The organism is Acidobacteriota bacterium (assembly GCA_009838525.1).
GTDB lineage: Bacteria > Acidobacteriota > Vicinamibacteria > Vicinamibacterales > UBA8438 > VXRJ01.
Genome location: VXRJ01000035.1, coordinates 207,475 through 265,145 on the forward strand (window position 1 = coordinate 207,475; position 57,671 = coordinate 265,145).

Annotated in this window: 45 protein-coding genes (1 of these 45 running past the window's edge); 32 read left to right on the forward strand and 13 right to left on the reverse strand. The window is 68.7% G+C overall.

The genetic code is table 11. The features are described from left to right. The first annotated feature begins 151 nt into the window (after positions 1-151). Complete coding sequence (locus F4Y45_16330; protein ID MXY26070.1) at positions 152-2,221, forward strand: carbohydrate binding family 9 domain-containing protein; 2,070 nt, start codon at positions 152-154, stop codon at positions 2,219-2,221. Positions 2,222-2,301: 80 nt separating this feature from the next. Here the strand turns inward: F4Y45_16330 and F4Y45_16335 are convergent, their stop codons facing one another. Then, on the reverse strand, positions 2,302-3,642 hold the full coding sequence (locus F4Y45_16335; GenBank protein MXY26071.1) for a VWA domain-containing protein: 1,341 nt from the start codon (positions 3,640-3,642) through the stop codon (positions 2,302-2,304). Between the two features lie 62 nt (positions 3,643-3,704). Between F4Y45_16335 and F4Y45_16340 the strand changes: the two genes are divergently transcribed. The 5 genes from F4Y45_16340 to F4Y45_16360 all read left to right on the forward strand — a co-directional run bounded on the left by F4Y45_16340 (position 3,705) and on the right by F4Y45_16360 (position 12,589). Continuing rightward, positions 3,705-7,007 (forward strand): TonB-dependent receptor, encoded by a 3,303-nt coding sequence (locus F4Y45_16340; protein ID MXY26072.1) that lies wholly within the window; start codon positions 3,705-3,707, stop codon positions 7,005-7,007. Positions 7,008-7,038: 31 nt separating this feature from the next. After that, a complete protein-coding gene (locus F4Y45_16345; protein MXY26073.1) occupies positions 7,039-7,419 on the forward strand; it encodes a hypothetical protein in 381 nt (126 codons plus the stop codon). Positions 7,420-7,516: 97 nt separating this feature from the next. Next, entirely contained in the window at positions 7,517-9,301 is a 1,785-nt protein-coding gene (locus F4Y45_16350; GenBank protein ID MXY26074.1) for a CRTAC1 family protein, read from the forward strand. Next, complete coding sequence (locus F4Y45_16355) at positions 9,298-10,956, forward strand: tetratricopeptide repeat protein (protein MXY26075.1); 1,659 nt, start codon at positions 9,298-9,300, stop codon at positions 10,954-10,956. The genes F4Y45_16350 and F4Y45_16355 overlap by 4 nt, the downstream gene beginning before the upstream one ends. Positions 10,957-11,101: 145 nt before the next feature. Beyond that, positions 11,102-12,589, forward strand: coding sequence for a hypothetical protein (locus tag F4Y45_16360; protein MXY26076.1), 1,488 nt, complete (start codon positions 11,102-11,104; stop codon positions 12,587-12,589). On the opposite strand, the gene F4Y45_16365 is transcribed toward F4Y45_16360, so the two are convergent. Next, positions 12,478-12,783 (reverse strand): hypothetical protein, encoded by a 306-nt coding sequence (locus F4Y45_16365; protein MXY26077.1) that lies wholly within the window; start codon positions 12,781-12,783, stop codon positions 12,478-12,480. The two genes, F4Y45_16360 and F4Y45_16365, sit on opposite strands and share 112 nt — an antisense overlap. On the opposite strand from F4Y45_16365, the gene F4Y45_16370 reads away from it, so the two are divergent. Together F4Y45_16370 and F4Y45_16375 are read left to right on the forward strand one after the other, a co-directional pair. Beyond that, positions 12,739-13,563 (forward strand): hypothetical protein, encoded by an 825-nt coding sequence (locus F4Y45_16370; protein MXY26078.1) that lies wholly within the window; start codon positions 12,739-12,741, stop codon positions 13,561-13,563. The two genes, F4Y45_16365 and F4Y45_16370, sit on opposite strands and share 45 nt — an antisense overlap. Positions 13,564-13,577: 14 nt before the next feature. Next, positions 13,578-15,305, forward strand: a complete 1,728-nt coding sequence (locus F4Y45_16375) for a CRTAC1 family protein (protein ID MXY26079.1) — start codon at positions 13,578-13,580, stop codon at positions 15,303-15,305. Here F4Y45_16375 and F4Y45_16380 read toward each other — a convergent pair. Next, positions 15,288-16,721, reverse strand: a complete 1,434-nt coding sequence (locus tag F4Y45_16380; GenBank protein ID MXY26080.1) for a thioredoxin domain-containing protein — start codon at positions 16,719-16,721, stop codon at positions 15,288-15,290. The genes F4Y45_16375 and F4Y45_16380 overlap by 18 nt on opposite strands. A 69-nt stretch (positions 16,722-16,790) precedes the next feature. Here F4Y45_16380 and F4Y45_16385 point away from each other — a divergent pair, with 69 nt between their 5' ends. Genes F4Y45_16385 through F4Y45_16395 form a run of 3 tightly spaced genes read left to right on the forward strand, consistent with a single transcriptional unit; the run spans position 16,791 to position 19,218 of the window. After that, positions 16,791-17,402, forward strand: a complete 612-nt coding sequence (locus F4Y45_16385) for a DedA family protein (GenBank protein ID MXY26081.1) — start codon at positions 16,791-16,793, stop codon at positions 17,400-17,402. Between the two features lie 9 nt (positions 17,403-17,411). After that, positions 17,412-18,431: a glycosyltransferase family 2 protein gene (locus F4Y45_16390; GenBank protein MXY26082.1), complete on the forward strand. Its 1,020-nt coding sequence runs from the start codon at positions 17,412-17,414 to the stop codon at positions 18,429-18,431. Between the two features lie 10 nt (positions 18,432-18,441). Further along, positions 18,442-19,218 (forward strand): hypothetical protein, encoded by a 777-nt coding sequence (locus F4Y45_16395; protein MXY26083.1) that lies wholly within the window; start codon positions 18,442-18,444, stop codon positions 19,216-19,218. Positions 19,219-19,266: 48 nt separating this feature from the next. Here the strand turns inward: F4Y45_16395 and F4Y45_16400 are convergent, their stop codons facing one another. Continuing rightward, on the reverse strand, positions 19,267-20,298 hold the full coding sequence (locus tag F4Y45_16400) for an HYR domain-containing protein (GenBank protein MXY26084.1): 1,032 nt from the start codon (positions 20,296-20,298) through the stop codon (positions 19,267-19,269). 111 nt (positions 20,299-20,409) lie between these two features. Between F4Y45_16400 and F4Y45_16405 the strand changes: the two genes are divergently transcribed. After that, positions 20,410-21,066: a class I SAM-dependent methyltransferase gene (locus F4Y45_16405; GenBank protein ID MXY26085.1), complete on the forward strand. Its 657-nt coding sequence runs from the start codon at positions 20,410-20,412 to the stop codon at positions 21,064-21,066. 28 nt (positions 21,067-21,094) lie between these two features. Here F4Y45_16405 and F4Y45_16410 read toward each other — a convergent pair whose 3' ends face one another. Genes F4Y45_16410 through F4Y45_16425 form a run of 4 tightly spaced genes read right to left on the reverse strand, consistent with a single transcriptional unit; the run spans position 21,095 to position 26,365 of the window. Then, a complete protein-coding gene (locus tag F4Y45_16410) occupies positions 21,095-22,942 on the reverse strand; it encodes a hypothetical protein (protein MXY26086.1) in 1,848 nt (615 codons plus the stop codon). 14 nt (positions 22,943-22,956) lie between these two features. Further along, positions 22,957-24,168 carry a glycosyltransferase gene (locus tag F4Y45_16415; GenBank protein ID MXY26087.1) on the reverse strand — a complete coding sequence of 404 codons (1,212 nt, stop codon included), beginning with the start codon at positions 24,166-24,168 and terminating at the stop codon, positions 22,957-22,959. After that, on the reverse strand, positions 24,159-25,145 hold the full coding sequence (locus tag F4Y45_16420; GenBank protein MXY26088.1) for an NAD-dependent epimerase/dehydratase family protein: 987 nt from the start codon (positions 25,143-25,145) through the stop codon (positions 24,159-24,161). The genes F4Y45_16415 and F4Y45_16420 overlap by 10 nt, the downstream gene beginning before the upstream one ends. Next, complete coding sequence (locus F4Y45_16425; GenBank protein MXY26089.1) at positions 25,142-26,365, reverse strand: glycosyltransferase family 4 protein; 1,224 nt, start codon at positions 26,363-26,365, stop codon at positions 25,142-25,144. The genes F4Y45_16420 and F4Y45_16425 overlap by 4 nt, the downstream gene beginning before the upstream one ends. A gap of 1,191 nt (positions 26,366-27,556) precedes the next feature. Between F4Y45_16425 and F4Y45_16430 the strand changes: the two genes are divergently transcribed. After that, positions 27,557-29,584, forward strand: a complete 2,028-nt coding sequence (locus tag F4Y45_16430; protein ID MXY26090.1) for a CRTAC1 family protein — start codon at positions 27,557-27,559, stop codon at positions 29,582-29,584. Positions 29,585-29,653: 69 nt separating this feature from the next. Here the strand turns inward: F4Y45_16430 and F4Y45_16435 are convergent, their stop codons facing one another. Continuing rightward, the gene (locus F4Y45_16435; protein MXY26091.1) at positions 29,654-30,376 is read right to left on the reverse strand and encodes a class I SAM-dependent methyltransferase; all 723 of its coding nucleotides are present in this window, start codon (positions 30,374-30,376) and stop codon (positions 29,654-29,656) included. After that, the gene (locus tag F4Y45_16440) at positions 30,376-31,389 is read right to left on the reverse strand and encodes a flippase-like domain-containing protein (GenBank protein MXY26092.1); all 1,014 of its coding nucleotides are present in this window, start codon (positions 31,387-31,389) and stop codon (positions 30,376-30,378) included. Before F4Y45_16440 ends, F4Y45_16435 begins: the two co-directional genes overlap by 1 nt. 101 nt (positions 31,390-31,490) lie before the next feature. Here F4Y45_16440 and F4Y45_16445 point away from each other — a divergent pair, with 101 nt between their 5' ends. Both F4Y45_16445 and F4Y45_16450 read left to right on the forward strand, forming a co-directional pair. After that, positions 31,491-32,192 (forward strand): hypothetical protein, encoded by a 702-nt coding sequence (locus F4Y45_16445; GenBank protein MXY26093.1) that lies wholly within the window; start codon positions 31,491-31,493, stop codon positions 32,190-32,192. Positions 32,193-32,236: 44 nt separating this feature from the next. Beyond that, entirely contained in the window at positions 32,237-33,157 is a 921-nt protein-coding gene (locus tag F4Y45_16450) for a hypothetical protein (protein ID MXY26094.1), read from the forward strand. Here the strand turns inward: F4Y45_16450 and F4Y45_16455 are convergent. Next, the gene (locus F4Y45_16455) at positions 33,129-33,923 is read right to left on the reverse strand and encodes a class I SAM-dependent methyltransferase (protein MXY26095.1); all 795 of its coding nucleotides are present in this window, start codon (positions 33,921-33,923) and stop codon (positions 33,129-33,131) included. The genes F4Y45_16450 and F4Y45_16455 overlap by 29 nt on opposite strands. A gap of 20 nt (positions 33,924-33,943) precedes the next feature. Here F4Y45_16455 and F4Y45_16460 point away from each other — a divergent pair, with 20 nt between their 5' ends. Beyond that, positions 33,944-35,581, forward strand: coding sequence for a glycerol-3-phosphate dehydrogenase/oxidase (locus tag F4Y45_16460; protein ID MXY26096.1), 1,638 nt, complete (start codon positions 33,944-33,946; stop codon positions 35,579-35,581). Here F4Y45_16460 and asnB read toward each other — a convergent pair. After that, on the reverse strand, positions 35,566-37,479 hold the full coding sequence (gene asnB, locus F4Y45_16465; GenBank protein ID MXY26097.1) for an asparagine synthase (glutamine-hydrolyzing): 1,914 nt from the start codon (positions 37,477-37,479) through the stop codon (positions 35,566-35,568). The genes F4Y45_16460 and asnB overlap by 16 nt on opposite strands. 70 nt (positions 37,480-37,549) lie before the next feature. Between asnB and F4Y45_16470 the strand changes: the two genes are divergently transcribed. Both F4Y45_16470 and F4Y45_16475 read left to right on the forward strand, forming a co-directional pair. Next, entirely contained in the window at positions 37,550-39,109 is a 1,560-nt protein-coding gene (locus F4Y45_16470; protein MXY26098.1) for a hypothetical protein, read from the forward strand. An 11-nt stretch (positions 39,110-39,120) separates the two neighbouring features. Further along, positions 39,121-40,224, forward strand: a complete 1,104-nt coding sequence (locus F4Y45_16475) for a hypothetical protein (GenBank protein MXY26099.1) — start codon at positions 39,121-39,123, stop codon at positions 40,222-40,224. Here the strand turns inward: F4Y45_16475 and F4Y45_16480 are convergent. Next, entirely contained in the window at positions 40,184-40,975 is a 792-nt protein-coding gene (locus tag F4Y45_16480) for an acyltransferase (protein MXY26100.1), read from the reverse strand. The two genes, F4Y45_16475 and F4Y45_16480, sit on opposite strands and share 41 nt — an antisense overlap. A gap of 35 nt (positions 40,976-41,010) precedes the next feature. Here F4Y45_16480 and F4Y45_16485 point away from each other — a divergent pair, with 35 nt between their 5' ends. The 14 genes from F4Y45_16485 to F4Y45_16550 form a co-directional block, all read left to right on the forward strand. After that, positions 41,011-42,429, forward strand: a complete 1,419-nt coding sequence (locus F4Y45_16485) for an MBOAT family protein (protein ID MXY26101.1) — start codon at positions 41,011-41,013, stop codon at positions 42,427-42,429. Next, a complete protein-coding gene (locus F4Y45_16490; protein MXY26102.1) occupies positions 42,429-44,138 on the forward strand; it encodes a hypothetical protein in 1,710 nt (569 codons plus the stop codon). Before F4Y45_16485 ends, F4Y45_16490 begins: the two co-directional genes overlap by 1 nt. 64 nt (positions 44,139-44,202) lie before the next feature. Next, entirely contained in the window at positions 44,203-45,246 is a 1,044-nt protein-coding gene (locus F4Y45_16495; protein ID MXY26103.1) for a glycosyltransferase family 4 protein, read from the forward strand. A gap of 36 nt (positions 45,247-45,282) precedes the next feature. Beyond that, positions 45,283-46,095: a tRNA 2-thiocytidine(32) synthetase TtcA gene (ttcA, locus tag F4Y45_16500; GenBank protein MXY26104.1), complete on the forward strand. Its 813-nt coding sequence runs from the start codon at positions 45,283-45,285 to the stop codon at positions 46,093-46,095. Further along, entirely contained in the window at positions 46,083-46,532 is a 450-nt protein-coding gene (locus F4Y45_16505) for a D-tyrosyl-tRNA(Tyr) deacylase (protein MXY26105.1), read from the forward strand. Before ttcA ends, F4Y45_16505 begins: the two co-directional genes overlap by 13 nt. A 9-nt stretch (positions 46,533-46,541) precedes the next feature. Then, positions 46,542-47,411, forward strand: a complete 870-nt coding sequence (locus F4Y45_16510) for a hypothetical protein (GenBank protein MXY26106.1) — start codon at positions 46,542-46,544, stop codon at positions 47,409-47,411. Beyond that, positions 47,381-48,349, forward strand: coding sequence for a diaminopimelate epimerase (dapF, locus tag F4Y45_16515; protein ID MXY26107.1), 969 nt, complete (start codon positions 47,381-47,383; stop codon positions 48,347-48,349). The genes F4Y45_16510 and dapF overlap by 31 nt, the downstream gene beginning before the upstream one ends. Positions 48,350-48,376: 27 nt before the next feature. Beyond that, the gene (locus F4Y45_16520; protein MXY26108.1) at positions 48,377-49,084 is read left to right on the forward strand and encodes a JAB domain-containing protein; all 708 of its coding nucleotides are present in this window, start codon (positions 48,377-48,379) and stop codon (positions 49,082-49,084) included. A gap of 9 nt (positions 49,085-49,093) precedes the next feature. Continuing rightward, complete coding sequence (gene larC, locus F4Y45_16525; protein MXY26109.1) at positions 49,094-50,440, forward strand: nickel pincer cofactor biosynthesis protein LarC; 1,347 nt, start codon at positions 49,094-49,096, stop codon at positions 50,438-50,440. A gap of 5 nt (positions 50,441-50,445) precedes the next feature. Further along, entirely contained in the window at positions 50,446-52,428 is a 1,983-nt protein-coding gene (metG, locus tag F4Y45_16530; GenBank protein ID MXY26110.1) for a methionine--tRNA ligase, read from the forward strand. A 7-nt stretch (positions 52,429-52,435) separates the two neighbouring features. Next, positions 52,436-53,224, forward strand: a complete 789-nt coding sequence (locus F4Y45_16535) for a TatD family deoxyribonuclease (protein ID MXY26111.1) — start codon at positions 52,436-52,438, stop codon at positions 53,222-53,224. 52 nt (positions 53,225-53,276) lie between these two features. Further along, complete coding sequence (locus tag F4Y45_16540; GenBank protein MXY26112.1) at positions 53,277-54,287, forward strand: polyprenyl synthetase family protein; 1,011 nt, start codon at positions 53,277-53,279, stop codon at positions 54,285-54,287. Between the two features lie 39 nt (positions 54,288-54,326). Next, positions 54,327-56,417: an NAD-dependent DNA ligase LigA gene (gene ligA / locus F4Y45_16545; protein ID MXY26113.1), complete on the forward strand. Its 2,091-nt coding sequence runs from the start codon at positions 54,327-54,329 to the stop codon at positions 56,415-56,417. A 137-nt stretch (positions 56,418-56,554) separates the two neighbouring features. Further along, positions 56,555-57,671, forward strand: partial view of a hypothetical protein gene (locus F4Y45_16550; GenBank protein MXY26114.1) — the 5' portion only. 392 nt of this gene lie beyond the right edge of the window; 1,117 of the gene's 1,509 nt are visible here — the first part of the coding sequence; its start codon is at positions 56,555-56,557; its stop codon lies beyond the right edge, outside the window.

Below are 57,671 nucleotides of genomic sequence, written 5' to 3' on the forward strand. Positions count from 1 at the left end.
GTGTGGCTGGCGGCTGTGGCCGCGCGTCCTTCTGGGTGGTGTTGGGGGCTCGTCTGTGGGTTTTGGGGGCGGGGCCCCCCCCCGCCCCCCCCGGGGCGGGGGGGCCCCCCCCCACGACGCGTGGACCGACGCGGCGCGGCTCTCCACCTTCGTGCAGACGGCGCCGGTGGAGGGGGCTGCGGCCAGCGAGCCGACCGACGTGTACCTCGTCTATGACGGCGAGAATCTGTACGTCGGGGTCCGTGCGCGCTACGGCGACACCGGCCTTATGCGGGCCAACCGCGCGGACCGCGACCAGATCGCGGAGGACGACACCGTCTCCCTGTTCTTCGACCCCTTCCGCGACCGTCAGCGCGCCTACCAGTTCACGGTCAACGGCTTTGGCGTGCAGGGGGACGCCATTCTGAATTCGACCGGCCTTCGGAACCGCACGCAACGCCGGGCCATCGGGGCGCGGGGCGGCGGAGCCTCGGATGCGCCGCCGAGCGGCATTCCCGAAGGCGACATCTCCTGGGACGCGCTGTTCCTGTCGGCCGGCGCGCCCTCGGACGACGGCTGGACGGCGGAGATGGCGATTCCGTTCAGGAGTCTGCGGTACCCGGCAGTGGAGGCGGGCGAGTCTCACCGCTGGGGTTTCCAGGTGTCTCGTACCGTCAAGGGCAAGGACGAGACGGTCGTCTGGTCGCCGGTTTCCCGGGACATCGCGCAGTTCCTGGCGCAGATGGGAGTACTGGATGGCTTGGCGAATCTCTCGACGGCTCGCAACCTGGAGATCCTGCCGACGGTGACCGCCCTGCGTACCGGATCGCTCGACACGGCCGGAGCCTTCACCGACAACGACGTGGCGGAGGCGGGGCTCAACGTGAAGTACGGCCTCTCCTCGGACCTGACCGCCGACTTCACGATCAATCCGGACTTCTCGCAGATCGAGTCGGATCTGCCGCAGATCGACGTGAATCAGCGGTTTCCGCTCTTCTATCCCGAGTTGCGGCCGTTCTTCCTGGAAGGGCAGGAGATCTTCAACGTCTTCGCGCCGATTACCCCCATTCATACCCGGACCATCATCGATCCCCGCTACGGCGGCAAGGTGAGCGGCAAGGTGGGCCGGAGCTCGGTCGGCGTCCTGTTCGCGGACGACGAGGCGCCGGGCAAGCGGGACGATCCATCGGATCCGGCGTTCGGCCGGACCGCCAACGTGGCGATTGGCCGGGCGCGCTTCGACCTCTATCCGGAGTCGTTCGTCGGCGCGACGGTGACCAACCGCAACTTCATGGACAGTTACAGCCGGATGCTCGCATTCGACTCCAACATGCGGCTCGGCGCCACCAACCGCTGGAACGTCTTCGTGTCGCGGGCGTGGCACCGCGACGAGAAGGGGATCGAGCGCCGGGGCGAGGCGATGGGGACGTTCTTCAATCACCTCGGGCGGAACGTGAACTTCTCCGCGTTCTACGGTGGCACCACTCCCGACTTCCGTATAGACACCGGCTTCGTTCGACGGGTCGACGACAAGCGCATGTTCACCAACCTGTCGTACCGATGGTGGCCGGAGCACTGGCTGGTCAACTGGGGGCCGCGCCTGCGGTACGGGCGCAACTACTCGTTCGAGAACGTGCTGATGGACGAGACCGTCGGGGGCGGTCTCGACTTCACTTTCGCGCGGAACGTGCGGCTCGGGTTGAGCGCGGAGCGGGCGCTCGAACGCTACGGCGGCATCGATTTCTGGAAGTGGAATCACGGCGTCGACTTCGACGTCAACGCCAGCCGGCGGGTCGCGCTGGTCGGCAGCTTCACGTGGGGCGAGTCAATCCGCTACAGCGGGATGCCGTTTCTCGGCCGCGGCCGGCTCGGCAGCCTGACCGCGATCTTCCGGCCGGCGTCCCGGCTGCAGTCGCAACTGAACGTCGAACTGAGCCGTCTCGACGATCCGCGCACCGAGACGCTGGTGTTCGACATCCGCGTGCTGCGGGCGCTCACCACGTTCCAGTTCACCGAGCGGTTCCTGATTCGGAACATCATGGAATACAACTCGTTCGACGGCACCATCGACGGCAACCTGCTGCTGACCTACCGCGTCAATTCCGGGACCGTGTTCTACCTCGGCTACGATGGCCACTACCAGCAGGAGGACCGCCTGGATCCCCTGCTCTACGTCACGGACCGCTACCGGCAGACCAACCGCGCGATCTTCACGAAGATCTCGTATCTCTTCCGCTACTGACAGGGTCCACGACGGGTGCGGAGGCGCGCCGCCCATCGGCGGGACCGCCAGGAGCTTTGGGCCGCACGCCCGCAAGGGCGCTAGCGGGCATCGACGCCGGGGGCTTCCACCGGCGTTACGGGGGCCGCCCCGGCCGGCGCGGCGGCAGACGCGCCAGGAAACGGCAGCATGTAGTGGGTGCGTGATCGGACGTCGGCCCCTTCTTGCGTCACTTCTACGCGCAGGCGCCGGGTGCGCCGCGTCTCGTCCGGGTTTGACGAGTAGAAGCCGAGGACGTAGTAGTCGCTGGTCTCGGCGTCGATTTCGGTGAACGCCTCGCGGAACGTGTTGCGGTTCACCACGGCCATCCCTCCAGTGAGCTCCGCGAGCGTCCGGAGGGACGAGTGCTGCTTGCGGATGTACTCGTTCCACTCCGTGGTGCGGAGGTCGAAATCGAGATCCGGGATGGTGGTGAGTCCGCGGACGTCAACCGTGTAGAACGAGACGTTAGCGCGGTTCGCCGCGTCGACGAGCAGCAGCAGCTCGTTGTGCAGCTCCGAATCGCTGAACACCTCGCCGAACGCGTCGGTCGTCGTGAACTGATCGAGGGCCGGCTCGTCGAATTCCGGCAGCCGCGTACCGCCGTTCTCGAAGAATCCCACCTGCTGCATCGACTCGATGCGGGCGTTGACGCGCGCATCGTCGAACGGATTGAAGTTGTAGCCCGCGCTTATGTACAGGAAGGCCTTGCGGCGGTGCTGGATCTGCTCGAGGCCGCGCACGGTTTCGAGTGCCGTCTTGAATGCCACGTGCGCGCGCCAGCGTGATTCGTTCAGCGACGAGAGCTGTGTCGCCGTCTCGATCAGAATGCGGGGATCGAACGCTTCGCCCACCGCCCGGTCGATCGCCCGCAGGCGGTTCTGATCCGTCGTCATCTGCACGCGGATGGCCGACTTGCCGCTGGAGATGATCCCGAACTCGTCCCCCTGGTGGATCAGCGTGTCCGGCAGCAGGTCCATCACGCGGTGGATGAGCGGTGTGTCGGCGGCGCGGATGTGCAGGTCGTCGATGAAGATGACGAAGACCCGTCCCGGCGTCGCGGTCGCCGCCGGCGCGCCCCGGCCGGGCAGGATGATCCCCTCCTGGACTGGCGCGGGCGGCAGCAACTGGTTGTAGACGCGTCCGCCGTGGACCAACACGAGCGAGGCGATCTCCTGCGCGACGTCGTCCTCGTAGATGGTGAAGTCGTCGCGCGTCAGGTCGGGGATGAACAGGCCATCGCCGTCCCGCACGATGACGTCGGTCGTCACCAGGGTCACTCCGGATCGGAAGACCGGCGACTGACGCTGCGCGTCGAGGACTATTCCGGCGGTCGCGATGACGACCGCCAAGGCGACCGCCTTCCACGCGGCCGCAGAAGCCACACCGGGCGGGAACGGCATTTTTCGGAGTATAGCGCACGCATTCCAAACGGCCTTGCGCCTGCCGATCTCGTGTGTTATCAATGCCGGTGGACTGCGTCGGGCGAAAGGACACGCCCATTGGGTTAGACGCAGTTTATGGGGCGTTGGTTCCGTCCCCAGATCGCGAGGTGTCTAGCATGTCGCGTCCGATTAGGCAGCGGTTCAGATTCGGCGTTCGAACCATGGCCGCGCTCTGCGCGGTTCTGGCATGTACGGTCGCCGGCGCGTCAGCCCAGCAGTTGGGCGGTATCGCCGGAGAGGTGACTGACAATACGGGCGGTGTTCTCCCCGGAGTAACGGTGGAGGTCACGTCCGAGGCGCTTGGCGCGCCGCAGGTGGCGTTCACCGACGGCGCCGGGCTTTTCTCCGTCGTGCAGCTCCCGCTGGGGACCTACACCGTCACGTTCACGCTTCCCGGCTTTTCCACCGTGGTCCGCGACGGGATCACGATCGGCGCCGGGTTCACCGCGACGATCGACGCCCAGATGGCGGTCGGGTCGGTGGAAGAGACGGTCACGGTAACCGGTGAGGCGCCGGTTGTCGACGTGCAGACTGTCCGCCAGCAGGCGGTGCTCGACACCGAGGAGTTGGACGTTCTGCCGGTCGGCAACTATGGCCTGCAGACGATCGCGCAGGTGACTCCGGGGTTCACCGAGGACCGGGCGGACGTGGGCGGCACCCGCGATACCTGGTCGGCGCAGGGAGCCTACCGTTTCTACCACGGCAAGCCGGGCACGCGCGCCTCGTTCAACGGCTTCCGGAACCAGTACTTCATCGGCACCGCGTCGGGCTCCGGCTACATCACGAACTCCGACACCATCGGGGAGATGCAGGTCGAGATCGCCGGCATGGGCGCCGAGAACGGTTCCGGCAGCACGACCATCAACGCCATCCCGCGTGAGGGGAGCAACGTCTTTACCGCGTCCCTCAACACGAAGTACTCCGGCAGTGGCATGCAGTCGGAGAACCTCACGCCGGAGCTTCGGGAGTTCGGCATCGAGCCGCCGAGGATGGAGAACATCTGGCGCGCGGCCGGGACCATCGGCGGCGCGATCAAGGAGGACCGGGCGTGGTACTACGTCTCCATCGCGCGCTGGGGCCGCCGCATTCAGCCCCCCGGCGGCTTTTTCAACGCGCTGCAGGGGCACAACCAGTTCGGGACGGCGGGAGCTCCGTTCCCCGACCCCCGGATGGGCGGACCCACCGAGATCGAGGATCCGTTCGGCCTCCGGGGTGGGCCGGGTTCACCTGGCTTCTACAACACGCGGACCATCTTCCACGAGCTTGACATGAACCGTCCGGCCCACGACTTCGACTGGAACCGGACCCACGCGGTGCGGTTCACCTTCCAGGCGACCGACCGGAACCGGTTCGCGAGCTTCCTCGACATCCAGAAGGACTGCCGCTGCACCACCGGTTACACCGGCCAGTACGCCATCGAGAACGAGAACGGTTGGGACATGTGGCCGGCCGGTGTCGTGCAGGGATCCTGGACGTCGCCCGTAACCACGCGCCTCCTGCTCGAGGCGGGCGGCGGCTGGCAGACCGCGAACTGGGTCAACTTCCCCGCCACCGGCGTGGTCGACGGCCAGGATCGCCACATTCGGGATCTCGCTACCGGTTACCGGTGGGGCGCCCCGATCCTGAACATCGCCCCGCGTGCGCGGACCGGCCGGAGCATGGAGTACTTCCGGCTGTCGTATGTCACCGGTTCGCACAACTTCCGCGTCGGCCTGACGCTGGAGCAGGCGTTCAACGACGAGGAGCGGACCACTGGCCACCAGGACACGCTGGCGTGGGCGCTGTTGGCCGGTAATCCGCTGGCGCTCATCTACTACGTCCAGCCGTACTTCCAGCAGGAGCGGATGAATCAGGAGCTGGGCCTCTACGTCCAGGACTCGTGGACGCTCGGCAACCTGACCCTGACCGGAGGCCTGCGCACCGACTACGTCTCGATGGGCTTCCCGGCCGCCCAGTTGGCGGGCGGGCCCTCCGTCGGGGCGAGATCGGTGTCGGAACTGTCGGGTGTCCCGGACTGGACTGATATCAATCCGCGGGGCGGCGCCAGCTACGACCTGACGGGCGACGGCCGGACGGCGATAAAGGTGTCGATGGGCCGCTTCAACGAGTTGACGCGGAGCCGCCTGACGCGCGAGTTCCACCCGTTCAGCTCGTCCGTTGCGACAGCGAACCGGTTCTGGCTGGATGTCAACCAGAACTGGATCGTGGATTGCGACACCGGGAACTTCGCACCGAACGGCGAGTGCGGCGCCATCAGCAACGCCAACTACGGCCAGTTCCCGGATCTGCAGCCGACGGACTACATCTTCGGGAACCTGGCCGGCTGCTCGGAGTCGAGCCCGGAAGCCTGCCCCGCCACGATGTTCGACCCGGACGTCCTGTACGACAACCGGCCCTACACGTGGGACTTCCTCGCCGAGATCCAGCGCGAGCTGGTGACCGGACTGTCGGTCAGCGCCGGCTACAACCGGAACTGGTCGGGCGGCTACTGGGTGTCGGACAACCTGCTGACCAGCCCGTCGGACTACGACGAGTACTGCATCGCCGCTCCAGCGAGCGGGCGCCTGTTCGACGTGGTGGGCGATCTTTCGCCGGGCCAGCCGCTCTGCGGCTACTACGACATCCGGCCGGAGCTGTTCGGCCAGAGCAAGCGGCTCGTGACGATCGCCGACAACTACGGCAACCAGACCCGTGAGTGGAACGGGTTCGTCTTCAATGTGGACGGTCGTCTCCCGAACGGCATCCGCGTGACCGGCGGCCTCGACCTCGGTACGCAGACGGTCGGCAACTGCTTCACCGTGGACGAGCCGAACCAGCCGCGCGACCTGTTCAACAACCTGCCGCCGGGCGGCCCGAACTGCCGCCACACGCACAGTTGGGGCAACCTCGCGGACTTCCGCATGCACGGCGACATCCCGCTGCCGGCTGACTTCACGCTGAGCTGGATTTACAAGAACACGCCGGGGACGCCGATCAACGCCGTCGGCGACTTCACCAACGCTGACATCCACTGCTGGGCGGACGGTAACGGCAACTGCGATCCGATGAGCACGCGGACGGGCTTCTCCGGGAGCCCCAGCCGGACGCTCGCGATCACGGCGCCGAACCAGTACTTCACCAAGCGGTTCACGCAACTCGACCTCCGGTTCCTCCGGACGTTCAGCCTGGGCGACATGCGGCTCGACACCAGCATCGACCTCTACAACGCGCTGAACTCGAACTCGGTCCAGTCGATCGAGAGCACGATCGGCACCGCGTTCGGGCGGCCGATCACGGTGCTCGACGCTCGCGTGCTGCAGGTCTACGCGAACCTGCGGTTCTAGCGGTCAGCATGACGATGGGAGGAGAACCACGATGACTGCGAAGACGAACTGGATGCGGGTGACGGCGTTCGTCCTGGCCATGCTGATCGCGTACACGCCGGCGGCGTTCGCCGGGCCCCTGCGGGATTCCGCCGTGCGGGTCGCGGCGGAGATGGGCGCGCGGACGGCGGCGGCGCCGGGTGGCGAGGCGGCCGTTGCCGGAGCGTTTTCCCGGTCCGGCGGAGCCCGGGCTGCCGCTACGCAGGACGAACCGGGCGACAGCGGCCGGATGCGGTCGCGCAACGTCTGGGCCCTGATTGGCGCCGGCGCCGCGCTCGGCCTGATCATGATGAAGATAGACCGGACAGTGGAGGATTCCACGCCGTCGACCCGCCGCGAGCGGCAGGACGGCTGCGGGCTGTTCTGTTCGTGATCGGCTGATCGGATCATCTCGCCGGGCGGCCGTCCTCGGGCGGTCGCCCGGCGTTCCTTTCCTCTTGCCAGAATGCGCCGCCGCGCGGGGAATGTGGGTGGCGCCCTGTCTGGTGGTTCTGGCCGCGGTGGCCCTCGCCTGCGGGGCCGGCTCGGATCCGCCGGCTGACGACGCCAGCACTGCCGGCGGCGATGATCCGCCTCCGGCGGGGGTCGCGCAGGACCTGTTCGTCGACCGCGCGGCCGGCGTCGGGCTCGACTTCGTCCACGTGAACGGAGCTTCAGGCCGCTTCTACTACCCGGAGATCCTGCCTCCCGGAGTGGCGCTCCTCGACTACGACCGCGACGGCGACCTCGACGCCTACCTCGTCCAGAGCGGCGCGCTCGAGCCGGCCGCCGGGTCGGGCGCGGCTCCTGCGGACGGGCCGGGGGGGCGGCCGGCGGGAGGCGGGCGCCTCTTTCGCAACGACCTGACTCCTGCTCCGGACGGGCGGCCGCTGCTCCGCTTTACCGACGTCACCGATGCGAGCGGCCTCGACGCTGGCGGCTACGGCCTCGGGGTGGCGGCCGCCGATATGGACAATGACGGCCTGGTGGATCTCTACCTGACGAACTTCGGACCGCCGCAGGTGTACCGCAACAACGGCGACGGAACATTCACCGACGTGACGGCCGGGAGCGGCCTGTCGGGGGCGGACGGGTTCGGCGTTTCCGCCGCCTTCGTCGACTACGACCACGACGGCTGGCTCGATCTCTACGTCGGCCACAATGTGGACTACGACCTCGACAACGCGGCGGAATGCCCGAACCAGGCCGGCGTCCGGGATTACTGTCCGCCGGAAGTGTACGGCGGCATGCCCGATCATCTGTACCGCAACCTCGGCCAGGGCCGGTTCGAGGACGTGACCGACACCGCCCTCGTGGGCGGACGCTTTGGACCCGCGCTCGGCGTCGTCGCGGCCGACTTCGACGGGGACGGCTGGACCGACATCTACGTCGCCAATGACGGGACGGAGAACATCCTCTGGATGAACCAGGGCGACGGGACACTGCGCGACGCGGCGCTCGCGTCCGGCGCCGCGCTGAGCGGCCTCGGCGTTCCGGAGGCGAGCATGGGGGTCGACGCCGGGGACTTCGACAACGACGGAGACGAGGATCTCTACATGACCCACCTGATGCGGGAAGGCAACAACCTGTACGTCAACGACGGCACGGGCCTCTTCGCCGACCGCAGCGCCCGCGCCGGCCTCGGCGCCGCGAGCCTGGCCTACACCGGCTGGGGAACGTCGTGGTTCGACTATGACAACGACGGCTGGCTCGACCTGCTGGCGGTCAACGGCACCGTGGTGATGGTGGAGGGGCGCGAGGGCGAACGCTTCCCCTACGATCAGCGGATGAGGCTCTTCCGTAACCTCGCGGACGGGCGCTTCGAGGATGTGAGCGAGCGGGCCGGCGCCGTCTTCGCGCTCTCCGCGGTGGGGCGGGGAGCCGCGTTCGGCGATGTCGACAACGATGGTGATGTCGACGTCCTGGTCGGCAACGACGACGGTCCGGCCCGGCTGCTCATCAACCAGGTGGACAACGCGAACCACTGGCTCGGCCTCCGGCTAATCGGGGCCGGGGGCCGCGATATGCTGGGCGCGCGGGTTGCGGTCGAGCGACCCGGGGCTGCCACGCTGTGGCGGCGCGCCCGCTCCGACGGGAGCTACGCGTCCGCGAACGATCCGCGTGTGCTGATCGGACTCGGCGAATCGACGACGGCGCCCGACGTGACCGTGCACTGGACGGACGGGAGCGCGGAGCGGTGGGAGGCGCTGCCGATCGATCGGTGGCGGACGCTGGAGCAGGGGACCGGCCGCCTGCTGCCCGGTGGACGACCATGAATCTCACGAAACCGCACTACGGCGTGATGGCGGGACTACTGTCCGTTCCGCTGTGTCTCGCGGCGGCCTGCGGCGGTGCCGGCCCCCCGGAATCGGGCGGCGCGATGCCGGTCGGCGGGGGCGGATCGGATCCCCGTGCGGTGGCGGAGCAGCGGTTGGAAACCGTTGTCCTTCCCGATCTCTCCGAGGTCAGCGACTCGGTTCGCGAGCAGGTGCTGGCGCGCTGGGGACCGGTCGACCGCCTGCAGGCCGGCGAGGCCGACTCAGGGCCGGATGCGGCTGGACACTACGGCGCGCTGGGCATGGTGCTGATGGCGGCGGAGTTTGCCGTTGCCGCGGTTCCGGCGTTCCGCAACGCCCGGGCGCTGGCTCCGGATGATGTGCGCTGGCCCTACTACCTGGCCCACCTGCAACGCGATGCCGGCGCGCTCGATGGCGCGGCGGCTCGTTTCGAGGAGGCGCGGCGGCTCGATCCCGACGCTATGGCGATTCTCGTCTGGCTTGGCGACGTCCGCCTCGCGCAGGGCGACGCGGAGGCGGCCGAGCCGCTGTTCGCACGGGCCCTGGAGCTGTACCCCGATTCCGTGTCGGCGCGGTTCGGGCTGGCGCGCGCCGCGCTGATGCACGAGGAGTTCGAGGCGGCGGCCCGGGGGCTGGAGGAGATTCTGGAGCTGGAGCCGTCCGCGACGGCGGCCCACTATCCGCTCGGCCAGGCCTACCTCCGGCTCGGCGAGCCGGATCGGGCCGAGGTTCACCTGCGGCAGCGCGAGGCGGCGGACATCCGGCCGGCCGATCCCCTGATGGACGCCCTAAACGCGCTGCTTGAGAGTGCGCAGGCATACGAGACGCGAGGCATACAGGCGCTCAATCGGGAGGACTGGGACGGCGCGGTAGCGGCCTTCCGGCGCGGCCTGGAGCTCGAATCGGAGGACGCCGAGTTGCGCCACCGGCTCGCGACGGCGCTGTATCTCCGGGGCGATACGGACGTGGCCCGGATCGAGTTCGAACGCGCCGCGGCGGAGGGGACGAACCTCGCGCAGGCGGACTACAGCCTCGGCGTGCTGCTGCAGGACGAGGGGCGGTACGCCGAGGCGGTTGGGCGTTTCGCGGCGGCGCTCGAACAGCGTCCGACGTACGCCGAGGCGCGCCTGCGGCTGGCCTGGAACCTGCGCCGGGCGGGCGATCCGGAGGCGGCGCTCGCGCACTACGAGCAGGTGTACCGAGCGAATCCCGACCTGATCGAGGCCGCTTTCGGGCATGCGATGACGCTGGTGGTCCTGAATCGCTGGGGAGATGCGCGCGCCCGCCTGGAGCGGGCCCTCGAGGCGCATCCGGACGACATGGGCCTCGCGCACGCCCATGCCCGTCTGCTGGCGGCGGCGCCCGATGCGCAGGTGCGTGACGGCGACCAGGCGCTCGCCATTGCCGACCGCCTGGCGGCTCAGGCACGGACCCTCGACCTCGGCGAGACGATGGCGATGGCCCTGGCCGAGGTGGGCGCCGTCGATCGCGCGGCGGCCCTGCAGCGGGATCTCATCACCGGCGCCCGGCGCGCCGGGCTGACGGACGTGATCCGCCGGCTGGAAGAGAACCTGCGTCGCTACGAGCGCGGCGAAGCGTCCCGCACGCCATGGCCCGAAGGGGAAGTGCCGTGAAGGGGCTCTAGCAACCCGGGCTGCTAGGTAGAGAGCCGGGCGGTGTCGGCCGCCGGTTGTTCCCGGACGAACCCGGCGCGTTATCATGGTGTCGCATTCACCGATCGCCAGTCGCTTCGACGCGGAGCCGGAAGGAGCTTGACGCATGCGGATTCTGTTTAGCCTCGGGGGAGTTGTTGTGGCGGGTTTCCTGCTGGCCGCGCCGGCGGAGGGCGCGCAGGGCTCGGCCGAGAGTTCCGTCACCTACGCGGAGGACGTCGCGCCGATTCTCCGACGTAGTTGCGAGAACTGCCACCGGCCCGAATCGGTCGCGCCGATGGCCCTGCAGACCTACGAGCAGGTTCGTCCCTGGGCGCGGGCGATCAAGCAGCGGATCACCATGGGGCCGCGCGCCGGCGTCATGCCGCCGTGGTACGTGGAGCGCGACCTCGGGATTCAGCACTACAAGAACGATCCGTCGTTGAGCGAGGCGGAGATCGCAACGGTGGTCGACTGGGTCGACAGCGGCGCGCCTTCCGGAAACCTGTCGCTCGCTCCGCCGCCGCGGGACTTCAGCGCGGGCGGCTGGTCGATCGGCGAGCCGGACCTGGTCGTGAAGCTGCCGGAGGTGACGGTGGCCAGCGACGCGCCCGACTGGTGGGGTGAAATCGAGTCGACGCCGGTCGGACTGGATGAGGATCGCTACGTGGCGGCGCTCGAGTTCCGGGAGGTCAACGACTACGACTTCTCCGAGGCGCGCGACACGGTGGGCGGACGCTACGTCTTCCACCACATGATCTGGAGCACCCAGGTGCTCGGCGAGGACGGGGAGCAGGACACGGAGCGCCGGCGCGAGACGACCACCGGCTGGCCGGTGCACGAGGTGGGTCGTAACGCCGACATCTTCGACCCGAAGGCGGGCCGCCTGCTCGCCGCCAACTCCAGCGTGGTCTCGAACTCGGTGCACCTGCACTCGAACGGCCGGGACACCACGTCTCACCTGGAGATTGCGTTCAAGTTTCACCCACACGGTTACGAGCCGACGTTGAAGCCGGCCGGGCGCGACCTGGGCAACGGTCTCGACATCGACATCCGGGGCATGCAGGCGGGGCAGGAGCTCCACGCCTACACCGTTCTGGAGGAGCATCAGAAGATCACCACCTTCGAGCCGCACCTGCACGCGCCGGGCGAGCGGATGTGCCTGGAAGCGATCTGGGGCAACTTCATCGAGACCCTCAGTTGCGTCGGCTACGACCACAACTGGGTCCGGACCTACGAGTACGCCGACGACCACGCGCCGCTGCTGCCCAAGGGCACCATCCTGCACATCACCGGTTACATGAACAACTCGCCGACGAACCGCAACGTGCCGGATCCGCGGAACTGGCAGGGATCGGGCAACCGGTCGGTAACCAACATGTTCATCGACCTCGGTCTCGGCGTGGAGCTGTCGGACGAGCAGTTCCTCGAGGAGATGGCCGAGCGGCGCCGGGCGCACGACTGGCGGCCGGGCGACCACATCCTCGGCTGCCCGCTGTGCGGCTACGACGACCTGGAAATCCCGGCCGATGAGGACGAGGAAACGGAGGCCGAAACGGAGGCGGAAGCGGAGGCGGAAGCGGAGGCGGGAGCTGCCGCCGGGGCCGCGCAATAGCCGTGATGGGAGGAATGGGTCCGGGCGGAACTCCAGAGCGGCTGGCGGCGGCGCTGGTGCTGGCGGCGCTGGTGCTGCTGCCGGCGGCCGCGGCCGATGCCCAGGGCCGCGGCGGCGACTTCACGCTGTCGTACACGAGCGGTCTGAACGTGTCCCCCGCCTACGAGGGTTGGGAGCGGGATCCGGACGGGCAACGCTACTTCCTCTTCGGTTACATGAACCACAACTGGGAGGAAGAGATCGTGGTTTCGGCGGGCCCGGACAACGCCATTGAGCCCGGCGGGCCGGATCAGGGGCAGCCGACTCGCTTCCTGCCGCGGCGCAATCGATTCATCTTTCGCGTTCCGGTGCCGGAGAACTTCACGGTGACGGACGAGATGGTCTGGACGCTGACGACGAACGGCGTGACGGAGATGGCCTACGCCACGTTGCGCCTCGACTACTTCGTTGACTCGATGGTGCGGGCCTCGGAGCAGGGCGCCATCGGCGCCGGCACCACGAACCCGACGATCCGCTCGAACACCGGGCCGACGCTGACGGTCGAAGGCCCGACGGAGCGGCGGATCCGCGTCGGAGAACCGCTGACGCTGGTGGCGCGGGCGACTGACGACGGCATACCGGAGTCGCGGCGCCAGCGGTCGGCGAGCCGCCGGCAGTCGGAGCGACTGGATCGGTGGCGTCCGCCCTACCGCGCCACCGTGAGCAGCGAGACCGGCTTGCGCGTGTCGTGGTTCGTCTACCGCGGCGCCGGCGAGGTGAGGTTCGATCCCCCGCAGGTGACGGTGTGGGAGGATACGCGGCCGGGGTCACTCTCACCCTGGTCGCCGCACTGGGTGACGCCCGAGCCGCCGCCGGATAACGGTTGGGTCGCCTCGGTCACCTTCGAGGAACCGGGAGTCTACACCCTTCGATGCCGGGCGAGTGACGGTGCGCTCGACGTGGACCGCGACGTAGTCGTCACCGTCGTTCCGTGACGGCACGGGCGCGGATCCACGCGCCCGCTCCGGTCTCCTCCGGACCGCGCGGCGGCCGGAGTCTTAGCCGTGCGGTTGCGTCAGCGTCGGCCGGCGCCGCCTTGGGATTCTGCGCAGCCACCCTTGCGGCCCAGCCAGGGTCGACTCCCTTCGCCGTCACGTTTGCCGACGCCACGGTGCAGGCCGGCATCGACTTCACGCACGATAACGGCGCAAGTGGGCGTCACCTGTACCCGGAACTCTTCGGCGGCGGCGTCGCCGTGCTCGATCTGGACGCCGACGACTGGCCGGATCTGCTGTTCGTCAACGGCCGGGGCTGGGGCTCGTCCGCCGACACTCGCCACGGGCTGTTCAGGAACAACCGCGATGGAACGTTCCGCGACGTGTTCAGCGGCAGCGGCCTCGATGGCGCCGATGTCTACGGGCTGGGGGCAACCGTCGCCGACTACGACAACGACGGCTACGACGACGTCTTCCTGACCACCGTCGATGGCGGCCGGCTCTACCGGAACGCCGGCGACGGCACTTTCCTCGACGTTACACTCGACGCGGGCATCGGGGATGGCCGGTTCGCGGTCAGCGCCGCGTGGCTCGACTACGACCGTGACGGACTGGCCGACCTTTTCGTCGGGAACTACGTCGACTGGTCCCCGGACGCCGATACGGGTTGCGGCGATCCTCCGGGCTATTGCGGCCCCGACGCGTACGGACCCGTCGCGCCCACGTTGTACCGAAACACCGGCGGCGGTCGGTTCGAGAACGTCACCGGGGCCGCCGGACTCGACGATCCCACCGACAAGGCGATGGGCGTCGCCGTGCTCGACTACGACGCCGACGGCTGGCCGGACCTGTTCGTCGGCAGCGACCGCGTACCCGCCAAGCTGTACCGGAACGACGGCGCCGGACGGTTTACCGACGTGGCGCTGCGCTCGGGGGTCGCGGTGAGCGAGCGCGGGCGGGCGCGCGCGAACATGGGAGTGGACGCTGCCGACTACGACCGGTCCGGAAGGCCGGACATCCTGGTCGGCAACTTCCTCCACGAGATGCTCGGTCTTTACCGCGCCACCGGGGACGAGTTGTTTGTCGACGCCGCTCCCCGGTCGACGGTGGGCCGGGCCAGCTACCAGTCGGTTACCTGGGCGGTCTTTTTCCTGGATGTCGACCTCGACGGCTTCCTCGATATCTTCGCCGCCAACGGCGGGACCGATGAATCGCAGGGGATGCTGGATGCGCGGGCGCGGCTCAGTCAGCCGCCCCTGCTGTTGCGGAACCAGGGTGACGGCACGTTCGACGACGTCAGCGCGGCGGTTGGAGAAGCGTTTGGCCGGCCCGCCATGGGTCGGGGCGCGGCCTACCTCGATTACGACGGCGACGGCGATCCGGATATCGTGCTCACCGCGTTGAACGGTCCGGCGCGCCTGCTGCGCAACGATGGCGGCAACCGAAGCAACTGGCTTCGGGTCCGGCTCGCCGGGACACCCTCGAACCGGCTCGGCATCGGAGCCACGGTCCGGATTGCCAGCGCGTCCGGCACGCAGCGGCGGACGGTTCGTAGCGGATCGAGCTACGCCTCGCAGAGCGAGTTGCCACTCACGTTCGGGATCGGCAGCGATACGGTGGTGGAGTCGCTCGAGGTCGTCTGGCCTTCCGGCAGTAGCCAACGGTTCACGGATATCGTTCCCAATCGACTGATCGTCATCGACGAGGCGGAGGGCCTGCGGCCGTCAGCGGCGGTCCCGTGACACCTGCAGAAGCGCCTCCTCGATGAGCCGCGTGAAGTACTCGAAGGGCGGCAGGAAGGGAGGCGGTTCCGGTGCGAGCCGGCCGTTGACCAGGAAGCCCGGGCTGGTGTGCAGACCGTAGCGTATCGCCTCGTCCAGGGCGTCCATGATCGCCGGACGCGTCTCGCCGCTCGTCAGGCAGGCGCTGAACTGGCCGGCATCCAGACCAGCCTCGACCGCCGCCTGCCGCAGGCGGTTCGCGTTCAGCACCGCTGGCCGTGACAGCAGGGCATCGTGAAACGGCCAGAACAGATTCTGGTGGTTGGCGCACTGCCCGGCCTGCGCCGCCTGGATGGCCGCGGTGCGATCGGGTGGCGGGAGATGTTTGAACACAATCCGGATCCGGTCCCCGTACGTTTCCCGCACGCGGCCGAACGCGGTGGCGAACCGGCCATAGTCAGCGTTCTGGAAGTCGCCGAAGACAACCAGCTCGACCGGGGCGCCCTCCGGACCGAGTACGGCGTCCTGCGCGGTCCGCTCCACCGCGATGCGGGGCGGGTCCAGAGTCAGCTCGGCGTTCGTGGAGATCGCGATCAACTCCTCCAGGTAGTTCATCCGGGCCAGCTCTCGTGCCGTCACGCGTTCCAGCCAGGCCCGCAAGGCAGGCTTCATCCGTTCGTAGCTGTAGCCTCGCGTGGCAGTCCCGAGGTCGGCGTAGAGTGATTGGGCGGCCGATTCCGGCATTTCGACGACCCGCGGAGGAATCTCCCGTTCCATCAACTCCTGCGGCGTCAGGCCCTGCGCCTCGGCCTCGCGGGCAATGAGCTCCTCGGCCACGAGCTCGTCCGTGAAGCGCCACCGGGTGTCGTGGATCTCGCGGGCGAGTGCGATGAAGCCGCCCGGATCCTGCCGGCGCCACTCGCGATCGACCTCGGCCACGGTGATGATCCGGTCGCCGACCGTCGCGGCGACCGCGTCCGGAGTCGCGGCGAGACCCGGGCCTTCCGCGTCGTCCGTGTCGTCAGCGGCGCGGCGTCCGCCGGCCGGGGCCCGCCCCGGCCCGGTGGCCGAGCGGTCGGCGGGCGATGATCCGCCGGCGTCCACGCCGCCGTGCAGGGCGACGTCGAGCGAGGCATGGTCCCCGGGGTCCGAACCGCGGCTGACGGTCAGGATGTAGTCGCCGGGCGGCATGAGGGAGATCGGCGCGTTGGCGACGATTTCGACGTCGGTGGCCGACCGGACGATGAGCGGGACGAGATCGAGGGTGACGAAGGGAGTAGAGCCGAACCCTGTCCCGGTGATGGTCAGGGTGCCTCCCTGGGCGTCGGGTCGAGCGCCGGAGATGGCGAGCGGTGACGTCTCTACCGGTTGCGGGAACGCCGGAGCGGCGGCCAGGACGAACGCCACGGCGACCACGGAGACGGGCTTGCCGCGCATGCTACGGTCCGCAAGGATATCAAGGATCCTTCGCGCCGACCGTGCGGCAGCGTCTATAATCCGCCGTCTGTGACGCGTATCGTCGCCTGGGTTCAGGCCTTCGCACTCGGCATCGGGGGGCCGGGCCTCTTCCTGGTCGCCTTCCTCGACTCGTCGTTCCTGTCGCTCCCCGAGATCAACGACCTGCTGGTCGTGCTGCTCGTCGTGGGGCACCCGGAACGGATGCCCTTCTACGCTCTGATGGCGACGCTCGGCTCGGTTACGGGCTGCCTGGTGTTGTATTCCATCGGCAAGCGCGGGGGCGAGGCGCTGGTCCGCCGGCGATTCAGCGGGCCGCGGGTCGAACGGGCGCTCGAATTGTCGCGGCGGTACGGCGTGCTGGCGATCGCCGTGCCGTCGATCCTGCCGCCCCCCGCGCCGTTCAAGATCTTCGTCCTCCTGGCGGGGGTGGCCGCCGTCCCCGTCTGGAAGTTCACGGTGACGCTCGCGGTGGCGCGGGGATTCCGCTATCTGACTGTGGGCGTCCTCTCGATTCTGTACGGCGAGGAGGCGATCGGGTTCATCGAAGAGAACGGCCGCGCTGTCGCCCTGGCGATCGCGGTCCTGATTGTCGTGGGCGCGGCGGGCTGGCTGCTCTGGCGCCGGCGGACGCAGAACGCGGCGCGCGCCGGCCACCTATAATCGGATGCCGTGACGACTCCCGAACTGTCGGTCGTCGTTCCGCTCTACAACGAGGAGCCGAACGTCGCGGACCTGCACCGCGAGCTGACGGACGTGCTCGATGGGTGGGGCCGGCCGTACGAGCTGATCCTGGTCGACGACGGCAGCACCGACGGGACATTCGAGAGGTTGCGCGCGCTGCACGCGGCGGACCCGCGCCTCAGAGTGCTTCGCCTGCGCCGGAATTTCGGCCAGACCGCGGCGTTCGCGGCGGGCTTTGCGCATGCGCGGGGACGCCTGATAGCCACCGCGGACGGCGACCTGCAGAACGACCCGGGCGACCTGCCGGCGATGGTCGACCTGCTGAACGACGACAATGACATCGTCTGCGGCTGGCGCCGCGACCGGAAGGACCCGTGGCTCACCCGCCGCCTCCCGTCGCGGTTGGCGAACTGGATCATTTCGCGTACCACCGGCGTTCGGCTGCACGATTACGGCTGCTCGCTCAAGGTTTTCCGCGGCGACGTCGTCCGCTCGATGCGCCTCTATGGCGAGATGCACCGGTTCATGCCGGCGATCGCGAGCGAGCAGGGAGTGCGGATCACCGAGATGGTGGTGAACCACCGCGCGCGGCGCGCCGGCCAGTCCAAGTACGGGTTGTCACGCACGGTGCGCGTCGTGCTCGACCTGTTCACGGTGAAATTCCTCCTGACCTACTCGACGCGTCCGCTCCAGATGTTCGGTCCTCCCGGGCTGCTCCTGGGTGCGATCGGCGTCGTGCTGACCGGCTACCTGGGCTATATCCGGCTGTTCACGGACCAGGGGATCGCCGACCGACCCTTGCTTCTGCTGGCCATCCTGCTGATCTTCGCCGGCATGCAACTGGTCACGCTCGGATTGCTGGCCGAACTCCAGGCGCGCACCTACCACGAGTCCCAGGGCAAGCCCATCTTTGCCGTGCGGGAGCGGCTCGAACCGCCCGCCGATGCCCCGCGGTCGGAGACGGCTCCGCTTGGCGCCGAAGCCGAAGTGCGGCAGCCCGTTCGGTGATCGTCCCGTGATGCGAAACCGGTCTTGCCTTCTGTCCGGCATCGTCGCCCTGAGTTGTCTCCTGACGGGCGTGACCCCGGCCACCGCCCAGGAAGCGACCCCGCCCGCCGCCCAGGCGCCGCGCATCACGGTGCAACTGAACGGCGCGTTCCAGGCGGCGCCGTCCGCTTTCGGCGCTCGTTCCACCGAGCAGGCCTACGGCGAGGAGGCGACGTTCGAAACGCTCCACTCACTCGACGGCGGTCCGACGGCGGATGCCAGCCTGATGCTTCACCTGGACGATCGCTTCGGGTTGGGCGCAGCCGTCAGCTGGATGCGGGTCGCGGACACGGCAACATTTGCCGGTGCGGTGCCGCATCCGCTGGAGGCCGAACGGCCCCGCATGCCGCCGCCGCAGGAGTTCGCCTTCGAGCGCGAGGAGCTTGCGGTCCACCTGTTCGCGGCCTGGCGGATACCACTGAGCGAGCGGATGGAGTTGACCCTTTCCGGCGGACCAACCGCCGTCAACGTGACGCAGGACACCGTGGTGGGATTGCTCTTCCGGGAGGGGGCGCCCCCGGACTTCGAGCAGATAGGGCTCGAAGCGGAGACGGGCGAGCAGCGGCGCAACGCCATCGGTGGCCACGTCGGGATCGACTTGGTGTTCATGGCGACCCGGCACCTGGGCTTCGGCTACTTCGTTCGATTCGCCCGGGCGACGGTCGAGCTGCCGGGCCGGGGCGAGGCGACGATCACCGCCAACGCCGGCAACGTCCAGACCGGCGCGGGCTTCCGTTTCCGCTTCTGAGCGAGGCGGCCGCGCGACCGGACGCGTCCGCGCGACGGAACGCGTCCGTCAACGCGGGTCGCGCGACAATCGCGGCTGGCCATCGGCGGCGTCGAGTTCGTACAGCGCCTTCAGTTCCTCGAAGAAGCCTCGTGCGACGAGGGCGTAGCCTTCCTGCGTAAGGTGCAGTTCGTCTGCCGCCAGGCAAGGGAACGAATCGGGGGACCGGCCCATGGGGGCGTCGCTGCAGCGGCCGTCTCGAATGATCCGGTGGACGTCTACCAGAGGCACACGGTTCACTGCGGCGATCTGGCGGATCTGCTGGTTGTACGGTTCGACCCGGGCAGCCGACGTGTGTCTTGAGCCCTGCGGTGGAATCGTCGCGATGATCGGATCCCGCCCTCCCTCTCTCGCTGCGAGCGCCATGCGCCGGATCGCGTCGGCCGCGGCCATGCCCTGCTCCCGATCCACGTCGATCGTTCCCTGCATGATGAGTACGACGTGCGGGTCGTGGCGCCCTAGGGCCGCTTCGAACCGCGGCCGCGCGCCGACCGCGTTGTCGCCCGGCAGCCCCTCGTTCGCGACAGTAATCTCCTGGGTGAGGTACCGGCTCCGGAGCAGGGTCTCGAGCACGGCCGGATACGCCGTGGTCGGCGTGACGCCGGCGCCGTAGGTCAGGCTGTCACCGAACGCCAGGATCCGGGTTACCTCAAGCCGGCGGAAGACGGTGACCTCCAGCGAGCAACTGGCGGTCAGTCCCAGTTGGTCTCTTCCCTCGCACGTGACGGCATGCCGGCCGAGGGGGAATCCGGATCCGGACGGCGGCGTGCAGTTGACGTCAACCGGAGCGAGTCCGCCGACAATCGTCGGCGGATCGAAGGTGACGCGGGCCGGCCCGCCATCGGGCGATTCGACTGGCGGGCTGACCGGGCAGACGAGAGCGAGGCTTTGCACCCTATCGGGTGGGAACGACGTCGGAGCGGTCGGCTGGGTAGTCGTTTCCGCGCAACCCGCTCCGGCCAGAAGCAGGCTGAGGATTGCCACCGAGCGGCGTGCGGGATACGGCGCCAAGCGGCGGCGCCAGAGGGGCGTGAGCGACAAGGCCCGGTACTATAGCCCGCCGTCGACTGCGGTGTCTGGTGGTCGTGCGCTCAGAGGCCGCGCCGCGGCCGCCTCCATCGGGCGACACTGATGTAGTACGCTCCGACCCGCATGTCGGCGAAGCATGCCTTCGGCAACCGCAGCGCCAACTTCCACGCGCTGCAGGTGAGCGGTGTCCCGCTTCGAGATCGCCGCGTGCTGGAGATCGGTTGCGGCAACGGCTACCTCAGCGAGTACGTTCGCAGTCTCGGCGCCACTGTCGTCGGTTGCGACATCACACCGCCCGCCGTGCTACCCGACGTGCAGTTCGTCCAGGCTGACGGTGCGGCGTTGCCGTTCGGACAGCACTTCGACGTCGTCATGAGCTTCGACGTGCTGGAGCACATTCCGGATACTGATCAGCATCTGCGGGAAGTTCGGCGCGTCCTGCGTCCGGGCGGCTGCTACGTGTTGCAGACACCGAACAAGATGACGAACGTGGTATTCGAGACCATTCGCTGGCGGAGCTTCACGGCGTGGAAGTCGGATCACTGCTCCCTCCACACGTTTGGCCAACTGCAGAGGCGGTTCCGGGCGGCGGGATTCTCGTTGCAGTTCCTGGACGTTCCCGTCGTCAATCGGTATTTCGTCGATAAAGTCCGCTCGCAATTGGGGCAGCTCGGCGTTCTGGCTGTCGCGCTCTTCAATCCGGACCGGTTTCCCCTTCGTTTCCGGACCAACTTCTACGCCGTTGCTCGGCTTCGTAGCGCCGACGCCGCAGACCGCTAATCAGATTCGACGAGACCGGCTGCCTTGGCTAGATCCCGCCGTCAGCGTGCGGCGTCAGGCTGACTTGCGCGCCAAGGTACCGCGCGTCGACCGACCCGAGCCGGCCAAGCTTCGGAATGAAACCGGAGGTGGTTTCCACGGACAGCACGTACGCCCAGCGCCGCAGGGAGTAGACGCCCCGCGACCGGAGCGTGACCGTCGCCTCGACTCCCGGTTGAAGCTCCAGGGTCGCCGAGTCGCCTCCCAGGCTGATCGTCGCCCGGTTCGGGACCGGCGACTCGATGGTCACGGTCACCGCATCGAGCGGTTTCGGACTCCGGAGGATGACGTCACCCCGCCGCCGGCCGTTCACCCAGAACTCGGTGAGGCTCGACGGGTGGACGTTGTGGTCGAGCAGATACATCATCAGCTCCGGCTCCGAGTCGTAGGTAATCCGGCTGCGCCGCCGGTCGAGCGAAACGGGGAGATCGTTGATCATCGTCAGCTCGACCGGCAGGGCGCGCAGCAGGCCACGCTCGGCGATCAGGTACGGTTCCTTCGCGGCGCTGAACGGATTGATCAGCACATGCCCGATGAACGCCGTGCCGCCGGCGAACGCGGCGACGGCCGGCATGAACGAGCCAAGCCGCGGCGTCAGGAACAGGAGCACCGGGTAGACGCTCAGGAAGTACCGGTTGCCCGGCGGTCCCCCTCCGCCCGACCAGGTGTACGGCATGTAGGCCGCGAGGGCGACCGCCGTGAAGGCGAAGGTCCCCAGGATCGCCCATTGCCACGGGCGCCGGTCGCCACGCACCAGCAGAAACAGCGTCACCGCGACGACGCCGGGAAAAAAGAACGGCAGGAACCCGAAGTGCCGGCCGACGACGAAGTAGCGAAGGTTCTCCGCGAGCAGCACGGCGCTACGCGCTAGCGACGGCTCGTCGACGATGATCTCGTTCGTCGTCATCGCGACGCCGAGCGCGTCGAACGTCGCTTCGGGGCGCTCGAAGGGGTAGGTGTCGTAGAAGGTCTTGCGGTTGCCTCCCTGGTAGTTCATCTCGCCGGAGATCGCCGCATTGCTCAGGAAGCCGCCTGCCGTCACGGCGGCGAAGACGACGCCGATCGCCGTGGCGTGCGCGAGCCGCCGCCGGTGCGCGGCCAGCGCAAGCAGCGGGACGATCAGGAGCACGTGCGACGGCTTGGAGAAGGTGATGAGCCCCAGGATTGCCGCCGCGGCGATGTCGGATGCCGGTCCGCGGAGGAAGGCGCCCCAGGGGCCGTCGCGCGGCGGCGCCACTTCCTTGTAGCACCAGAGGAAGTAGGCGAATGTCACCGCCGCGACATGGAAGAAGTCGGAGCTGAGAAAGACCGCGTGCACGGGCACGATCGACACGCCGAAGAAAGCGAGGACGTACAGGAGTGCGGGGCCGGGCCGCGACCGCGCCGCTACGAACGCGTAGGCCGCGAAGCCCATCCCCGCAAAAAGGAGGACATGCAGGACGAACATCCCGTTCAGGCCGAAAAGGCGGACGAACGGCGCCGCAATAACCGAATAGACGTACGCCTTGCCGAAGTAGAGCCGGTCGTACCCCGCCTGGTCGCCCGCACCGGTCTTCAGGAAGATCCCCGACGGGCCTTCTTCGTACACCTCGTAGAAGCGGGCGATGTCTTCCGTCTCGTAGACGAGGTCGCCGTCGTACGCGGCGCTGAGCGCCATGGCGACGTACGTTGCCTCGTCGCCCTTGAGTCCGAAGCCGGTTCGGGCGATGTCGATCGACAGTGCGCCGCACGCCCCGGCAAACAGCAGCAGGATCGCGGCGAGACGGCCGGTATCCCAACGGCGCGGCGCGGGCGGCGGGGTAGCAGCGGGCGCGAGGTCGCCGGTTTCGATCGGCATGGCTCGTCGCCCAATTATGAAGGATGGGCCGTCGCCGTCAGAAACTCCAGGTCGGCGTCGGCCAGGCCGCGGGGCCGCCCCTCCCGCCGGCGCGTATCCATCAGCTCGTAGAGCCGCTCCATCTTTCGGACGAACGTGCGGATGTCGTACCCGGCCCCGGTCGTTTTGGCGGCCGCGGCCAGCGTGGCCCGGCGGTCCGGGTCGCCCAGCAGCCGAAGGATGGCGTCGGCGAGCGCCGGCGCGTCGCGCTTGGGGACGACGACGGCGTCGTGTCCGTCATGCAGGATGTCTGACAGCCCGTCGGCGTCGGTCGCGACGATTGGCCGGCCGGCGGCAAGCGCTTCGAACGCGGTGAGGGGCGTCCCTTCCCAAAGCGAGGGGAAGACAACGAGGTCGAAGGCGCTGAGCGCCCCCGCGACGTCGCGCGTGAAGCCGGGAAAGTGGACCCGTTCCGCCACGTTCAGCTCACGGGCCTGCCGTTCGAGGTCGGCCTGCAGCTCGCCTTCGCCGACGATGCAGACATGGACGTCGGGTGCGGCGTCGAGCACGCGCGGCGCCGCCGCGACCAGGTACTCGTTGCCCTTGGATGGCATGAGCCGGGTGATGGTTCCGACGATTCGGCCGTCGGCGGGAAGGCCAAGCGCCGTCCGCGTCGCTCGAACCTCCGCGTCGCTGCTGGATCGCGCAAACTCCGCGACGGGCGCTCCGAGGTAGACGACGCGCGTGCGCGCCGGGGGTACGAGGCGCGCGCGGGTGACGAAGTCCGCGGTCGAGCGCGACACGGCGACCGCCAGGTCGGTGTAAGGCGCAAGCAACCGGTCCGCCACCTTCTGGAACCAGGGCGTATCGGTGAGGTTCGCGTGTTCGTGGAGCAGCGCCGGCAAGCCGCGCCGCGCCGCGGCGAGGCGTCCGAACGTCGTGGCGCCGTAGCCATGCAGGTGCAGGACGTCCGCGTCGCGCCGGTCCAGCTCCGCCAGCAGCGCCGGCAGCGTCATCGGATCGAACTTGGACCGCGACAGGTAGGTCACGTCGACACCGTAGTCCTCCAGCCGATCCCCGGACGTGTCGGGCGCCCGCAGGCTGATCAGCGTAACGTTGAAGCGCGTCACGTCGAACGCCGGGATCATCCAGGCGAACAGCCGCTTGACGCCGTGCATGCGCGAGCCGGGCCACCCGAGGTGATCGCAGATCTGGACGATGTTCAGACGCCGGTCCGTCACAGCCATCCCCTTTCACGGTACCCGACGGCGGTCCGGTGGATCCCCTCCGGCAGATCGATCGCCGGTTCGAAGCCGAGTTCAAGGCGGGCGCGCGATCCGTCGAAGGCGCGGCTCTTGGTGAAGAAATCGACGCGGCGGCGGTAGAGTGGCGGCTCGATCCGGAACGGGACGCAGAGCAACTCGCAAAGCGCTCCCGCCAGCCAGACCGGGGCCACCGGGATTCGCCAGCGGGGTGGTGGGACACCGAACTCCGCCGCGATCATCCCGACCAGCTCGGCGAGGGTCGTGTAGCGCGGTCCGGCCAGCAGGTAGGTCCGCCCGGCGGCGGCAGGAATCTCGCCACAGCGCCGGAAGCCCTCGACCAGGTCATCGATGTAGGTGAGGTGATAGAACACCTCTCCGCGCCCGATCATCGGAAAGCGGCGGCGCGCAATCGCCCGGAACATCTTCAGGAAGCGGGTGTCGCCGGGCCCATAGATACCGATGGGCCGGGCGACCACGACCTCCAGGCCGTCCGCCTCGCCCTCCGCCCGCGCGATCCGCTCACCTTCGAGCTTCGATGCCTGGTAGACGTCGCCCGGCGCGAGCGGGGCGTCCTCGTTCGCCGGGGGCCGTTCAATGTGGCCGTGCACGCCGCCCGTGCTGCAGTGGACGAAGCGACGCGCGCCCGCCTTTCGCGCCGCCGCTATCAGAGCCCGCGTGCCCTCCGCGTTCACTGCGTGGTACGCGGAGTCGGAATGTCCCGCCGTCCGGTAGGTGGCGGCGATGTGGTAGACGATGTCCACGCCTTCGCAGGCGGGCGGGAGCGATGCGGCGTCGGTCAGGTCGCCGGCGACGATCGCGACGCCATTCGCCGACAGCGCCCCGGCTCGGTCCCGGCTCGCCGGACGGACAAGGCCGCGGACCGACTGCCCCCGTTCCGCGAGGTGCCGGGCGAGATGACCGCCCGTGAAACCCGTCACGCCGGTGACCAGGACACTCACGCCCGGCCCGTCTCCGTCCCCGGGCCGTCGCCGGCGTCGGGCGGCGTGTCGAGCAGGTGCGCGTAGGCGGCCGCCGTGCGCGACAGGTAGGAGGCCCGGCTGTAACGCACCTCGGCGAGGGCGCGTGCCGCCTCGGCCAACCGCGTCCGTTCCTCCGGCTGATCGATCAGTTCCGCCATTCCCTCGGCGAGGGCGACGGGATCCGGCGGCACGAGCCGCGCCGTCTCCGGGGTCAGCACCTGAGTGTGCGTGCGTAGGTCGGTCGCCAGGATCGGCCGTCCGGATCGGAGGTACGAGTAGATCTTGAGTGGCGTGTTAGTGCCGCTGATTCTCGGCGAAACCAGGATGTCGCAGGCCGCGACGAAGCTGGGAATCTCCTCTGGCGGGCGCTGTCCGGCAAAGACCAGGGGGCTGCCGGCCCGTTCGGCCCGGACCCGGGCGGCGTCCACCTGGACCGGAGTGCCGCCGGCGACGAGGACGCACGCGTCGGGGTGCGTGACGTGGAGGCGTGCTGCGGCGTCAATCAACAGGTCCAGACCCTGGTACGGTTCGAAGGTTCCGGCATAGAGGAGCACCGGCTGATCCGCCTCGAGCCCGTAGCGTGCGCGCAGCGCATCCCGCGGCGTCCCGGCAGCGTGATCAACGTCGCCCCCCATCACGTTCTCGATGAGTCGGGCGCGGTCGCCCGCGCCGAGCGCGATTGCCGTGTCCTGCAACTCCGGGCAAATCGTGACGACTACCCGCGAACGCTCCACCATGGTCCGTTCCGCCCATTCGAAGAGTCGCTGCGCCACCGCCAGCCGCGTGTAGCGGAAGTTGCGGAGTTGCTGCGGCAGGCTGGAGTGCATGTCGTACAGGTGCGGCACGCCGATCCAGGACGCGAGCCAGACCCCGAGCAATCCCGCCTCCTCGTGCGAGTGGATCGCCGCGTAGCGCCGGTTGAACGCCAGGCGCGTCGCCGTGATCGTCAGCAGCAGGTCGAGAAAGACCTTCACGATCGAAGGACCGACCGGCACGCGCCGGACGAACGGCAGCCGGGCGCAACGGTGAATCTCCAGGTTCTGGATCGCGACATCGGCGCCCAGGGGGTAGGTCACCAGGTCGATCCGGTATCCTAGTTCCGACAGCGCCTTGATTCGGTGATACTCGCTGAAAGGGGTGCCTCGCGGCTCGAAGAACGGTTCGGGCGCGAGCATCAGGATCCGAGCGGAAGCGTTCACGCTGTTCGGCCGTCCCGGCGGGCTGGTCGGTGGCCTGAATCGGCCTCGCCCTGAAGCCCGCGCAGTATAGCACGCCGGCCGCCGGTGACCCGTCGGGCTGCTGTCACCGACGGGAACCAATCATCCGATAACGAGGGAGAATGACTACGCGCCGTCAGGGTCTTGCAGTGTGCTGGTGCATCGCGGCTTCCGTCGCCGCCCTGGTGGGCTGTGGTGTCGAGAAGAGCCGCAATCCGCTCAGTCCGTCGATTGCCGGCCCCATCGAGGGAGTGGTCATCAGCGCACCGATGCCGGCGACGGCGGGCGGTGGGCTGATCAGGGTGACCGATCAACCGATCACGCTTCAATTCAGCGCCGCCACGTCGAACAGCGAACGGCCGTTCTGGTACGAGATTGAGCTCTCTACATCCAACGCGTTCAATATGCTGGTCCACGCGGCCGACCAGGTGGCGCCGTCCGGCGACTCCACCGAGTCGTACCAGATCCCGCCGCTCGATGCCGAGCAGCAGTACTTCTGGCGGGTCCGGGCGCTCGACGGCGCGAACACGGGACCGTATTCGGCGGTAGCCACGTTCGAGGTGTACACGCCGGTCACCGTCGGTCGCCCGGAGCCGGTTTCCCCGGTCGGCGACGCGCGGGTGGACGGATTGTCGGCCGTGCTTACGGTCCGCAACGCCAGGGTGACCGGGCCGGCGCGTAACGTGCGGTACGAATTCCAGTGGGCGACGGACGCCAGCTTGTCGCAGGGTCTCGCGACGGCCACAGTGCCGGCCGGCAATGCCAACACGTCCACGACAGTTCGCGGGCTGGAGCATGCGACCCGGTACTACTGGCGCAGCCGCGCGCTGGCGGACGGCCAGGAGCGGGACCCGATTGCCGGCGCGTGGTCGCAGGCGGCATCGTTCATGACGCAGCCGCGCGTAGTCGTACCGCCTCCGACGCCTCCTCCGAGGCCGGGGCCGATGACGGCGCCGGGCCTAGGCCAATGTTGTCCACCGCCGAATCGGTTCTCGGTCGTTCAGGCCATTATCGAGGCGACCGGCAACCTGTATCGAGAGGACATCCAGCAGTTCACAGAGCGGGTGGCGGAATGTCTCGCGGCCGAGGATGGCGACTGGGGGCGTCGATTGAACGACTCGGGTGCGGTCGGCAAGGACACGGTCGCGTATCGGACGTCTAAGGGGCGCGGCGATGGCCCGTACAGTATCGACATCATGCGTGGTGCGGAGAGCAGCGATCCCCATCCGCACTGGACCATCCAGTCGCACGAGGGCATCGAGGGGCGGGTCGGAGGAAGTTGGTTCGCTGTCGATGGCGCCGGCTGCATCCTATCGGAGTAGCGGTCTCCGCGTGCCCGCACCGCGAACCGGAGCGTTGGCGCGGTCCATCGCCCTGATGAGTCTCCTCGGGACATTGCTGGCGGCCACGACGGGTCTGGACGCCCAGGAAACCGTGCTGAAGGCGACCGCTCCGATGCCCTCGGCGCCCCGCGACGGTACCCGGTTCGGCGACGTCCCGCCGTTCGTGACACTGACCGCGGAACCCGCGACGAGCATCTTCGTCCCGGCGGTCTTCGACTATCGCTTTGAGGTCTACGCTGGCGGTGCGCCCGTCGTTTCTTCGGTCGTGTCACAGAGCGACACCCGTGTGTCCTACCGGTTCGCAGGTCCGATGCGAGAAACGACGGTCTACGCCTGGAGGGTGCGCGCCGAGTTCGATGGCGCCGCCGGTCCCTGGTCAGAAACCTGGACCTTCGAGACCGGCATCCGGGCGGGACCGCAGCTGCGGTTCACGGACGTCACCGGGTCTTCGGGTCTCACGGGGCCGCCACCGATTCCCCTCGGCGGACACGGCGCGGCCTTTGCCGACGCGACGGGAGACGGAAGACCCGATCTGTACATCACGGTCAACTTCGACGATCCGGTAGCCGACCAGTTCTTCGTCAACCAGGGTGGAGGGAGGTTCCTGGAGGCTGGCGTCTCCCGCGGTATCGCCGATTTCGACGCCGGTTCGCACGGCGCGGCCTGGGGCGATCTCGACAACGACGGTGACTTCGACCTGTTCAATGGAACTACGGGTGGCCGCGCCGGGGCTTCGAACGACATCTATCGGAATGACGGCCTCGGGCGGTTCCGCGATACGACGCCTTCGGCGATGCAGGACCGGCGCGAGTCCACGCGCGGCGTAGCGCTCTTCGACATGGACCGGGACGGCGACCTTGATGCGTTTGCGGTTTCCGGCTGGCTCGGTTCCGGAGATCCACCGGGGGAGCGGAACGAGCTGTACCGCAACGACGGCGACATGCGCTTCTCGCCAGTCGATGACGATGCCGCCGTTGCCGCTCCCGCGGGGCAGGGCGTAACCGACACCGACTTCGACGGGGACGGCGACATCGACCTGATCGCCGCCAATCGCGACGGTGACCTCGTGGTTCTCAGGAACGGTGGGGACGGATTCACTTTGGTCGATCCGGAGACAATCGGCATCATGCACCGCGCGTACGGCGGCGTGACCACGGCGGACGTCGACAACGACGGGGATTTGGACCTGCTGCTCGTCGGTCTCGACGCGGTTGGTGAAACGGTCGGCCACCTCTATCGAAACCTCGGGGGAGGAACCTTCGGCTACCTGCGCGGTTTCGTGGACATCGACGGTTACATGGGAGCCTTCGCGGATCTCGACCACGACAGCGACGTCGACCTGGTGTTCGCCGGCGACGATGTTGCGTACCTGAACGACGGCGCAGGCGTTTTCTCCCCGGGACCGCCGGTGCCGGTGTCGGGCATCAGCGACCCGCGGGCCATCGCGTTCGCCGATATCGACGCCGACGGCGATCTCGACTTTGCGGTCGGCGTCAAGCGGAGCCGGAACTGGCTGGTTCGGAATGACCTGGATGTGGGGTACACGAACTGGTTGAAGATCAGTCTCCGATCGGCCCAGGGACAGGCTGGTGCGTTCGGCGCCAAAGTCGCCGTCTATTCGGGCTCGGGCCGGGAGCGGCTACTGGCGTTTCGGGAGAGCCGAAGCGCGATCGGATACCTCGGCCAGGACGATCCCGTGGTTCACGTGGGTCTCGGCCCTCACATGGCGGTCGATGTAGTCGTGACGTTCGTCGACGGCGCCATGCACGTGTTGTCAGGCGTGCCGTCGAATCAGACCGTCCTGATCGATGGGAGTGCCGCGGCGGGCGCGCCGGTCTTCGTGGAACAGTACCGCTGAGCTGGCATCCCCCCAACGGGCGTATGCGGCTGCCAGGAGCTTGGCGTCCGCACTCCCGTTAAGGGCGCGCTAGGTCTGTGAGTGCGGCTTGCGCGCGACGAACGCGATGGTCTCGAAGAGGTTCTTCCGGACGTGGAAGATCACTTCCTCGGTCCGGGTCCACCGCGACAACGCATCGACACCGGGCAGGTTGACCAGGAGTGCGCCGGCCGCCAGCACGTCGCGTTGAAGTCCCGTTGCGGCGCCGATGCTCCGGACCGTGGTGGCGATCTCGAACCCGCCGTCGTACAGCAGTTGGCGCACCCGCCGTTCGGTCGTAACGAAGTTGTGCGTGTAATCGATGTCCCAGAAGAAGGCTCGCTCCTTCAGATAGTCCGGAACGACAACGAAGAGAACGCCGCCCGGCCGCAACGCGCGCAGCCCCTCCGCGACGAACGCTCGGGCGGCGTCGATTCCCGTCATGTGCTCGAGCACCTGATCGGCATAGATGACATCGCAACTCGTGTCGTCGGCCGGGATTGGTGGAGACCACGCCTCGGTCACCTCCAGGCCGCGGTCGCGCAAAGCGGCCGCCAGTGAGGGACTGGCCTCGACCGCACGGTAGCGCCAACCCGCCTCGATCGCCCGGGCAGCGAGCGAGCCATCGCCCGGTCCGATCTCCAGGAAGTCGCCCGGCGGCGACGCGAGACGATGCAGCAGCGCGAGACGCGCCTGTTCGACCCGCTGGCGGCGAGAGGCGCCGAACGCGGTCACTCGGCGCTCGCGGAACGAGCGGTAGAAGTGTTCGGCCATTACGCGCGTGCTCCGGCAAGTCGGCTTCGGATCAGGAGAAGAGCGCCTGGTGTTGCGCTCAGCAGGGCCGCCAGCACGAGGATTGTCGACAGCGCGAAGGATTGCTCATCCGGGACGCCGACCGGTCGGAGAAGTGCGACCATGGCGCCCTGCGCCACGCCCACTCCGGCGATAGAGATGGGCAGGAGCGCAGCCAGGATGCAAACCGGCATGAACGCGAAATAGTAGCTGAAGGCAACATCGATCCCGAGACCGAGGCCGAAGACGTACGCCTGCAGCACGCGGGTCACCTGCACGACGAACGAAAGCGCCAGGAGAGCGGCGACCAGACGCCCGTGCCGGCGGTACTGGCCGAGGGTGCGAGCGAAGCCGTAGGCCCGAACCAACAGGCTGTTTCCCTCGTGGCGAGGCCGTGCGGCCAGCGCAAGCAGCCGATCCGCCCAGAGGAGGCCGGCCGCGCCCGCGACGACGGCGGCCGCCAGGACCGCGCTCACCTGCTGCAACTCCGGTACCGCCTGATTGCTCCACAGAACCAATCCCATCGCCGCGAGCAAGGCGAGCGAGCAGACGCCGAGATAGCGATCGACGACAACCAGACCGACCGCGTCGGCGCCACGCGCAGTGCGCTGGGCAAGAGCGTAGGCCCGCACGGCATCGGCGCCGAAGCCGCTCGGGAGCGCGTGCCCGACCGACGCACCGACGAGAAACACCCAAACGGCGGAGCGGATCGATATGGTGCGCTCGAACCGGCGGATCAGCATCACCCAGCGCGTAATCATCAAGGCGCGGTCGAGCGCCACCAGCAACAATCCGGTAACGAGATGCGACGGCGTGATTGCCGCCATGCTGCGGACCGTCGCGTCCATATCGATCCGTGCGACGAGCCAGGAGAGGAGGGCGGCGCTGACGGCCGCGCGGAACCAGACGGATCGGAATACGCGCACGGCGCGCAGAATCGTAGCGGATCCCGGCGCGGTTGCCCATAGATCCCCGGTTTGGCGCTGTGCTAGCATCGCTATGTTTGCTGTCGCGCTCCAACCTCTTCGGCCCCGCGATGTCCGGTAGGCCGCCTGCTCGGCGTTCCTCTATCGAGTGCGCCCTTGCCCTGCTTGCGATGACCCTGCTTGCGCCCGGCCGCGCCGAGGCGCAGTGGAACGGGTTCCTTCATATCAACGGCGGCCAGGAGACGGCGGACCGGGTCGTTGCCGATACCCTCCACGTGGAGATCTATGGTGAGACGGCCACCTACGACGCCACCACGACGACACCAGGTGGAACGGTGGTCGATGCCTGGGCCGGCTTGCGAACGGTTGGGAATCTGGGCGTCGGAATCGGCGTAACGGTCCTCGACGGACGGGGGGTAATCACGCTGGACGGCTCCGTGCCATCGCCTCTGTTCAGAGGACGCCACCGCACCCTGCTGCACGAGCAGGGTGGGCTGAACTACCGGCAGTCCGGCTTGCACGTCCCGGTGGTCTACATGATCCCGTTCTCGGAACGGGTCCACGTCGCCGTGCTTGCGGGGCCGTCCCTGTTTCGAGTGCGGCACGATGCACTGTCCGCCGTCTCTCTCGGCGACGAGGCGGCCCCGTATGACACGGTTTCCCTCACCGGTTTGACCACAACCTCCGAGAACGGGACCGGTATCGGTTACCACGCCGGCCTGGACGTGACGTACCTGCTCACCCGGTGGTTGGGAGCGGGGCTGCTCTTCCGCTACACCGGTGGGACAGTTGAGTTCGAGATGCCGGGCGGTCCACAGTCGATAGATGTGGGCGGCGCCCAGGCCAGCGCGGGCGTGCGCTTCCGGTTCTGACTCTCGGGCGACGCGGGGTTTCACCACCGCCTCCTAACAGCCAAATGGGTCTCGACACGAAAGCCACGCAGTTCCTGCTGGCGGCGCGCGGTTTGGGAGTGTCTCTTGAACGCGTTGCCACCATCGGTCGCCAGCGCCTGTACGTAACCCCCGCCTGGCTGCGCGCGCGCCTGCGAGCGATCGGGATCGCCCTCGATTCCGCGGCTACGGCCAGGTTGTTCGAAGAAGCTGACGGATTTGCCGAGCCCCTCCTCCGAATGCTCGGCGCCAGGCGGGTACTTTCTCTCGACGCCTCCGGTTACGAAGGTGCGTCGCGTGTCGCGGACTTGAACGCCAGGATCGCTCCCGACCTGGAGAGCGCATTCACGACCGTGTTCGACTCCGGCTCGCTCGAGCACGTGTTCGATTTCCCTACCGCTATCGGCAACTGCATGCGCATGGTCGCGGCCGATGGCCACTTGCTCATCGTTACTCCTGCGAACAACATGGTCGGTCACGGGTTCTATCAGTTCAGCCCCGAACTGTTCTACCGCGTCCTGGCCGAGTCGAACGGCTTCGTCATTGAACGGATGCTTGCCACCGAGTTGTCCTCTTCACGGTGGTACCAGGTGGCCGATCCCGCGGTTCTCGGCACGCGCGTGCAGTTCCGGACCTTCCGCCCGACCTACCTCTGTGTCATTGCGCGCCGCGTCGCGGTGCGCCCCGTGCTGGTCAGCCCGCCTCAGCAGAGCGACTATGTGACTCAGTGGCAGAACACCGGAAGGACGGCCCGCGGCGTTGCGGGAGCGGACTTGCATCCGCTGGACAGGTACTTGCCCCACTGGTTGGCCACGGTCACGAAGAGCTGCGGGCACCTGGGGCAAGTGTTGCTGCGCCCCTTCGGTCCCAAGGCGTTCAAGCGCGTGGATATCGCTCGACTGGCAACCAGCGACGGCACTACGCCTCCTTCCGGCAGAACGCCATGAGGTGCCAGCCGAGCGGCCGTACGAGGCTGCGGGGCAGCGCGTTGAAGGTCCCGACGAAGAACCGGTTGTAGACCGTTGCCTTCCAGCCCTTGTGCAGGCGTGACGGGACGGGAAAGCGTTCCGGGACGATCCGCACCTCGGCGAACGGATCGAGGAGGCGGCGGAACTCGCCGATTGTGAACATTCGAAGGGCGGGCGCGTCCGCATGCTCGAGGGCGGTGCCGGTCAGCGCCGACATCACACCGAGCCACGACCACCGGTTGTAGACCATCATGATGGCTTCGCCGCCCGGCCGGAGCACGCGGTGGGCCTCGCGTATCAGGCAGGCCGGATCCGCCGTGTACTGCACGACCCCGTGGGCGTAGACGACGTCGAACGACGCGTCCTCGAACGGAAGCGCTTCGCCGTCAGCCACCTCGAGTGCGTCGGCAACGACATCATGCAGCTCGACATTGCGCCGCGCCAGGTCGATTGCCTGCTGTGCCAGGTCGACTCCGGTCATCCGCGCGCCGCCCCGTGCGAAGCGGACCAGGTCGGTGCCGATGCCGCAGCCGATCTCCAGCACCCGCCGGTCGCGGTAGCCGTCGAAGTCGACCAGTCGTGGGAGGTACCGCAGCTTGTCGAAGCGGTAGTCGTCGAGGTCGTTGAAGAACCCGAGCGTGCCGGGCGACGCCTCGCTCATTTCCTGATCGTGGATCCGGCCGTTCCAGTACGCGCGGATTCGCTCGATAGGTGGAGGACTGGGGGGCTCGGGAGAGGCGATCACGCGGGGGGTAGTATACGGGCGTGCAACGCGACCTGGCCGCGCTGACGGCGCGCGAGTTCGACCTGCTCGTCGTCGGCGGCGGGGTCTACGGCGCGTTTGCCTTCTGGGACGCGACGCTGCGCGGACTGTCGGCGGCGTTGATCGATCGGGGCGACATCGGTTCCGGCACTTCGTTCAACAGCGCGAAGACGATACATAGCGGCGTCCGCGTGCTGCAGAGCGGCAACCTGGTCCTGCTGCGCCGGTTCGCGCGCGAGCGGCGCGCGCTGATGCGAATCGCTCCGCATCTTGTCCGGCCGCTCCCCTTCGTGCTGCCCGCCGGCGGCGGGATTACCGGGCACCGCCTGCTGCTCCGCGCCTACTTCGCGCTCAGCGATCGGCTGACGCGCGGGATGAACGACGGCGGCCCCGAAGATCCGGCCTCGCGCCTCCCTCCGAGCCGCCTGCTGTCGCGCGACGAGTGTCTCCGGCTCAATCCGCTGATCGATCCGGGCCGCGTTGCCGGAGGAATCGAGTGGTTCGACGGCCAGATGCGCAACGGTGACAGGCTGCATTTCTCGGCCGTTGCCTCCGCCGTGGAGCGGGGCGCCGTGGCGGCGAACTACGTCGAGGCGGACGGTGCGCTGAGGCGCGGGGAAGACGTTGCCGGCGTGCACGTCATCGATCGCCTGACCGGCGACCGGTTCGAAATCCGCGCTCGCGTTGTGCTCAACGCGGCCGGGCCGTGGGCGCCTGGCCTCAATGGCCGTCTGGCCGACGGCGCATCCGGCGCGCTGCATCCGCGGCTGTCGAAAGCGATGAATCTGGTGATTGGCTCGCCGCTCCGGGGGACGCATGCCGTGGCCGGATCCGCGCGCGGCCGGTTGTTCTTCGTGGCGCCGTGGCGGGAAGTCGCCATAGTCGGGACCAGCCATGACCGGCACGCTGGCGGTCCCGGCGCGCTGGCGCTCGAACGGACGGAGATTGACCGGTTCATCGACGACGTGCGCGAAGCCTTCCCGGCGCTGCCCCTCCGGATCGATGACGTTCGCCTGGTGCACCGCGGCCTGTTGCCGGCGGCGCCCGGCGGGGATGGCTTGCAACTGGCGACGGCAAGTGCGGTGATCGATCACCGTCGGGACGCCATTCACGGGCTGGTCAGCCTGCTCGGCGTCCGGTACACCACGGCGCGCGAGACGGCCGAACGGGCGGTCGACGCGGTCGTCGATCAGGTGGGTCGCACCGTCGAACCCTGCCGCACGGCGACGACCCCGCTCGCCGGCGGCGACATTCCGGACGTCGACGCGTTCGTGCGCGACGCCGCCGCGGAGGGGGAGGGCGCGGAGCCGGCCGAACTGCGCCGCCGCCTGGCGCGCACGTATGGCACGCGCTACGAAGCACTGGCGGCGGAGTTGTCGGCATCGCCGGAGGCGCGTGCGCCGCTCAGTCCCACGTGCGCCGTCACCGTCGGCGAGGTGCGTCACGCCGTCCGCGAGGAGATGGCGTTGCGGCTCTCGGATGTCCTGCTGCGGAGGACGGAAGCGGGATCGGCGGGCGATCCGGGAGACGAGGCGGTCGCGGCCGCCGCGCGAGTCATGGCTGGCGAGCTGGCGTGGACTCCGGCGCAGGTGGAGCGCGAAGTCACGGACCTGCGTCGCGTCTATCAGCTTCCCGACTGAGGCGGATCGATCGTCGCCTGCGCCCAGCGCTCTAGCACCATCAGGCTGAACAGCAGGTGAGCGTGGTTCTCGCGCCCCGCGGTGTGTTCCGCGATCCTGCCGGCGACCGCCCCCGGCTCGATCCAGCCTCGGCGGGCGAGCCGTTCCGGCGACAGCAGATCGTGCATCAACGGCGCGAGCTCCCGCTTCAGCCAGTTCTTCATCGGGATGCTGAAGCCCTCCTTCGGCCGGCGCAGAATGGAAGCGGGCAGCCGATCCGCGAACGCGCGCTTCAGGATGAACTTCCGCTCCGCGCCGCGCACCTTCAGGTGGCCCGGCATCGACCCGGCCAGCTCGAGCACCTCCGTATCGAGGAACGGCGCGCGCGTTTCGAGCGAAGCCGCCATGCTCATGCGGTCGACCTTTACCAGAATGTCGTCGGACAGGAAGATCCGAAGGTCGGTGTAGAGCTGCCGGTTCAGGAGGTCGCCGCCGCCGAACGCGCCGAGCGCGTCGCGCACCGGGCGGTACGACTCCGCGCCGGCAAGCGCGTCACGAAGTGCCGGGGTGTACAGGGTTCGCTTGGCTTCCGGCGAAACGTACGTCATCCAGCGGTAGTGCCCGATGTCGGCCGGCGCGTCCGCGATACCGGCCGTGAACCGCTTCAGCTTGTTCACCAGGCCCTTCTTCTGTTCGCGCGGAGGCAGGTGGGCCGCCGCTGCGGCAATCGCGCGCAGTGCGCCGTCCGGCGCGACTGCCGCGAGACGTCGGGCCAGGCGATCCGCGGCGTAGGTGTCGTAGCCGCCGAACAGCTCGTCTCCGCCGTCGCCCGAAAGCGCCACCGTCACGTGCTCGCGCGCGATGGTCGAGATCAGATACGTGGGGAAGAGCGAGACGTCGGCGAAGGGCTCGTCGAGGTGGACGATCAACTGATCGAACAGCGCCGCGATGTCAGGCTGGACCATCCCTTCCCGGTGATGCGTGCCGAATCGCTCCGCAATCAGCCGGGCATGCGGCAACTCGTTGTAGCTGCCATCGGCAAAGCCCATGCTGAAGGTGTTGACCGGGCTGTTGGTCCGCTGGGCCGCCTCGCGCATGCAGGCTACCACCACGCTCGAGTCGATGCCGCCCGATAGAAACGCCCCGAGCGGGACGTCCGACATCATCTGGCGCTCGACGGCCCGTTCCAGGGTCTCGCGCAGGGCCGCGGCCGCGTCGTCGTCGCTCCAGTTGCGGGGCGCGATCGCGGCGGCGTCCCAGTACGGGGCAATCTTGAGTTCGCCCGCGCGCCAGGTGAGTGCGTGAGCGGCGGGCAGCCGCCGGATCGCGGCGAAGATCGTGCGGGGCGATGGGACGTACTCGTAGGTCAGGAACTGATCCAGCGCTTCGAGATCCACCTCGCGCGAGACGTCCGGACAGGCGAGCAGCGCCTTGATCTCGGACGCGATCACCAGGCCGTCCGGGGTCTCGGCATAGTAGAGCGGCTTCTCGCCCGCCCGGTCGCGCGCCGCCCACAGCGTCCCGGCGCGAGCGTCCCAGAGCGCGATGGCGAACATGCCGTGGATTCGCTCCAGGCAGTTTGTCCCCCACGCCTCGTAGGCGTGCAGCACCGCTTCGATGTCGCTGCTGCTCCGGAACACATGGCCGTGCGCGACGAGGTCGGCGCGGAGTTCCGCGTGGTTGTAGATCTCCCCGTTTCCGACCAGGTGGACCGTGCCGTCCTCGTTCGTGAACGGTTGCCCGCCGCCGGCGACGTCGATGATTGACAGGCGGCGCATGCCGAGCCCGGCCCCCGGCAACGCGACCTGACCGGCGTCGTCCGGCCCGCGGTGGCGCAGTGTCGCGACCATCGCGGCCAGGCGGTCCGCCGGCGTGGGGCGTTCCGGGTCGCGGGCGACGATGCCGGCAATGCCGCACATGGAGTGGTGGCAGAGGAGGAAGGGGTTCGGAGGAAGAGGCTACAATGAATTCAGATTTCCCCGCCAACCGATGCTGACCGCCGCGACGATGGACGACGACTCGACGGTGGGGCTCCGCCGCATCTTCTTCGCGATCCTGCTTGTCGTCGTTCCTGGGCTGTCGGGTTGCACGGCCCCGACAGAAGAAGTCGCGGCGCCCGAGCCCTCGGCGGTGGAGACCATGGCGATGGAGGCGCCGGCGGGGGAGCCGGCGGTGACGGAAGCGCCTGACGCCGAATCCGTGGAGAGTCGATCCGCGCCGCCTGCCGGGGCGCAGCCCCCTCGCGATACGCTGCACCTGCGGGTCGCCTGGACGCGCGACGTGGGTGACGGCACCGACTTCGTCAGCCTCGGCGACCGTCTGCGGCTGATGACGTACGACTCGCTCGACGGCATCGGCGAGCGGTCGCTGCTTCCCGAAACGGCCAGTTTCGCGAAACCGCTCATCGCGCCGTCGGGCGACTCGGTTGTGTTCACGATGCGGCGCCAGGGCGTCGTTTACGCCATCAACTGGGATGGCTCCGGCCTGCGGCGGGTCGCCGAGGGATTCGGTCTCGACGTCTGGTCCGATCCGACCGACGGTGTCGAATGGGCCTACGTCGGCGTCGACGAGCGGCCGACGGATCCTCCGTCGTATCCCGCCATTCGCCGCTATCGCCTGGATGATCCGTCGGTCAGTGAGACGGTCTGGGATGCGCAGCCGGTCTCCGGTGACAGCTTCCAGTTGTCGGCAGACGGACGGACTGCGGCGGCGCTCCTGCCCTGGCCGTCGGCGGGCGTGATCGATTTTGCGGCGGGTACGTGGCGGGAGCTGGGCGAGGGTTGCTGGACGGCCTTTTCTCCCGGCCGGACGCCACTCTGCTGGTTCTTCGACGGCGCCCACCGCAACGTGACGGTGGTCAACCTCGACGGCGAGGAGCGCTGGACGATCCCGATGAATGACGACCCTCGTTTCGGCGGCTACGAGGTGTACCACCCGCGCTGGACCAACGATCCGCGCGCGATCGTGCTGACCGGCCCGTATTCGGTCGGGACGCGCGTCAACAAGATCCGGGCCGGCGGCCGCCAGGTGGAGGTGCATGTCGGCATCCTGAACGAGTCCATGACGGCCGTGGAGTCCTGGCGGCAGGTGACGGAGAACGATGCCGCCGACTTCTATCCGGATGCGTGGATCGCGCCGGGTGGGTTGCCGGCCCCGCGGGGCGGCGCCGCGCCGGCGACGGTGGCCGATCGCGCGCCGGACGGCGCCGCGGCCAGCGTGGTCGTTTCGGTGCGCGTCCGCGAAGACGTTCCGCTGCCGACGCCGCAGTCGATCTCGCCCTACCGCGAGGGGTTGCTGGCCATCGAGTACGACGTGGTGGAAGTGCTCGAAGGCGACCTCGACGTGCCGGTTGTCGCGGTTGCGCACTGGGTCATTCGCGATGGGGAGACGCTGGCCGACGCGACGCGGCCGGCTGGAGAGACGTACCGCCTGAACCTCGCGCAGTACGACGCGCGGCGCGAGCTGGAAGGGAAGCGGCTGGTGATGGGCACGCGGGACCTGACCCTGCCGCTCTTCTACGATACGGAGTCGGGAGCGCCCGCACCCTGAGAGCTACCGTCATGCGCGTGCGATTGTCCGCGAGTCTCACCGCTGCGACGATTGCCGCCGCCACGGCGTGCGCGCCGGCGCCGGCCGAACTGGGCGACGTCCTTCCACGGTTCCAGGAGACGGCCCGCGCGCTGGCGGCCGGCGCCGACGCGGACGGACGGACGACGGTCTCCGGCCTCGACGGCTGGCTGTTCTTCGGACCCGAGCTCCGCCACGCCTCGGTCGGTCCCTTCTGGGGGTCGGACGCGGCCGCCGTGAGCCGCGCGCGCGACCCGGAGGCGGCCGATCCACTGGCCGCGATACTCGATTTCCGGGCCCAGTTGCGGGAACTGGGCGTGGAGTTGATCGTCATGCCGGTGCCGGCGAAGAGCGTCATCTATCCCGATCAACTGGCCGCGGAGCTGTCGGACCTGTCGTCGCCGCCACGCCTCGATCCGGACCACGTCGTGTTCTACACGCTGCTGCGCCAGCAGGGCGTGGAGGTGCTCGACCTGACGGAGCGCTTCCTCCAGGTGCGGAACCACCCGCGAGGGCCGCTTTACTGCCTTCGTGATAGCCACTGGTCGGGAGTCGGCTGCGCGGTGGCCAGCGCGCAGCTCGCCGGCGCCCTGCTGTCGCGGTCGTGGTACGGCGCGCCGCCGGGAGACGCACCGCATATTGCGGACTGGCGCCCGGTGACGATCACTGGCGATCTCGAGCGCGAGGCGACCGACGGCGTGACCGGCGAGACGCTTCAGATGCGGTCGATCAGCGTCGCGGGCGGGGCGGACGGCGCATCAGGCCCGCGGCCCGAACCGGATCCGAACAGCCCGGTCGTTCTGCTCGGCGACAGCCACAACCTGGTCTTTCACGCTGGCGATGACATGCACGCGACGGACGGCGGTCTGCCGGAACAGCTCGCCTTCGAGCTGGGCTTCCCCGTCGACGTGGTCGCCGTTCGGGGTTCCGCGTCAACTGCCGCCCGCGTGAACCTGTTGCGCCGCGCGCAGGCCGATCCCACCTACTGGGAGCGGAAGCGAATGGTGATCTGGGTCTTTTCGGTGCGCGAGTTCACGGAGGGAGACGGCTGGCCGCTCATTCCGATTCGGCCGGATCCTCCCGGCGATTCCGGATAACCCGCGCCGGCACGCCGGCCGCGATTGCGTACGGGGCAATCGTCCCGCGCACCACCGCGCCAGCGCCGATGATGGCATCACGCCCAACCCTCGCGCCGTCCGAGATGACGACGTGCGCGCCTAGCCAGACGTTGTCGTCCACATCGATTCCCTGCGCGATCCGGGCTTGCTGCAGCACCGGAATGTCGGTCCGATCGTGGGCGTGGTCGCCACCTACCAGGTACGTATACGCGGCGACCAGCGCGTGCCGGCCAAGACGCACGCGGCCCCCGGAGAAGATCTCGCAGTTGAAGCCGATGTTGGCGTGATCGTCGATGACGATGTCACCGTTCTTGCAGCTCAGAATCGTGCCGCGGCCGATGAAGACCCCGCTGCCGATGTCGATGCCGCGGTTGTTCGTGCCCTTCGCGTCGAGACAGCAGTTGTCGTCGATCACGACGTCGTCGCCAATCCGGATCTTGTGCGGGTGCCGCAGGACCACGTTGACGCCGAAGGTCACGTTGCGCCCCACGCGCCCGAGCAGCAACGGATACAGCTTCGACCGGAGCAGCAGTCCGAGGGCTCCCGGCAGCGCGCTGATCGCAGTGACGATCAGCTCGTACTTCACCAGCGCCCAGAGCCCGGGTCGCCCGACGACCAACGCCGCGTACCGCGCCGCTTTCGATCGCCCGGGCTCGAACAGCTCCTCCTGAATGTCCGTGATGCCGCCCCCCGATCCGGCGGGGGGGTCGGATTGGTTCCGTGTCGTCACAGTTGGCGCACAGCGTACACTGCATCTAGCAGCCCGTGGTCTTCAGCTCCCACCTCTTTCTTCTCTATTTCCTGCCCGTCGCCCTGCTCGTCTACCACACCCTGCCGCGCCGCGGCCGCCACCTCGCCCTCGCGCTCCTCAGCTACACGTTCTACGGCTGGGCCAACCCCCTGTTCGTCGTCCTTTTGCTCGCGTCGACTGTGGTCGACTACGGCTGCGGGCTGGCGATCGCCGCCTCGGCCCGCGACGCCGCCGGCGCGCGCCGGCGGCGAGCGGCGGTTGCCGTCTCGGTCGTCACGAATCTCTCGCTGCTCGGCTTCTTCAAGTACTTCAACTTCGGCATTGACACGTTGAACGGCGTCGGCGCCGCTCTCGGCGCGGAGTGGCTCGGTCTCGACACGGCGCTCCGGGTGACGCTGCCGCTCGGCATCAGCTTCTACACGTTCCAGTCGATGAGCTACACGATCGACGTCGCCCGCGGTCATGCTGCGCCGCTGCGCAATTTCATCGACTTCGCCTGCTACGTGTCGCTGTTTCCGCAATTGGTGGCGGGGCCGATCATCCGGTTTGCCGAGATAGCCGATCAACTGGTTCAGCGCACGCACACGGCGGCGAAGTTCGCCCGCGGCGTGGCGTTCGTCAGCCTCGGCCTGGCCAAGAAGGTGCTGCTCGCGAACCCGTGCGGGCGGATCGCCGATCTGGCGTTCGACGCGGGATCCATCGCCACCCTTGATGCCTGGCTCGGCCTGGTCGCGTATGCCTTTCAGATCTACTTCGACTTCAGCGGCTACTCCGACATGGCGATCGGCCTCGGACTGATGCTCGGCTTCGTCTTCCCGAAGAACTTCGACTCGCCGTATCGCGCGGAGTCGATCACCGAGTTCTGGCGCCGGTGGCACCTGTCGCTCTCTTCCTGGTTGCGCGACTACCTGTACGTTCCCCTGGGCGGCAGCCGACGCGGGCCGCGGCGCACGTACATCAATCTCGCGATCGTGATGCTGCTGGGCGGCCTTTGGCATGGCGCCGCCTGGACGTTCGTCTGCTGGGGCGCCCTGCACGGCGGGCTGCTCGCGGCGGAGCGGTGGCGCGGCGGGTCGTTGTACGCGTTCCTGCCGGCGCCGTTGCGGCGCGGCGCGACCTTCGGCCTGGTGCTGCTGAGTTGGGTGCTGTTCCGGTCCGCGGACCTGGGCGCCGCCGCCGGCTATTTTCGGAGTCTGGCGGGACTGACGGCGGCAACCGATCAGGCGCGGCTGCTCGGGCAGGCGATCACTGAGCCGTACTCCCTCGTCGCGCTAACCTGCGCCGCCCTCGTCACCTGGGGTGCGCCGCAGACCTGGGACTGGACGCGCAACCTCACCGGGCCGAAGGCGGCAACCGCCGTCGGCCTGCTGCTCCTGGCCTGGGGCGTGCTCGCCACGCAGGCGCACAACCCCTTCATCTACTTCATTTTCTGATGGCTGCGACGACCGGAACCGATTTCCATCGCCTGCCGCGCGCCGAACGCGACCGCATCGCACAAGCGCGAGCCGAAGTGGGAGAGACCTCGGTGACGCCGGCCGTCGCGCGGCTTCTCGTCGCGGCGTTCGTTGCCGCGCTCGCGTTGCCGCACGTTTCCCAATTGCTGGCAAGTCCAGGCTTCTACCGGGAACTGGGCGGTGGACGTGTGGCGCTCGCGGACCGTCCGCTTGCCGACGGCCTTCCCCTTGCGTCGATCCGCGCCGCCAACCGGGCATTGCTGGCGCGCGCGACGGCGATCGAGGATGGTCTGGCGGACGAATCCGTGATCGGCCGGCGCATCCGCCCGATCGTGCAGTCGGCCATGACCGCCTGGCTCGGCGCGGGCACGGCGCAGGTGGAGATTGGCGATGGCGGCTGGCTCTTCTACCGGCCCGATCTGGATCACGTCACCGGGCCGGGCTTTCTCGAGCCGCGCGTGCTGCGCCGCCGCGCCGCGGCTGGCGACACCCTCGCCGCGGCGCGGGCGCCCGATCCACGGCCCGCGCTGGCTGCGTTCCAGAGGCAACTGGCCCAACGGGGGATCCGGCTGATCGTCGCTCCAATCCCGGTGAAGCCGTCCGCCGATCCGGACCGTGTCGGAGGTTCCGCCCGCTTCGCGGCGCCGGTCGTGCCGAACCGCTCCTGGATGGCGTTCCTGGCCGATCTCGACGCGGCAGGCGTTACGGTCTTCGACGCCTTCACGAGCCTGGCGGAGTTGCGGGTCGAAGGCGCGGGACCGCTCTACCTGGCGACCGACACGCACTGGCGCCCGGCGACCATGCAGCGTGTCGCCGCCGATCTCGCCCGGTTCATCGAGGCCTCGATCATGCTCGCCCCGCGCCGCGACGGGCACGTCACACGCGCCGTCGATGTGACGAACGACGGCGATACGGCGCGTCTGCTGGAACTGGGGCCGCGGCAGGCCCGCTATCCGCCGGAAACCGTGGCGACCCGGCGGGTGGAAACGGTGTCGGGCGAGCCGTGGCAGCCGTCCCGCAACGCGGAAGTCCTGCTTCTGGGCGACAGTTTCACGAATGTCTATGCGCTTGACGCGCTCGGTTGGGGGGTCGGGGCCGGCCTGGCGGAACAGCTCGCCGTCGAGCTGGAGCGCCCGGTGGATCGGATCGCCCAGAACGATCAGGGCGCCCTCGCGCCGCGCCGGCTGTTCGCGGCGGCACTGGCGCGCGAGCCGCAGCGTTTCGCGGAGACACGCGTCGTCGTCTACCAGTTCGCGGCGCGTGAGCTCTCCCAGGGAGACTGGGCAATCGTGGACCTGCCTCCGGCCGGCCCGGCGCCTGCGCCCGGCACGATCGGTTTCTGGCCCCCCGTCGCCGCGCGCGCCACCATCGAGGCAACGGTTGCCGCGGCGGGTTTCGTTCCGCGTCCCGGATCCGTGCCGTACCGCGACCACGTCGTCGCGATCCATCTGAATGCCATCGACGTGATCGACGGCCCGGCGGAGGGCGCCGGACTCGACGCGGTCGTCTACGTCCGCAGCATGATCGACAACGAGCTGACGGAGGCCGCCTCGTGGCGGCCGGGCGATCGGGTGCGCCTCGCCCTCCAGCCGTGGGCGGACGTCGCGCCGGAGCTCGATGGCATCAATCGCGGCGAGTTGAGCGATCCCGCCCTGTTGCTCGTCGAGCCCTGGTGGGGCGTGCCGTAGGAGGCCGTGCTAGCCGGGGTTTCGCCGCGGCCTCTCAGCCGGACCGACTGCTATTCTTCCCGCCGTGGCCCGGATCGTCGTCGTAACGTCTCATCCGCCGTTCACCGCGGGCGGGCACCTGGTGATTGCAGAGGCGCTGGTCGACGCGCTCAACGCGCGGAACCACCGGGCGACGCTGCTGCTGACGCCGCAGAACCGCTTCGGACGCCAGGGCGCGGCATACCTCTCGAACTGGCTGACCGATGTGGGCGAGGCGGGCGGCGGCGAGCCGGTGGATCAGGTAATCAGCTTCCGCTACCCCAGCTACGCCGTCCGGCATGCGCGGCATGTCTGCTGGCTGAATCACCGGATGCGCGAGTACTACGACGAGTGGCCGCGGTTCAGCGCGTCGCTCTCCTGGCGCAACCGACTGAAGGAGGGCGTCCGGCGGAAGCTGATCCATGCGGCGGACCGGTACCTGCTCACCCGGAACGTCACCCGGGTCGTCGCCCAGTCGCGGACGATTCAGGATCGCCTGACCCGGTGGGGGGGCATTCCGTCCGAGGTTGTGCATCCGCCGCCGCCGCCGCGGGCGTACCGGTGCGACGGTTACGGCGACGAACTGCTCGTGGCGTCGCGCCTGACTCCGCTCAAGCGGATCCACCTGGTGCTCGATGCACTGCAGGAACCGGCCGCGTCGGCGATCCGCTGCGTCATCGTCGGCGACGGCGAGGAACGCGAAGCGCTGGCGGGCCGGATCGACTCCGAGGGCCTCGCCTCCCGGGTCCGCCTGCTGGGTCATGTGAGCGACGCCGAGCTGGTCGACCTGCTGGCGACCTGCCGCGCCGTCTGCTTCCCGGCCGCGCGCGAGGACTACGGTCTGGTGACGGTGGAGGCATTCGCCTCCGGCAAACCGGTGGTGACCTGTTCCGACAGCGGCGGACCGACGGAGCTGGTGGAGGATGGCGTCAACGGTTTCGTCGTCGATCCCGCCGCGCCGGCGCTGGCTTCGGCGATGGCGCGCCTGATGGACGATGTGCCGCTCGCCGAGCGGCTCGGCGCCGCGGGGCGGGAGCGGGCCGCGTCGATCAGTTGGGATCGCGCCCTGGAACGGTTGCTGCTGGTCTGACCGGCGTCGGCGCGCCCGGTGTAGACTCGCAGCCGGATGGCATACCGCAGCACGCTTGAACGGCGCCTGGCCCGGAAGGCGACACGCGCGATCAAGACGTTCGATCTGATCGAGTCGGACGACCGGATCATGGTGGGGCTCTCCGGCGGCAAGGACAGTTGGGCGCTGATGCAGTTGCTCGACGTCCTGCGCCGGCGGGCGCCGTTTCCCTTCTCGCTCGTTGCCGTCAACGTCGATTCCGGATACAGCGACTACCGTCACGACGTCATCGCGCGCGAGTGCGAGGCGCGCGGCTGGGAGTACCGGATCGAGCACACCGGGATCGGCGAGATCATGGACGACGTGCTCGATGCCGGCGACACGCCCTGCTCGCTCTGTGCACGGCTGCGTCGCGGGGTGCTCTACCGGATCGCGGCCGATGTCGGCGCGACGAAGATCGCGCTGGGCCACCACGCGGACGACTTCATCGAGACGCTGCTCCTCAATCTGCTCTTTGCCGGATCGCTCAAGGCGATGCCGGCGCGGCTCGTCTCCGACGACCGGCGCCACGTCGTCATCCGCCCGCTTGTCTATGTCGCGGAAGACGAGGCGCGGGCCTACACCCGCGAGTGCAGCCTGGAGGTCATCGGCTGCTGCTGCCCCGTATGCGGCGACCTGAGCCTGAAGCGCCAGCGGGTGAAGCGCTGGCTGCTCGATCTCGAGCGCGAACACCCGGGTGTGAAGAGTTCTGTCCTGAAGGCCCTCGGCAACGTCGCCCCGCGCCATCTGCTGGACACGCGGCTCAATCCGCCGGCGGAGTTGCGGGCCGATCCGGCAATGGAGGCGGCGCTGGCGGAATGCGCGCGGTAGTCCAGCGCGTCCGCCGCGCCGTCGTAACGGTCGAGGAGCGCGTGGCGGGCAGGATCGGTCCGGGTCTGGTCGTCCTGCTCGGAGTCGGCCGGACCGACAGTGGCCGCGACGCGGACTGGATGGCCGACAAGGTAGCCAGTCTGCGAATCTTCGCCGACGCCGCCGGCCAGATGAACCGGTCCGTGGCGGAGGCGGAGGGAGCGCTGCTGGTCGTCTCGCAGTTCACACTCTTCGGCGATTGCCGCCGCGGGCGCCGGCCGTCATATGTCGCCGCGGCGGAGCCGGAGCAGGCGCGCCGGCTCTATCTGGCGGTAGTGGATCGGCTGCGACGCGCGGGATACACGGTGGAGACGGGGGAGTTCGGCGCGATGATGGATGTGGAACTGGTAAACGACGGTCCCGTGACGCTGCTGATCGATAGCGAGCGGACCTTCTAAAATCACGCAATGCGACCTTCCTTCAAACCGGTTTTCCGTTTCCCGGCGATTGCCGCGTTGGCCTCGTTCGTCGTTTCCGTCGGGCCCGCCGCCGCCCAGCAGCGGCCGCTCGTCACCGAAGACCCTGAGTCAATCGGGGCCGGCCTGGTCCTGGTGGAGGCGGGGATCGACTACCTGCGCGATCAGCCGTTCCCGGTTTCCGGCCTGACCGGCCAGTTTCGCAGCGCGCCGGTGCTCGGCATCAGCATCGGCGTCAGTTCGATCGCGGAAGTGCAGATCGACGGCATCTCGTTCGCCCACCTCGCGATCACGGACCGCAGGCTGGCGCCCCTGTCGCATCAGTTGCGCATCACCGGCGATTCGACCGGAAGCTGGATGGACACCTCGATCGGCGCCAAGACGCGGCTCCTCGCCGAGGGCGCGCGCCGCCCCGGGATCGCGCTGCGTTTCGCCACGAAGCTGCCGAACGCCAGCAACGAAGAGGGGCTCGGCCTCGACACGATCGACTTCTACAACTCCCTGCTCATCGGCAAGACGATGGGTTCGACGCGGGTGGTCGCCAATGTCGGTCTCGGTATCCTGAGCGATCCGACGCGTGGCGACCGTCAGAACGACGTGCTCACGTATGGCGTGTCGGTCGCGCGGGCGTTCGCGGAGGGGGCCGAGGTCGTGGCGGAGGTGGCGGGCCGGCGCAACACGCGGACCGGCACGCCGCCCCCCGGCACCGACAGCTCCGGTTTCGCCCGGTTCGGCGCCCGCTTCACGCGCGGGACGGTCCGGCTGGACGCCGCGTTGCTGAGCGGCCTGACCGTCCGTGACGCCACTCTGGGCATCACGGCTGGTCTCACTTGGGTTTTTCGCGGCCTCCATATTCCGTGACCCGCCCCGCCCCTATCCCGTACGCAAAGGGGGACGCCCATGGCAACGACTTCCTCCTTGTGTCTGCCGGCGCGCTCGGCCGGGCGTCGACAGACGCGTCTGGCGGCACGTCGGGCGGCGCGCCGTCCCGCACATCTGACAAGGGCCTTGCCGACCTGGCGAGGGCCATGTGCGATCGCCGGACCGGCATCGGCGCGGACGGTCTGATCGTCTGGCAGCCGACCCCGGGCGGCGCGTCGATGAAGCTGCGCAACGCCGACGGCAGTCCCGCCGAGGTGTCCGGAAACGGCGTGCGCTGCCTCGCGGCGCTGTTGGTGGAGCTTGGCGCCAGCGGGCTTGCCGGCGGCAAGGCCGGCGGCGAGCCGACGGGTGGCGAACCGATCACGATTGACACTGCGGGCGGCGCCAGGTTGCTGGAGCTGCTCGACGCCGCGCCGCCCCGCTACACGTTCCGGGCCCACATGGGCGTGCCCGGCGGTCTGACCGAAGAGACGCTGACCGTGGCGGGGGAGCCGGTCCGGGCGGTCATCCTGTCGGTTGGCAACCCGCAGTGCGTCATCCTGCTTCCGTCATTGGCGGAGGCGGAGCGGCGCCTGGCGAAGCTCGGTCCCGCCCTCGGCGCGCACGAGCGGTTTCCGGAAGGAACCAACGTGGAACTCGCGGTGGTGGAGCGCCCCGACCGGGTCCGTATCGTGATCTGGGAGCGGGGGGTCGGACCGACCGCGGCTTCGGGCACCGGTGCATGCGCGTCGGCGGTCGCTGCGGCCCGATACGGTGGGGCCGCCCGGAGCGTGGAGGTGGTGTCCCCAGGCGGATCACAGCGGGTGGAATGGACCGCCGCCGGCATGTACCTCACTGGCTGGGCCCAACTGGTGGAGCGGGGTCAATGGACGGGTGGCGGGCGTGAGGTGGACCGCGTGAACGGACCGGGAGCGTAACTCGGGAGAAAAGACCGATGGTGTACGATGCTCGTTTGTTGCGGCACAGATCTTGCAGTCCAGTGTCGTATGCGGAATCTGGCATCGCACGACCGGCCCCGCGAGAAGCTTCAACGTCTCGGCGCCGCGGCGCTCGGCGACAACGAGTTGCTGGCAGCGGTGATCGGTCACGGATCTCATCACGAGAGCGCGCTCGACATCGCCAATCGCCTGCTTGTGCAGGCGGGAGGGCTGCACGGATTGGCGAAGTCGCTCGACACGCAGTTGCTCGGAGTCACCGGAGTGGGGCCGGCGATGGCGGTCCGGGTCCTCGCGGCGATCGAACTGGGGCGGCGAACCCTGGCGACGCCCGAGGAGCGAGTTCAGCTTTGCGGGCCGCGGGAGGTCGCACGTTACCTGCTCCCGCGGTTCGGCACGCGTGCGGTGGAGCAGTTCGGTGTGGTGCTGCTCGACGCGCGTCACCGGGTGCTGCGGACGGTAGTTCTTTCGGTCGGGACCGTGGATGCCAGCGTGGTGCATCCCCGGGACGTGTTTCGCGTGGCGGCGTCGGCCGGGGCCACCGTGATCGTGCTGTTTCACAATCATCCGTCGGGCGATCCGACGCCAAGCGAGGATGACATGGCGCTGACCGCCCGGCTGATCGAAGCGGGGGAGTTGATGGGGATCGAGGTGCTGGATCACATCGTCCTGGCCGACTCGAGCTACTTCAGTTTCCGCGAGGGAGGGCGGCTGTAGCCGCGGACGATGGCGCGGGTCCTGTATCTCGACTGCTTCTCGGGCGTTGCCGGCGACATGATGGCCGGTGCGCTGATTGATGCCGGCGTGCCTTTCGAAGCGCTAACGCGGGTCGTCGACTCGCTCGGCCTCGAGGGGGTCCGCATTTCGCACGACCGTGTCGATCGGAGCGGCATCGGCGCGGCCAAGTTCCGTGTGGACGCGGGGACTCACGGACACAGCCACGGAGAAGGCCACGACCACGACCACGACCACGTCCACAGCCACGGTCACGGTCACGGTCACGGTCACGGGCACAGCCACGCCCACGACCACGACCACGAGCATCACCATCATCACCGCAGCCTGAGCCAGATCCTCCGCATCGTGGAGGGATCGTCGCTCTCGTCGGCCGGGAAGGCGCGCGCCGGCCGCCTGTTCCGGCGGTTGGCGGAGGTGGAGGCGGCAATCCACCGGATGCCGGTCGAGGAGGTGCACCTGCACGAAGTGGGGGCGGTCGACTCGATCGTGGACGTCGTCTGCGCGGTGCGCGCGCTGGAATGGCTGGCGCCGGACAGGGTCGTCGTATCACCTCTCAACGTCGGCTCCGGGACCGTCAAATGCGCGCATGGCGAGATGCCGGTACCCGCCCCCGCCACGGCGGCCCTGTTGGCCGGCGCACCGACGTACGCCGCCGGGCCGGCGGTGGAGCTGACGACGCCGACCGGCGCGCTCATCGTCGCGGACTATGCGGATGCGTTTGGACCCCTGCCCCCGATGCGGGTTGCGCGGATCGGCTATGGGGCGGGCGATCGCGACCTGCCGGGCCGTCCCAATGTGCTGCGGGCTCTGGTGGGCGAGTCGGCGCCGGTGGAGGCGAGCACCGAGCCAGCGGCCGGCATACTCGCCGCTCCGGACGCGGAGGGACTCGAGCGGGTGGTTGTCCTCGAGTGTCAGATCGACGACATGAACCCGCAGCTCTACGGCGTTCTGATGGATCGCCTGACCGAGGCGGGCGCACTCGACGTGTTCTACGCGCCGATCCAGATGAAGAAGAATCGCCCCGGCACGCTGGTTACGGTGATAGCTTCACCGGCGAGGCGCAGCGAACTGGCCGGGATCCTGTTCGCCGAGTCGACCACGATCGGCGTCCGAGTGACGGAGACCCTGCGTGAACGGCTGGAGCGCGAGAGCGTCACCATCGACACCCGGCTTGGCGTGGTACGCGTCAAGGTTGCGCGCCGCCGGGGCGAAGTGCTGAACGCCGCCCCGGAGTTCGAGGATTGCGTTCGCCTGGCGGCGGAGCACGGCGTTGCCGTAAAGGACGTGCAGGCGGTCGCGGTCAAGGCGTGGCTGGACCGCGCGCCGCTGGAGTGACCACGATGTCCCGGTTCTATCTGACGACGGCGATCGACTACGTCAACTCGCGGCCCCATCTCGGGACCGCCTACGAGAAGATCGCGGCCGACGTCATCGCGCGTTACAAGCGCCTCTGCGGCATCCACACGCGCTTCCTGATGGGCAACGACGAGCATTCGCAGAATGTCTTTCAGCGTGCGCGCGAGCTCGACGAGGACCCAATCGCGTTCTGCGATCGGATGGAAACGGCCTTCCGTGACGTCTGGGCGCGGCTGGACATCTCGTTCGACGACTTCATCCGGACCACCGAGGAGCGCCACCGGACCAGCGTCACCACGCTGGTTTCGCGCATCGCCGAGGCGGGCGACATCTACGATGGCGTCTACGAGGGGTGGTACTGCGTTTCGTGCGAGGCATTCAAGCAGGAGAAGGACCTCGACGACGGCAACTGTCCGATCCACCAGAACCCGCCCGAGTGGATCAAGGAGAAGAACTACTTCTTCCGTCTCTCGAAGTACCGTGACCGCCTCCTCGAGCACTACGAACGGCATCCGTCGTTTCTGGAACCGGAGATTCGCCGCAACGAGATGCTTCGCCTGCTCGAGGCGGGGCTCGACGACATCTCGGTGAGCCGGACCGGGCAGGCGTGGGGGATCCCGGTCCCGTCCGACGCGGACAGCGTCATCTACGTCTGGGTCGACGCCCTGATCAACTACATCTCGGGCGCCGGCTACGGCACGGACGACGCCCTGTTCGACGCGTGGTGGCCGGCCGACCTCCATGTAATCGGCAAGGACATCACTCGCTTCCACTGCGTCGTCTGGCCGGCGATGCTGATGAGCGCCGGCGTGGCGTTGCCACGCCAGGTCTTCGGCCACGGCTGGGTCCACTGGCAGGGCCAGAAGATGAGCAAGTCGCTCGGCACGGTGGTGGATCCCCTAGAGGCAGCCGACCGCCTCGGTCCCGATCCGCTTCGGCTGTATCTCACGAAGGAGATTGCGTTCGGGGCCGACGGCGACTTCACTTGGGACCGCTTCGAGGAGCGCTACAACGTCGACCTGGCGAACAACTACGGCAACCTCGTGTCGCGTCTCGCCTCGATGGGGAAGCGCTACCGGCGGGGCCGGCTCGTCACCCCGTCGAGCGGTCCCGGTCCGCTGGCGGACGCGGCAGCGCGGGTCGTGGCCGGGTATCGCGAGGCGATGAACGGCTACGCGCTCCACCAGGGCACGGCGGCCGCCTTCGACCTGATCGACGCCGCGAACGAGTACATCACACGGGAGGAGCCGTGGGTGACGGCGCGCAACCCGGAGCGGGCGGAGGAGCTGGACAGGCAGCTCTGGGACGTGAGCGAGGCGGTCCGGATTGCGGCCGTGCTGCTGAGCCCGGTGATGCCACGGTCCTGCGCGGACGTCCTCATCCGGCTCGGCTCTCCCGTTCCGGAGGGCGGACTCCGGCTCGACCGGGATGCGGAGTGGATCGGTTCGCCGGGTCTGGAGCGCCAGCTCGTCGAGGGGCCGCCGCTCTGGCCACGGCTAGAACCGGCAAAGGCAGGCGGAACGGATCAGAAACCGAAGGCAGCAAAGGAACAACCGAAGATGACGACGACAGACGTGCCGGCGGGCGATGCGCCGAAAGCGGGAACACCAGTTGCCGATGCAGCGCCCGCGACGCCGCAAATCACGATCGACGACTTCCTCAAGGTGGACCTCAGGATCGGGCGGGTGGTCACGGCGGAGCCGGTGCCGAAATCGCGCAAGTTGATCCGCCTGGAAATCGATGACGGCCAAGGTGTCCGCCAAGTGCTCGGCGGTCTGGCGAAGTCCTACGAGCCCGAGTCTCTCGTCGGCCGCCACGTCGTCTTCATTGCCAACCTTCGGCCCGCCAGATTGGCGGGCCTCGAGTCGAACGGCATGGTGCTCGCGGCGCTCGACGCCAACGGCGAAGCGGTGTTGCTGACAGTCGAGGATCCGGCCCGTGCGCCGGCCGGGTCGGCGGTTCGCTGACCGCGCCATGATCGATTCGCACTGTCACCTGGCGGACGATCAGTTCGAGGCGGATCTCGACGCGGTCGTCGCGCGGGCGCGGGACGTCGGCGTCGCCGGCGCGCTGACGATCCTCGACGCGACGAGCGAAGCGGAGGCGGCGCGCGCCGATCGTGTCGCGTCGGCCTGGCCGGCGGTTCGCTTTGCCCTCGGCGTTCATCCGCATCAGGCGGCGGCGTTCATCGACAATCCCGAGGGCGCGGTCACGCTCGTCGGGGACGCCTACGCCGCGCGTGCCGACGCTGTGGCAATAGGCGAGATCGGTCTCGACTATCACTACGACTTTGCTCCCCGCCTTACGCAGATCGAGGTGTTTCGCCGGCAGATCGCCCTGGCGCGCGAACTGCGCCGGCCTGTGGTGATCCATACCCGCGAGGCGGACGACGACACGATCGACGCGCTGCGGAGCGAGGGGGGCGGCGAAGTAACCGGTGTCTTCCACTGCTTTACCGGGGACGTGGCGTTTGCCCGGCGCGCCCTCGATCTCGGGTTCCATGTTTCGTTTTCCGGGATCGTGACGTTCCGGAGCGCCGGGGCAATCCGTGAGGCGGCGACGATCGTCCCGCGCGATCGGCTGCTGATCGAGACGGATAGCCCGTACCTTGCGCCGGCGCCCTTCCGGGGAAAACGCAACGAGCCGGCCCGCGTCGCGCACGTTCTCGAAGCGGTAGCCGAAATGCGCGGCGCCGGCATCGAAGCGACGGCCGATGCGACCACCCTGAATTACGCCCGGCTGTTCTGTCCAACGGGTACCTAAACGCCTGCCGCATTGACGCTTGGCGCGCAGTTATGGTGTGATTCCCCGTCGCGTGTCTACCTTGCTCAACACCTCACCCCCGGCTGACCTGATTCAGCTTTTCGAGCCGATCCGCGATGACTTGGCGGCAGTCGAGGCGGCCTATACGACGCACATCGCGTCGACGGTCCATCCCTTACCCGAGATGGCGGAGTACATCCAGAACAGCGGCGGCAAGCGGGTCCGTCCGGCCGTCCTGCTGATGGCGTCGCGCCTGTGCGGCTACCAGGGAGAGTGGGCGGTTACCTACGCGTCGGTCGTGGAGTACATCCACACCGCGACGCTGGTGCACGATGACATCATCGACGAGTCGGACGTGCGCCGCGGCCGCCTCGCGGTCCACTCGCGGTGGGGGAACGACATTACGGTTCTGCTGGGCGACTACCTCTACATCAAGTCGATGGAGATGGCGCTCACCTACCACTCGATCGACGTCGTTCGGCTGTTGTGCGACGTGACGCGCCGGATGATCGAAGGGGAGTTCTATCAGTTGGCGAAGGCGGGCGACGCCGATATCTCCGAGTCGGAGTACTTCGACATCATCGAACGGAAGACGGCGTATCTCTTCGGCGGCTCGGCCGAGATCGGCGGCCGGCTCGCCGACGCAACGCCGGAGCAGTGCGCGGCGCTGCGCGACTACGGCTTCAACCTCGGCGTTGCGTTCCAGCTCGTCGACGATCTTCTTGACTTCACGGCCGATCGCGAGGCGCTCGGCAAGCCGGTCGGCGGCGACCTGCGCGACGGCAAGCTGACGCTTCCGGCAATCCATCTGATGGAGCGGGAGGGGAAGGGGAGCCGCGCCGACGCCATCGTCCGCGCCGCGATAGAGACCCGCGCGATCGATGCGGGATCGTGGGCTGAACTGACCGCGCTGCTTCGCGCCCGTGGGGCCATCGACTATGCCTACGACCGGGCCGTTGCTTACGCGGAGGCGGCGAAGGAGGCTCTCGTTCGGTTCGGGCCTTCGCCGGAGCGCGACGCGCTCGCCGCGCTGCCTGACTTCGTTCTTGCCCGCGACCATTGATCCCTGCCCGCGGGCACAGTGAGCCGGGGGTGAGCATCGATGCCGCCTGATGCCGCGCCAGGGCGGGCCGGCGCCGCCGCGCGCCGGCGATCCGAACAGCTCCGCCGCGAGCTGACGGAGCATAACCACCGCTATTACGTTCTCGATCAACCGTCGATCAGCGACGCGGAGTACGACGCGTTGCTCCGCGAGTTGCAGGAGCTCGAATCGGAGCATCCCGATCTGGTCACCCCCGATTCACCCACCCGGCGGGTCGGGGGCGCTCCTCGCGAGGGTGTGGAGAAGGCACGCCACTCTTCGGAAATGCTCAGTCTCGACAACGCGTTCGACGAGGCGGAGCTGCGCGACTTCGACCGGCGGGCAAGGGAGTTGGCGGGTCTCGACGAGCTCGACTACGTCGGCGAACTGAAGCTGGATGGCGTCTCGATGGCGGTCCGTTACGTCGCCGGCCGGCTCGAGCTGGCCCTGACCCGCGGCGACGGCGAGACCGGCGAAGTGATCACGCCGAATGCACGCACCCTCCGCACCCTGCCGCTGGCCGTCGGGGAGGCCGCGCTCGAGGCGGCGCGGGTCGCCGACACGTTCGAGGTGCGGGGGGAAGTCGTGATGCCGAAGTCGGCGTTCGCCGAGCTGAACCGGCGGCAGCTCGAAGCTGAAGAGAAAACGTTCGCCAACCCGCGCAACGCGGCGGCGGGGTCGCTCCGGATGCTCGACGCGCGCATCACGGCGTCGCGCCGCCTCGACTTCTATCCCTATCTGCTCCTCGACGCCGCCGGCCAGCCGTTGTTCGACTCGCACTGGGCGTCGCTCGAGGCGCTTGCCGCTCTCCGGTTCAAGGTGAATCCGCGCCGTGCCCGCCTCCGGGGCATCGAGCAGTTGCTGGCCTTCCGCGACGAATGGATCGGCAAGCGCGACGAGCTGCCGTACGAGATCGACGGCCTCGTGTTCAAGGTGGACGCGGTGGCGCTGCAGGCGCGTCTGGGCGCGACCTCGAAGTCGCCCCGCTGGGCCATCGCCTGCAAGCCGCGGGCGCAGCAGGCGGAAACGGTCGTCGAGGAAATAGACGTGCAGGTAGGACGCACGGGCGCCGTCACGCCGCGCGCGCGGCTCCGGCCGGTCGTCGTCGGCGGCGTCACCGTCTCGCGCGCGACGCTCCACAACCAGGACGAGATCGCCCGGCTTGGCCTGCAGATTGGTGACCGCGTGCTGGTCGAACGGAGCGGCGACGTCATCCCCAAGGTGGTGCGCGTCGTCAACCAGGGTCCGCAGCGGACCCCGTTCGAGATGCCGTCGGCCTGTCCCGTCTGCGGCTGGCCGGTCGCCCGGGAGGCCGATGAGGTCGTCGCACGCTGCAACAACGCTAGTTGCAAGGCGCGCCTGAAGGAATCGATCCTGCATTTCGCGCGGCGCACGGCGATGGACATCGACGGGCTCGGCTACTGGCTCGTCAATGCCCTCGTGGATGGTGGCCTGGTGGACGACCTCGCGGACCTCTACGGACTGACCGTCGAGCAACTGGCCGACCTGACCAAGGAGACCAAGGTGAGTCCGACCCGCCTCGGGGAGAAGTCGGCGCAGAGAGTGGTCGACGCCCTTGATCGCTCGAAGACCGTCCCCCTCGGGCGCTTCGTCTTCGCGCTCGGAATCCGGCACGTCGGCGACCGGACGGCGGAGCTGCTGGCTGGCCACTTCGGCTGTCTCGACGCGATCCGCGCCGCGTCGGGGGAGGAACTGGAGCAGGTGGAGGAGGTGGGGCCGCGCATCGCCGAGTCGGTGCGGCAGTTTTTCGCCGCGGATCGAAACCGCACCCTGCTCGATCGCCTGCACCAGGCGGGTATCCGGCCCAGCGAGTCCGCCACCGCCGCGTCGGCGGCCGCTCGCACTCCGGAGGCGCCGATTCCGTTGGGCACGACGTTCGTGCTGACCGGAACCCTGCCCACGCTGACCCGCGACGAGGCGAAGCGGCTGATCGTCGCGGCAGGCGGAAAGGTGACGGGATCGGTCAGCGCGAAGACCGACTACGTGGTCGCCGGGGAGAGTCCGGGTTCGAAGCTGCGGAAGGCGCAGTCACTCGGCATCGAGATCCTCGACGAGCAGGCCCTCCGCGCGCTCCTGGCGACTGAGCCGTGACCGCCGAGGTGCGACTCCCTCGCGGCTGCCCCACAAACGGTTGCACGGCGGCGGGCCGGCGCGTATGGTAGTCGAGTACCCGTGCGTTCGGCGTTTGCGCCGCGCCCCCTGCGAGGGCGCGCTCGCTGGAGGAGCAGATGACGATCTTCGGCCGCCGGCCGTCCCTCGGGTTCCACCTGTTGCTGTTGCTGGGGATTGCCCTGCAACCCGTGGCAGGCGATGCCGCCGCCAGTGACACGCCGCTGATTGAGGCGGTCAAGGCGGAAGATGCCGCGGCGGTTGAAGCGCTTCTCGAGGCGTCCGCGGACGCCAACGCTGCCGCGCCCGACGGTGCGACGCCGCTTCACTGGGCTGCCTATCGTGACGTTGTTTCTTTGTCCAGCCTTCTGATCGACGCCGGCGCGGCGGTCGACGCGGCGAACGACTACGGCGTGACGCCCCTCGCGCTGGCTTGCGAGAACGGCTCCGACGCGATGGTGGCTCAACTGCTCGACGCCGGTGCGGATCCGAATCTGGCTCGCATGACCGGTGAAACGCCGCTGATGACCTGCGCCCGGACTGGTCGCCTGGAAACGGTCGAGGCCTTGCTAACGGCTGGAGCCGACCCGAACGCCGCCGAGATGGCGCGGGGCCAGACGGCGCTGATGTGGGCCGCGGGTCAAGCCCACGCCGACGTGGCACGGGCGCTGATCGACGCCGGTGCAGACGTTCATGCCCGTTCGCAGGGCGGCTTCACGCCGTTGCTGATTGCGGCTCGCGTCGACGCGCCGGCGCTTGCCGGACTGCTCGTCGAAGCGGGCGCCGACGTCAACGCCGCCTCGCCCGACGGCGTGACCCCGCTTATCGTCGCTACGCTCCGCGGTCACACTGATCTGGCCATCCACCTTCTCGAGGAGGGGGCCGATCCGAACGCCGCCGCGACAGGCTACACGGTGCTTCACTGGGTTTCAGGTTCATGGCACACGGAACTGACCGGCGACCTGCGAGGCATCGTCACCGACCGCGACAACGAATGGGCGTCGCTCAACGGCGTCGGCTCCGGCAGGCTGCCGCTGGTCGAGGCGCTCCTGGCGCATGGAGCCGATCCGAACGTGCGTCTCGCGGAACACCCACCGCAGTTCGGATTCGCCAGCCAGCGGTTCCGGGTCAGTTTGACCGGCGCGACTCCCTTCCTTCTCGCCGCGATGGACGCCAGGGTTGAGGTGATGCGGGCCCTCGTCGATGCCGGCGCCGACACGACGCTGGCCACCGAGG

What these genes read in the sequence shown, in the direction of transcription:
- F4Y45_16445 (MXY26093.1), top strand. Translation starts at nt 31,491, where the DNA reads ATGACCCTGCTTGCGCCCGGCCGCGCCGAGGCGCAGTGGAACGGGTTC.
- metG (MXY26110.1), top strand. Translation starts at nt 50,446, where the DNA reads ATGTCCCGGTTCTATCTGACGACGGCGATCGACTACGTCAACTCGCGG.
- F4Y45_16505 (MXY26105.1), top strand. Translation starts at nt 46,083, where the DNA reads ATGCGCGCGGTAGTCCAGCGCGTCCGCCGCGCCGTCGTAACGGTCGAG.
- ligA (MXY26113.1), top strand. Translation starts at nt 54,327, where the DNA reads ATGCCGCCTGATGCCGCGCCAGGGCGGGCCGGCGCCGCCGCGCGCCGG.
- F4Y45_16510 (MXY26106.1), top strand. Translation starts at nt 46,542, where the DNA reads ATGCGACCTTCCTTCAAACCGGTTTTCCGTTTCCCGGCGATTGCCGCG.
- asnB (MXY26097.1), bottom strand. Translation starts at nt 37,479, where the DNA reads ATGTGCGGCATTGCCGGCATCGTCGCCCGCGACCCGGAACGCCCCACG.
- F4Y45_16355 (MXY26075.1), top strand. Translation starts at nt 9,298, where the DNA reads ATGAATCTCACGAAACCGCACTACGGCGTGATGGCGGGACTACTGTCC.
- F4Y45_16380 (MXY26080.1), bottom strand. Translation starts at nt 16,721, where the DNA reads ATGCGCGGCAAGCCCGTCTCCGTGGTCGCCGTGGCGTTCGTCCTGGCC.
- F4Y45_16410 (MXY26086.1), bottom strand. Translation starts at nt 22,942, where the DNA reads ATGCCGATCGAAACCGGCGACCTCGCGCCCGCTGCTACCCCGCCGCCC.
- larC (MXY26109.1), top strand. Translation starts at nt 49,094, where the DNA reads ATGGCGCGGGTCCTGTATCTCGACTGCTTCTCGGGCGTTGCCGGCGAC.
- F4Y45_16435 (MXY26091.1), bottom strand. Translation starts at nt 30,376, where the DNA reads ATGGCCGAACACTTCTACCGCTCGTTCCGCGAGCGCCGAGTGACCGCG.
- F4Y45_16430 (MXY26090.1), top strand. Translation starts at nt 27,557, where the DNA reads ATGGCCCGTACAGTATCGACATCATGCGTGGTGCGGAGAGCAGCGATC.
- F4Y45_16520 (MXY26108.1), top strand. Translation starts at nt 48,377, where the DNA reads ATGCTCGTTTGTTGCGGCACAGATCTTGCAGTCCAGTGTCGTATGCGG.
- F4Y45_16340 (MXY26072.1), top strand. Translation starts at nt 3,705, where the DNA reads ATGCCGGTGGACTGCGTCGGGCGAAAGGACACGCCCATTGGGTTAGAC.
- F4Y45_16535 (MXY26111.1), top strand. Translation starts at nt 52,436, where the DNA reads ATGATCGATTCGCACTGTCACCTGGCGGACGATCAGTTCGAGGCGGAT.
- ttcA (MXY26104.1), top strand. Translation starts at nt 45,283, where the DNA reads ATGGCATACCGCAGCACGCTTGAACGGCGCCTGGCCCGGAAGGCGACA.
- F4Y45_16360 (MXY26076.1), top strand. Translation starts at nt 11,102, where the DNA reads ATGCGGATTCTGTTTAGCCTCGGGGGAGTTGTTGTGGCGGGTTTCCTG.
- F4Y45_16405 (MXY26085.1), top strand. Translation starts at nt 20,410, where the DNA reads ATGTCGGCGAAGCATGCCTTCGGCAACCGCAGCGCCAACTTCCACGCG.
- F4Y45_16415 (MXY26087.1), bottom strand. Translation starts at nt 24,168, where the DNA reads ATGGCTGTGACGGACCGGCGTCTGAACATCGTCCAGATCTGCGATCAC.
- F4Y45_16490 (MXY26102.1), top strand. Translation starts at nt 42,429, where the DNA reads ATGGCTGCGACGACCGGAACCGATTTCCATCGCCTGCCGCGCGCCGAA.
- F4Y45_16475 (MXY26099.1), top strand. Translation starts at nt 39,121, where the DNA reads ATGCGCGTGCGATTGTCCGCGAGTCTCACCGCTGCGACGATTGCCGCC.
- F4Y45_16335 (MXY26071.1), bottom strand. Translation starts at nt 3,642, where the DNA reads ATGCCGTTCCCGCCCGGTGTGGCTTCTGCGGCCGCGTGGAAGGCGGTC.
- F4Y45_16440 (MXY26092.1), bottom strand. Translation starts at nt 31,389, where the DNA reads ATGCTAGCACAGCGCCAAACCGGGGATCTATGGGCAACCGCGCCGGGA.
- F4Y45_16450 (MXY26094.1), top strand. Translation starts at nt 32,237, where the DNA reads ATGGGTCTCGACACGAAAGCCACGCAGTTCCTGCTGGCGGCGCGCGGT.
- F4Y45_16345 (MXY26073.1), top strand. Translation starts at nt 7,039, where the DNA reads ATGACTGCGAAGACGAACTGGATGCGGGTGACGGCGTTCGTCCTGGCC.
- F4Y45_16470 (MXY26098.1), top strand. Translation starts at nt 37,550, where the DNA reads ATGCTGACCGCCGCGACGATGGACGACGACTCGACGGTGGGGCTCCGC.
- F4Y45_16395 (MXY26083.1), top strand. Translation starts at nt 18,442, where the DNA reads ATGCGAAACCGGTCTTGCCTTCTGTCCGGCATCGTCGCCCTGAGTTGT.